Raw genomic sequence first — 54,685 nt, forward strand, 5'->3', positions numbered from 1 at the left:
ACCCCGCACGCAGACAGCGGCCGCGCCCTCTTCAGAGGACCGCGACCGCTGCCTTCTCGCTCGGCGTGTCCGCCGACGACGGATCAGCCGTGCTGTCGGCGACGTGCCAGCACCGCGGTGCCGACTCCCAGCATGACCAGCAGGAGGCCGCCGGCAGCATACGGCAGTGCGGACTCGCCGCCCGTGACGGCCAGCGGGCCCGACGGGGCCTTGGTCGTGACCTCGGCGGTCGAGTCGGGCGAGGTCACCGGGCCGAACGGGCCGACGCCGTTCGCCGACGCGGTGTTCGTGAGCGCATCTCCGGTGAGGTCGGCCGCGAGCACGATGTACTCGGCCTCGCAGACGACCGTGTCGGTCGGAGCGAGCAGCTCGGCCTCGGCGGGGCACACGATCTCACCGAGCTCGCCGGCGCCCGAGAAGTCGCCCTCCTCGATGGAGACGTCGGCGATCGTCACGTTGCCGGTGTTGGTGACCGTGAACGCGTAGGTGATGACCTGGCCCGCGGCGGTCGCGATGTCGGTGTCGGCCGACTTCACCAGCGAGAGGGCAGGGTTCGGCAGCACGGTCGGGACCTCGGCATCCGCCTCGGCACCGATCTGCGTGCCGCCGGGGGTCACGCCGCTCGCCTGCGCGTGGTTCTCCAGCGCAGACCCGTCGAGGTCGTCCAGGCCCGCCGTGTACACGGCCGTGCAGGTGAGCTTGTCGCCCACCGCGAGGTCGGTGACGCCTCCGCAGTCGATCGGACCCATCGTGCCGGTGCCGCCGATCGGCCCTGGATCGGTCACCGTGACGTCGTGCAGGTCGACCTCTCCGTCGTTGAACACGACGAAGGTGTACGTGGCCTCGCGGTCATCGGCGGTCAGGGCCTCCGGCTCGACCGTCTTGGTAAGGCTCATGGAGGGCACGAGCGCACGGATCTGCGCGGACGGCTCGCCGTCCAGACCGGTGGCGCCAGTGATCGTGTTCGTGAAATCGCCGCCCGCGGCGAGCACCACGTCGATCGAGATGGTGCACGACTCGACGCCTCGGGCGATCGAGCCGTCGGCGACCTCCAGCACGCCGGATCCCGCGTCGGCCGTCACATCGGCGGCGGCGCAGGTGGTCGCGACGTTCGGCGTCTCGGCGATCGTCATGCCCGACGGCATCGTGTCGCTGAAGCCCCATCCTGTCTTCGCGGAGAGCTCGCTCGTGTTCACGACGGTGAGCTGCATCGTGACGGGCTGACCGATCTCGTACCGCCTCCTGGGCGAACGACTTGTGCAGCGTGGGCGTCGCGTCGTACAGGCGCAGGTTGTCGTAGGCGAAGTCGTTGCCGCTGCCCGCGACCTCGGAGTTCCACAGGACGAACTCCGCCGCGCCCGTCGCGGGGCTCTGGATGCCGTCCGAGACGAAGCTGCCGACGAACACCGGCTCGTTCGGGTCGCCGTCGCTCGTGCCCCCGGCACAGGCGACGATCGCATCCGAGGCGAAGTTCGAGTCGCCGGAGACGGCGAAGCCGGGGAAGAGGCGGGAGTTGATGCTCGCGCTGCAGTTGATCTCCGCGACGTCGACGCCCGCGACGTAGAAGCGATCCGCCGTGAGCTCGAAGGCGCTCGGGGCAGGGCCCTGCAGCATCACGTTGTCGCCGGAGGCGCCGTCCTTGTCGGTGTAGGCGGTGACGGCGTGGTTCGTGGCGGGATCCGCCGCGCCGTTGACGACGCCGAGCTGCTGGGCGAGTCGCTGCACGTGGGCGCGCGCATCCGGGTTGATGTTGCATATGCCGGGGTCGAAGACCGTGTCTGCCGCCTGCAGCACCACGCCGTTGCAGGCTTCCAGGTCGAGCCACGACGGCGTGCTGCTGTACACGCCGCCGTCGGCGCGGGCGTAATCGGCGACGCTGATGGCGGTCTCGGCGACATTGTCGTCGAACGTCTCCTCGAACACGAGGGTCGGATCGGCGGGGGCGGGCGCGGCCGTCACCGCGACCTCGGCAGGCACCGGTACCGCGAACGCCGCGGTCGGGGCCGCCAGGCCGATCCCCAGAACGACAGCACCGCCGCTGCTCCATGCGACGAGCCGTCTGATTCGTTCCCTCTTCGACAAAGACATAGGTCTCCTGTGTTCACCAGTTCCGGACTACTCGGCCCCAGACACACGGAGCCCCTGGGCTAGGTTGCCAAAGCCCGCGACGGGTACCGCGCCGGAGCCGGGAAAATGACCCCCGTGAGGGGTCACCGCACCGCTGGTCGCTGTCGCTGTCGAGCGGCAGGGGCGTACGCCGCGACGAACGCAACGGCCGCCTCCGCGGCGCGGCGGTCGCGTTCGTGGTCATCGGGAAGGTCGGCGGGGAGGAACATCGCGCGATCCTGTGCCGGAGCCAGCGCGAGGTAGGCGAAATGCGCGGCCGCTCCGCGGAGGTCGTCCGCGTGCAACAGCCCGGCCTCGACATACGGACGCAGTTGCGCGGCGATCACCTCGATGCCGCGCGCCGGAGCCTGCTCGTAGTACCGGCGGGCGAGATCCGGGAATCGGTCGGCCTCGGCGATGATCAGCCGCCGCAGAGACAGCACCTGCACGTGCAGCACGGCATCGAGATACCCGCGCGCGACGGCGCGCAGGCGATCCTCGAGCTCGTCGACCGTCACTGCCGGTGCGGCACCGAAGGCCGCGGCGATGATGTCGATCACCGCATCGGATCTACCGGTCACGGCGCCGACGATCTCGCGGAACAGCGCCTCTTTGTCGACGAACTGCTTGTAGACCGTCTGCTTCGACACGCTCGCCGCCGCCGCGACCTCGTCCATGCTCGTGCCGCGGAAGCCGTTGCGCAGGAACAGCGTCGTCGCCGCCGCCAGGATCGCCTCGCGCTTCTGCGCGGTTCGCCCGCCGGGTGCGCCCTGCGTCGCCGTGCTCACGAGATCTCCTCCGCCATCGCCATGTCCCTATAGTACTAGACAGTCCAGTTTGATATGCTGAGCCCATGCCCCAGGATCCGACCGCATTCGACCGTGCCGCCGCCGTCACCCGCAGCCTGCTCGGCTGGGGAGTGGTCGTCGGCCCGTTCTACCTCGTCATCGGCGTGGCGCTCGCACTCACGCGCCCTGGCTTCGACCTCTCGCGTCACGCGCTGAGCCTGCTGACGCTGGGCGAGTTCGGATGAATGCAGCGCGCCAACCTCGTCATCTCGGCACTCATGGTCCTGGCCGCCACCTACGGCATCCTGCGCGCGATCCGCACCGGGCGCGGACTCGCGATCGGGGTGCTTACCGGCGCATACGGGGTCTGCCTCGCCCTCAGCGCCCTGTTCCTCCCCGACCCGTCCGGCGGCTTCCCGCCGGGAGAATCGAGCGGCGCGGCGACGACCGGCGGCATCCTGCACCTCGCGTTCGGCGCCATCGGCTTCGCCTGTCTCGCGGCGGCTGCGTTCGCCTACGCACGGTGGGCGTCCGTGCGCGGCGAGCGGGCCCAGGCCCTGCTCGGGCTGTGCGGCGGGATCGTCGTGCTCGTCGGCTTCGTCGCCGGCGCCGCGCTGGCCCGATCCCCGATCGGCGTGGCGTTGCTGTGGGCATCGGTGCTCGCAGGGCTGCTGTGGCTCGCACTGGCGTGCGCGCACCTGTACACCGTGGTTCCGCATCCGGTGCTGGCACAGCGCGCCCCGCATCCGGATCCCGCGTGAGGCGCTCGCGCCGACGATCCGATACGGCCGCTCGCGGAACGGACGCGTGAAGAGCCGGCGATGCGCTCATCCACCGGATGCCATGAACGCACCGATCACGCTCGTCATTCCCCGTGAGCGTGCGAAGATCATGCCCTGGATCGGGGCAGCTCACACAGCGTGCGCAACCGGAGTTGCGCGGTTGCCCCGGGAAAGCAGCCGGACGATGTGGATCTGACCGAGCGCTACGGGAACAGGCGACAACGGGTCGAGCGGCTTGCTTCCGCCTGGAATCAATGCTCTGGCTGGGGCGAACAGCCCGCGCGCAGGGGGCGGGGGTGAACGCTCTGGCGCGTCAGTACGGGGTTCATCGGGGCACGGTGTGGGCGAAGACTCGGCAGTCCTGACGCTTCTCGGCGCGCGGCCCGTCGGCGATACTCCGAGGGCGGGGTACCGACCCGGCGGCGGAACTGCCGAGATGCGAAGTCAGGATCGCGCCAGCCGACCTGGTGGGCGATCACGGCGACAGATTGGTCGGTCGTGTGGAGAAGGTGCGCCATCTGTTGGATGCGCAGCATGGCCAGGTACGCGATCGGCGACGTGCCATACGCTTCCACGAACACCCGGCCCAGTTGCGACGGGGACAGGTGCACCGTCTGCGCGAGTCCGTCCAGCGTCCACCGTTCCTGCAACGAGTCACGCAGCAACTCGGCGGCGCGCCGGGCCTCGTCTCGCACGGGTGTGAACTACCGGTGTCGCGGCACGGTAGGACGCATGCTGGATCGTCTGTGCCGCTCTGCGGTGGCCGTGACGACCAGGTGCGGGGCAAGGACATCAAGAACGGAGAACAGCAGGTACCGGGCCGGATAGAACCGCTCCGGTCGAGATCCCTCGATGCTCAGGGAGACCAGCTCGTCCAGCCACGGCATCAGCAGCCCGGCACGATCCTCGCCCAGAAAGTGGCGGTCGCGGTTCTTGGAGTCACGGCTGGACGGCCTCGTTGATGAGCCGCGGCCGGGCCGACCTGCGCTGATCGGCGTGGACCAGGCCCGCAGCCGACACGAGATTCGGATCATCGAACACCGCGGACACCGCGGCAGGAGCGTGCTTGAATTGCATCTACGAGATGCCTCTCGGATCGGAACACTAGAACCCTAAGCAAGCTCTATTCTTCCTGATCAGAGGGGCATTTCTGCGTCACGGAACCCGACCATTACCCAGGCGGATCGGTGCATCGAGGCTCAGTGTGCCTACAGCGGTATCGGGCGGGAGAAGTCGAAATGCACTCCGGTGAGCTCTTCGGTGGTCTGCCAGAGGCGTTCGGCAAGTTCGATGTCGTTCGCGCGCGCGGATCGCCCGCGGATTCAAAGTCTGATGCTCTGCCAACTGAGCTACAGGCTCTACTCGTTAAGCGTAGCGGCGTCAGCCCCAGTCCGTGCCGAGCTCGCGGTCCGCGGTCACGGAAGTGCCGCCGAGCGCCGTCGCCGCGATCTGGGCCTCGTCCTCGAGCCCCGGCAGCATGATGCCTGGGATGCCGTCGGCATGACGCTCGGCGTCGTCCACCGGCCGGAAGCCGATGGCCGCGCCCGCATCGCCCCGCACCCACGCGCGCGTGTTGTCCGAGACGCCCCACACGATGCGATGTCCTGGGCCTTCGAGCACGGCGCACGCGTCGACGAGGCGAACCATGTCGGCGGGCGAGAACCACAGTGAGAGACCGCGGCGGTCGAGCGGCTCCGGAAGGAACGCGGCGATGCGCGCTGAGACGACCGTCATGCCGAAACGGTCGGCGTAGAGGCTCCCGAGCGCCTCGAGGGCGACCTTGCCGACGCCGTAGTACGAGTCCGGACGCGGGTCGAGGACCGGCTCCCGCCGCGCATCCGCGACGGTCGCATACCCGACCGCGTGCCCCGAGCTCGCCAGGAGCACACGCCGCACGCCGGCCCGGCGCGCTCCCTCGAGCACCGCCCGCGTGCCGCCGATATTGACGCGCAGGATCTCGTCGAACGGGCGCTCCTGGCGATGCCCGCCGAGGTGGACCACGAGGTTGGCGCCCGCGCACGCCGCGGTCATCGCATCCAGGTCGGTGATGTCGGCGGCGACGAACTCCTCGTCGACGCCGAGCGCATCCTCGGGCGCGACGAGGTCGGTCAGCCGGCACCGATAGTGCCCGAGCAGAGGACGGATCGCGGACGCGATGTGACCGCTGCCGCCCGTGATGAGGATCGTCGTCATGGCACCTCCACGATCGTCTGCGAGTTCCACCCCGCGGGGAGCGGATCGGGCCGGAACACCTCGACATCGCGCAGGGTAAGTTCCTCGACACCCCTCGCGAACACCCCCGGCAGACCACCCGGGTAGAGGTCTACGCCCGTCGTCCCGCCGCCGGGCGCGGCTCCCGGACCGGTCTCGCTCGAAGCGACCGGTCGCGTGTCGTACTGCCCCTGCAGCGGGGAGGGCGAGTGGCGCTGCACGAGCCGCACCCCGTCGAAGACGATGTCCCGGATGCGGCCGCCCTCCCCCGCGTGGACGTTGATGGCGCCGTCCGCGACCCCCGATAGGCCGCTGAACCGCACGTGCTCGATGACACCAGGATCGACGCCCTCGACGCGGCGGCCGGCGGAGACGAACACGGGATCGGCCTTGCCCCAGTACGCCTCTCCCGCCATCGGACAGTCGAAGGTCACGCCGCTCACGAGGATGTGCCGCAACCCGCCGCCGTCCCGCGAGATGAGGCCGATGCCCCGATTCGCCGTGACCGTGCAGTCGGACACGACCACGAAGCCGACATCCTCGACCGTCTCGGTCCCGATCTTGATCGCGCAGCTCGTCGACCGAACGATACACCCGGTGACGACGATGTGCTCGGCGGGTCTGCGGAACCGGCCGGTGAGCTCCGTGGTCTTGATGCACACGCCGTCGTCCGCGGAGCTCAGACGGCAGTCCGCGATCCGTACGCGGCGCGAGCCGTCGATGTCGATGCAGTCGGTGTTGGCCATGGTGAGGTCGTTGTCGATCGTGACTCCGGTGATCGCGACATCGTCGCAGCCGGCGATGTGCACTGTCCAGATGGGGGCGCGCTCGATCGTGATGTCGGCGATCGTCACCGCCTCGCAGCCCTCGAAGAGCACGATCCGCGGTCGTAGCGGATGCGGCACGCGGTAGCCGTCTGCGTCCGCCTCGACCGCGAAGTAGGCGTCCGCGTTGCCGAGGATGCGGCCCCGGCCCCGGATTCCAACGTCGCGCGCGTCCCGGGCGTAGATCATGGCGTGCCGCGCGCCCTCGACCGCCGTCGCGGCGTCGTGCTCGCGGAAGTCGTCGTACCGCGGGCTCGCGATGATCGTGGCGCCCGCCGAGAGCTCGAGCGTCACGCCGCTGCGCAGCAAGAGTCCGCCCGTCAGGTACTGGCCATCGCCGATAAGCAGCGTTCCGCCGCCGTCGTCGTGAACGGCGTCGATGCCGTTCTGGAGGGCGGCGGTGTCGAGGGCGCGTCCGTCGCCGCGGGGCGAGAACTCGACGAGATCGCGCGTGGTCATGGCTGTTCCTTGTGCACTGCTGGGTACTGGACACCATCGACCCGCCGGGGGATTCCCAGCGGATTCGACTCCTGCAGCTCCGGCGGCAAAAGGCCGTCGGGTGTCGCCTGCCAGGCGATCGGGCGGAGGAAACGGCGGGTCGCCGTGGCGCCCACCGAGGTGTGAGCGGATGTCGTCGACGGCCACGGGCCGCCGTGATGCTGCGCCCAGTTCACGGCGACTCCCGTCGGCCATCCGTCGAAGAGGACACGGCCGGCGATGAGGGTGAGCTCATCGACGAGCGAGCGGATGTCGTCCTCCGACTGCGAGTGGACGGTCGCCGTGAGGCTGCCACCGATCACCCGCACGCACGCGACCACCTGATGGAGGTCATCGTACTCGACGACAAGGGTCACCGGTCCGAAGCACTCGACCAGATGGCCCTGCGGATCCGCGAGGACGCGATCGGCGGTGGTGGTGAGCACGGCGGGGGCCACCGCATTCGGATCCTCTGAGACGCCGCGAAGCACGCGCATGCCGGGCAGCGCGGAGAGCCGGTCAAGGCCGGACAGCAGGGCGCGCTCGATCGGCTCGCTCAGCAACGGCATCCCGCTGCCGAGCAAGCTCGCGACCCGCTCCGCGACGCGAGCGCCCGACGGCGCGAACACGACGCCCGGCTTGGTGCAGAACTGCCCGCCGCCGAGCTGGAACGATGCGGCGAGCCCCGATGCGAGCTCATCCGCCCGCTTCTCCGCAGCCCGCGCGGTGATGACGACGGGATTGACCGCACTCAGCTCGCCGTAGAACGGGATCGGCACCGGTCGCGCCTGGGCGACCGCCATCAGCGCTCGGCCGCCCTCGAGCGAACCCGTGAACCCGACCGCGGCGATCGCGGGGTCGCCGACGAGATCGAGTCCGGTCTTGCGGCCCGTGACGTGGCCGAACGTGCCCGACGGAGCCCCCGCCGCGGTCAGGGCGTCCGCGACGAGCGCCGCCGTCCGGCGAGACAGCTCCGCGTGCGCCGAGTGCCCCTTGACGACGACCGGGTTGCCCGCGGCAAGCGCGGACGCGGTATCGCCGCCGGCGACCGAGAAGGCGAACGGGAAGTTGGATGCGCTGAAGACGGCGACAGGGCCGATCGGCACCAGCATCCGCCGCAGATCCGGCGTCGGGACAGGCAGATCGGAGCGGGCGTGGTCGACGATCGCCTCGAGATACGCCCCGTCGAGGATGACGGAGGCGAAGAAGCGCAGCTGCCCCGTCGTCCGGCGAAGCTCTCCGGCGAGCCGATCCGCGCCCAGGCGCGTCTCGGAATGAGCCAGCGCGACGAGCTCATCCGCATGCTCCTCAAGCCGATCGGCGATCGCCGTCAGCCAGCCCGCGCGCTCGAGCGCCGTCGCCCGGCGCGTGAGCCGGAACGCGGCGGCGGCGGCCGTCGCCGCCTCGAGGTCGTGCGCGCTAGTGTTCATGCGGATCGCCGCCGACCTGAGAGACGAACTTGAGCCCCAGCCCGGGGCGGCCCGCCGACCGGAGGCGCGCGCCCTCGATCCGGACGGGCGGCTCCTCGGCGAGCAGGCCGAGCGAGTGCAGATCGTTGCCGTCCGCATCCTCGATGATGGGCGTATCCGGCAGGGTGAGGGCGAGTTGGCCGGAAAGCTCGGTGAGCAGGTGCGGGGCGAGCTGGATCCCGTCGCCGGCGAGCGCGGCGATCTCCCGGAACGGCGTGATCCCGCCGACGCGCACGATGTTTGGCTGGATGATGTCAACGACACCCGCCTCGAGGTACTCCGCGAAGCGGTAGACCGTGTAGAGGTTCTCCCCGAGGGCGATGGGGAGGTCGATCGCATCGCGCAGCTCGCGGTGCGCGCGCAGGTCGTCGGCGCGCAGCGGCTCCTCGACCCATTGCAGGTCGAACTGCTGGAGCTCGCGCAAGGCCTCGACGGCCTGCGGCACGGTCCAGCGCTGGTTCGCGTCCACCATGATCTTGCAGTCGGGTCCCATCGCCGCGCGCACCGTCGCGACGCGCTCCACGTCATGGGCGACGTCGTTACGCCCCACCTTGAGCTTGACCGCCGAGTAGCCCGCCTTCGCCCATCGACGCGACTGAGCCTCGATGTCCTTGAGGCCGTAGTAGAAGTTGATGCCGCTCGCATAGACCTCGACCTCAGACCGGTGTTCGCCGAGGAAGGCGGAGATGGAGAGGTCGGCCCTGCGAGCCGCGAGGTCCCAAAGCGCGAGGTCGAGTCCCGCCATCGCGATCGTCGTGATGCCACCCGAGCCCACTTCGTGGAGGTGACGCCACAAGCGGGGCCAGAGCATCTCCGCGTCGGCCGGCTGACCGATCGCGAACTCCCGGATGTCCTCGTCGAGCAGTGCCTGGACCGCTCCCGCGCCGATGGCCGGGACCCACGAGAAGCCGTGGCCGGCCCGGCCCTCGCTGTCGACGATGTCGACGGCGATGACGGCGACGCTGCGGACTATGGGCGACCACGGTCGAGGCAGCGGCACGTCGAGCCGACGCGAGGTCATCGATGCGATCACCGAGCTCATCGGTCCTCCTCCTTGACGATCGTCGTGCCATGGGCGAGAAGCTCCTCGAGCCGGCCCAGCTGACGTGGGGACGGATCCACGAGCGGCGGGCGCACGGACCCGACCGCGTCGCCCCGGAGCCGGAGCCCCGCCTTGACGAGCGAGACGGCGTGACCCGGCGTCTCGTCGCGCAACGCGACGAGCGGGTCGAAGAACTCCCGGAGCAGACGCTCGCGCATCCTCGGCGATCGCGGCCGACGGAAGCCGCCCGCGATCTCCGGCGCCATGGTGAACACTGCCGACGAGTATCGGTGCACTCCAAGCCTCTCGTATGCCGCCTGGCGCGTCTCTGCGGTCGGGAGCCCGTTGAAGAACAACATGTCCCGTCCCGCCTCCTGCGCCAGGCCGATGAACTGCTCGACGAGGGCGAGATCGCCGACGCCGTCCTTGATTCCGATGATGCGGTCGAGCCGGAGCAGCCGACGAACCGAGTCCGCAGTGAGCGCCCCCGTACCGCGATGGTAGAGGACGATGGGCAGCAGAGTCGCGGCCGCGATCGCCTCGACGTACGCGACGAGTCCCTCCTGCGCGGGCTCCACCAGGTACGGCGGAAGCAGGAGGAGCGCGTCGCATCCGGCCTCCTCCGCTGCGCGAGCGACCTCGACCGCATGGCCGACAGGTCCTCCGGTCCCCGTCCAGACGGGCACGGCGCCCGACGTCGCCGTCACGGCGACGCGGACGACCCGCGCTGCCTCGTCCTGCGTCAGAGCGTGGAACTCCCCCGCCCCGCCTGCGACGACGACGGCACCGGGGTCCCAGCTCAGGCGAGAGAGGACATGCGCGTGGAGCGCGTCCTCCGCGAGCGCGCCGTCCGCGTCGAACGGGGTCACGGGGAAGAACAGCGGCGCGTCGGAGATGGTCATTTCAGCCCCGTCGTCGAGATGCCCTTGACGAGGTACTTCTGGCCGAACAGGAAGATGAGGAACACCGGCAGCAGCGACACGATCGACATCGCGAACATGGGCCCGTAGGAGGATGCCGCCGTCGAGTCGAGGAACGACCGCAGGGCCACGGGCACCGTCATGATCTCGGGCGAGGTCAGGTAGATGAGCGCGGTGAAGAACTCGTTCCAGCTGTTGATGAACGTGAAGATCGCGGTCGCCGCGAGCGCGGGGAGCATGAGCGGGAGAACGACGCGAAGGAAGATGCCCACGTGTCCGAGCCCGTCGATGCGCGCGGCCTCATCGAGCTCCTTGGGGATCGACCGGATGAACTGCACCATGAGGAAGATGAAGAACGCGTCCGTCGCGAGGAACTTGGGCAGCAGCAGCGGGATGAACGTGTTCACCCAGCCCAGCTGGTTGAAGATGATGTACTGCGGCACGACGACGACGTGGATCGGGATCATGATCGTGATGAGCATGATCGCGAAGAGCGGCTTGCGGAATCGGAAGTTGATCCGCGCGAACGCGTAGGCCGTGATCGAGCACGAGAACAGGTTGCCGACGACCGCGCCGAAGACGAGGATACCCGAGTTGAGCAGGTACCTCCCGAACGGATGCGCGAGGGCGTCCCACCCGTCGATGTAGTTGTCGAACTCGATTCCGGTCAGGAAGATCCCCGGGTTGCTGAAGATCTCGTCCTGCGGACGGAACGAGGAGGCGAGCATCCACAGCAGCGGATAGATCATCACGATGCTCGCGGTGATCATCACGACATGGCGGATGATCGAGGAGGCGGGAGTGGCGCGTTTAGTCGTCATAGAAGACCCAGTACTTGGAGGCGATGAAGTTCACCGCGGTGAAAGCTCCGATGATGAAGACGAGGGCCCACGCGAGTGCGGAGGCATAGCCCATGTCCAGCTGTGCGAAGCCCTTCTGGTAGAGGTACAGCGTGTAGAACATGGTCGAGTCCGCGGGGCCGCCGCTCCCGCCCGAGACGACGAACGCCTGCGTGAAGGACTGGAAGCCGCCGATGATCTGCAGGACGAGGTTGAAGAAGATGATCGGGCTCAGAAGCGGAAGCGTGATGCGGAAGAAGCGCTGGAGTGACGTCGCCCCGTCGACCTGCGCCGCCTCGTAGTACATCGTCGGGATCTGCCGCAGCCCTGCGAGGAAGATGAGCATGGGCGTGCCGAAGGTCCAGACGTGCAACAGGATGATCGTGCCGAGCGCCGTGTCGGGGTTGGAGATCCAGCTCGGCGCCTCAATGCCGATGCCCGACAGCAGCTGGTTGATGAGCCCGTCCCGACCGAACATCTGCCGCCACAGGATGGCGATCGCCACGGACGACCCGAGGAGCGACGGCAGATAGAAGATGGATCGGTAGAAGGCGAGCCCGCGCATGCCCCGGTCGAGCACGAGGGCGACGAGCAGGGCGAAGACGAGCAGGAGCGGGACGGAGACGAGCACGTAGGTGAACGTCACCCCGAGCGAGTTCGCGAGTCTCGCGTCGCCGAGCATCCGGACGATGTTGTCGAGCCCGACCCAGGTCGGCGGGCGGATGAGGTCGTAGTCGGTGAAGGACAGGTAGAGCGATGCGAGCATGGGCCCGACGGTGATGAGCACGAGTCCGAGGAGCCATGGGATGAGGAAGAGGAACCCCATCCTGTTCTCCTGACGGGCGTTCTTCCCGGTGGGCCTGCCGCTGCCCGACGATCGGAGCCGGCGCAGCTCGCCGAGGGCGCTCACCGCTCGCGCCCGCGGTGTCGTGTGTTGGGGGCCACGTCGTCCACTCCGTTCGATCGTCGTGACGCACATTCTGGGGAACGCCCCGGTCGGTGCCATTCGGTGCCAACTCGCGTCAGTAACATTTTACATAGAAATACCAGAACGCAAAATCCCTGATATTTCGGGGCTTCTGACTCAGAAGGACACTCAACGTTCGGGAGGTTCCCAAGATTCTTCTCGCAATAACATTTTACTCGTGTATGGTGGCGGATGTCACGGCTCCCGCACACCACCCGCATCACGAACGATCAAAGGAGATTGCAGTGCTTCCCTCTGCACGACGGACCCTCATGGTCCTCCCCGCCATAGCCGCGAGCGCGGCCATGCTCCTCACCGGATGCGCCGGAGACCCCGGCACCGGATCAGCCGACGAAGAGGTCACCCTCCGACTCGTCTGGTGGGGCTCCGACGACCGCGCCGCCGTCACCCGCGACGCCGTCGCCGCCTTCGAAGAACTGCACCCGAACATCACGGTGCAGACCGAGTCGCTGCCCTTCGAGGGCTACTTCGACAAGCTCTCGACGCAGATCGCCGCGAACGACGCTCCCGACGTGCAGCAGCTCACCGGAGACTTCGTCGTCGAGTACGGTACGCGAGGCGCCCTTCTCGACCTCGCCGACGTCGACACGTCCAAGCTCGACAGTGCCACCACTGACATCGTCGACTTCGACGGGGAACAGCTCGGCGTGCCCACGGGCATCGCGACCTTCGCCATCGTGGCCAACCCCGTGCTCTTCGAGCAGGCCGGCGTCCCCATGCCTGACGACGAGAGCTGGACGTGGGAGGAGTACGCCGACATCGCGCAGAAGATCTCCGACGCGAGCCCCGACGGTGTCTTCGGCTCCCAGGCGCTCGGCACCGACTCGAACCAGATCGCGATCTGGGCCCGGCAGAACGGCCAGGAGCTCTTCACGGCGGAGGGTCAGCTCGGGGTCGACGAAGGCGCCGTGGCAGACTTCTACGCGTTCGCCAAGAGCATGGTGGACAGCGGCGCCGCGCCGACCGCCGACGAAGCGACCGAGCAGACCACCCTCGGACTCGAGCAGACCGGCACCGCACTGAACCGCTACGCCATGGGCTTCTGGGCATCCAACCAGCTCCCGTCCCTCGAGGCGCTCTCCCAATCCGGGCTCGAGCTGCTGCGCTACCCGACCGCGAGCGGGAAGGCGGGTGACCAGAAGATGTCGTTCGTGGCATCCCAGTACTGGTCGGCCTCGTCGCGCACCGAGCATCCCGTCGAGGCGCAGCTGCTCATCGACTTCCTCGCCAACTCGCCCGATGCGGGCAAGCTCCTCCTCGTCGGTCGCGGAGCCCCGGCCAACAGCGACGTCCGCGAGGCGCTCATCCCGATCCTCGGCCCGGAGGACGCGAAGGTGCTCGACTTCGTCGCCGCGATCTCCGACGAGGTCGTCGTCTCGCCGCTCGCACCCGCGGGAGGCGCCACGTTCCAGGAGAATATGCGCCGCTACACGACCGAGGTGTTCTTCGGGAGGATGAGCCCCGCGGACGCGGCGACAGCGCTCCTCGACGAGACGCGCACCGCCCTGGGCTGATCCCCGCCCGACTGTGCCGCCGGCGACTCGACCACGGCGGCACAGTCGTTCCTGGAGGTCAGGACTCTGGCTTGCCCGACCACCAACCCAAGACGTGGGCGATGTGGCGTCGCATGAACAGGTCGGCGCCCTCGCCGTCCCCGCTGAGAAGGAGATCGAGCAGCGTGTGATGCTCGTCCGCGGACGTGCGCAGCTCATCGGTTCCCGACATCCCCGCGAGACCGACGAGTCGTGTCTTGCCCCTCAGCTCGGTCACGACCTGGAGCAGCCGGGCGTTGCCCGCGAGACGCAGCAGCCCCAGATGGAACTCGTGGTCGGCGTCGAGGAAACGGGTGAGATCCGACTCCAACGCCGCCGCGACGATGTCATCGGCCCGCTCACGGAACGACCCGATCCGCTCGCGATCCGCTCCGCGGGCGACGAGCGCCATCGCGGGACCCTCGAGCCACTGGCGGACCTCGACGATCTCCCGGAGCTCGCTGTCGTCCATGCCCCGGATGCGGAAGCCCTTGTAGCGCACCGACTCCACGAGTCCGCGCTTCTCCAGGTTGATCATCGCCTCGCGGACGGGCGTGGCCGAGACTTCGAAGCGCGTTGCGAGGTTCGGTGCGGTCACGAGCTGCGCTGGCTCGAGCTCGCCCGAGATGATCGCCGCGGCGAGCAGGCGCTCCACCTCATCCCGGATGCTCGGCACGTCGCCGATTGGGCGGATCGTCGAACCCATCGCACTCCTCAAGTCACACACCACGGTACCCCCTCTCCGCCCGCGGCGGTGCTCGCTGCTACGGTCGGACGATGACCGAGGCGCTCGTCAACACCCGCGTCCAGGAGGTGCTCAGCCTCTGGGGCCAGAACAAGACCGTCGCGACTCTCGCACGCGTCCTCCGCGCATGAACTCAGCGAGTTCACGCAACGCAGTTGCGAGCCCGAACGCGATCAGTGTGGGCGACTTGAGGTTGAGGAGCGCCCGTCGCATGGCGTCGAGCGCTTCAGCATCGGCCGGAAAGCCCCCGCGTTCGCCTACCAGCTCATCCCGAAATCCGCCCCGACCCGTCCCGCCGGCCCGAACACCTGGCGAGTCCGCCACGACACCATCGACAACGACGGCAAGATCACCCTCCGCCACACCGGCAGACTCCTCCATCTCGGCATCGGCCGAGCACACTCCCGCACCGAGATCATCTGCCTCGTCCACAACAACAACGCCACCGTCATCGCCCTGAGCACCGGAGAACTCCTCGCAGAATTCACCGTCGACCCCGCAAAGAACTACCAACGCAAAAACGGCTGAACTCCCGAAACCGGGGGTTCAGTCGTTCACGATGCCCTGAGACATCACAAGGGTGGACCCAGCGGTGTCTGGTTTCAGGACATCGTTGACAGATGATCGCGCGGATCGTGCTCGTGATCGTTGACACCTGAGTCGGGTCATCGTCGACGCTCTGCCGGTGATGATCGTTGACCGGTGAGTCGGGTCATCGTTGACGGGTGAAACCAAAGAATCTCGTCATCGTCCGCGCCGTCACCGATCAAGGCCTGACCCATGCTGAAGCCGCTGCGCGCTTCGGGGTGACCCGCCAATGGGTACACACCCTCGTGCACCGTTACGAAGCCGAAGGCCCGGACGGACTCGCGCCACGCTCTCGGGCCCCGAAGAACCGGCCCGGCACCACCCCGCCCGCAATCCGCGACCGGATCGTCCAACTACGCAGCGACCTGACCCACTCCGGAGCCGACGCCGGGCCGGTCACGATCGCCTGGTACCTCGAGCAGGAAGGCCACCGATCACCATCCACGTCCACGATCCGCAGGATCCTGCACGACGCCGGCCTCATCGTCCCCGCACCCCACAAACGCCCCCGCAGCTCTTACATCCGATTCCAAGCCGATCTGCCCAACGAATGCTGGCAAGCCGACATCACACACTGGTTCCTCGCCAACGGCACCCGCGTCGAGATCCTCGACTTCCTCGACGACCACGCCCGCTACCTGCTCGACATCCGGCCCGCGGCGGCGTTCACAGGCCCGATGGTCGTCACCGCGATGACCGAGCTGATCGCCCGCTACGGGCCGCCGTATTCGACTCTCACCGACAACGGCCTCGTGTTCACCACCCGCCTGGCCCGCTTCAAAGGCGCCCGTGGCGGATTCGAGAAACTCCTCACCGCGCACCGCATCACTCAGAAAAACGGCCGCCCCGGTCACCCGCAAACCCAGGGGAAGATCGAACGCTTCCACCGGACACTCAAACGCTGGCTCACCGCACGCCCACTGCCCGACACGATCGAAGACCTCGCCGCCCGGCTCGCACAGTTCCAGACCTGGTACAACACCGCCCGCCCCCACAGAGCGCTCGCAGGCCGCACCCCCGAGCAGGCCTACACCGCGCTCCCGAAAGCCACCCCGACCACGACCACCGACACGACCGAATGGCGCTCCCGCACCGACACCGTCGACCAGCACGGGAAAGTCACCCTCCGCTACGCCGGCCAGATCCGCCACCTCGGCATCGGCCGCGCTCACTCAGGCACCCCGGTGCTCCTACTCACCCACAACCGCGACGTCACCGTCAGCAGCATGAACACCGGAGAAATCATCGCCGAGTTCACCATCGACCCCGACAAGAACTACCAGGCCAAGAACCCGTGACCCCCACCGTCAACGATGACCCGACTCACCAACCCCGCGTCACACGTCAACACCCCACACAACAAAAAAGCCCTGAGCCGCGACCAGTTCGTAAACTATGTCGCGACTCAGGACAAGGGTGGACCCAGCGGGATTCGAACCCGCGACCTCTTCATTGCGAACGAAGCGCGCTACCAACTGCGCCATGGGCCCGTGGACTCAGTCACACTATCACGTCGTCGCCAGCGCCCGGCGCACGCTCAGCCCGCGGCGCGACGCGTCAGCAGCCGACGCACGTGCGCCTCGATCTCGGCGTCGTCGACGATGCCCATCCGCGCATACGGCGATTCGGTCTGCGCCGACTCGGCATCCTTCGGGCGCGCGGCGGGGATCTCCGCCAGCGCTCGCGCAGCCATCCGATCGGTGCGACGCTGCAGCTCGGCCTGGCGGCGCGCCTCGCGTTCGAGAGCACGTGCGTCGATCGTCGCCTGCGCCGCGTGCGCGCGGCTGCCCGCAACGCTCACGAGCGGCTGAGGCAGCTCGCGCGGCGTCCAGGTGCGCGGCCCCTGGTCGTGCAGCTCGGTGACACGAGATGTCTGCGGCTCAGCGACCGGCGCAGGGTTCTCGCGCATCGCCCTGCGTGCGGCGCGAGCCGCGACCGAGGCCATCCGCCCGAGCACGAACAGCGCGAGAGCGCACACCGCGCCGCCGATCCAGAGCGCCGTCGATGCTCCCGTCGCGAGCAGCTGCCACACCCCGAGACCCACCAGAGCAAGCCCCAGTACGACGAACACGGATGAGGTCACACGGGTGCGCCGACGTGCACGGGCCTGCCGGTACGCCGGATCGGCGCGCGTCGCGGCGAGCTCCTGCCGAAGCCGCTCCAACTCGGCGACTTCACGCTCGGCCTGCACACGCTTGGCGAGCTTCTGCTGAGCCAGGGCGGTGCGTGCCGTGAGCTCCAGCCGCACCTCCTGCGGCGTCTCGCTCGTCTCGGCGAGCACCCGCAACGCCCGGTTCAGCCGCACCGCGTTGCGCTCCGCGGCCTCGTACTGGTGACGCCCGCGCCACGACGGCAGCAGATACAGCATCCAGAGCAGCACGGACACGAGAACGATCACGCCCCCGCTCAGCACCGGCCCATCCATGCCTCCACGGTAGGCGACGAGCCGCCAACGCCCGGGTGCGTCGGCGCGCGTGTCGCGCGTGCAGGGTACTGTCACCAGAGTGACGACCCTCTCCTCCTCGCAACGGCTGGTCGTCGCCGTCGCGGTCCTCGCCTCGTTCGTCGCGTTCCTCGACGGCACCGTCGTCACCGTCGCCCTGCCCGCGATCAGCCGCGAGCTCGGCGGCGGCATCACCACCCAGCAGTGGGTCGTCGATGCGTACCTCATCACCCTCAGCGCCCTCATCCTGCTGGCCGGATCGCTCTCCGACGCGTACGGACGCATCGCGGTGCTGCGCGCGGGACTGATCGGTTTCGGCGTCGCATCGATCGCCGTCGCCGCGGCCCCCGAGCCGCTGGTGCTCGTCGTCGCCCGCGCGGTGCAGGGCGCGGCCGGAGCCCTGCTCGTGCCCAGCTCGCTCGCCCTCATCAGCGCGGCGATGCGCGGCGAGGTCCGCTCCCGTGCGATCGGCGTGTGGACGGCCTTCACCACCATTGCTCAGCTCGCAGGGCCTCTGCTGGGCGGACTGTTCACCGACTACCTCTCGTGGCGGCTGGTGTTCCTCATCAACATCGTTCCGATCGCCGTCACCCTCGTGCTGCTCGGCCGACTGCACCTTGCCGAGCAGCCGCGCGACGTGCGGGTGGACTGGCTCAGCGGCGTCTTGTGCGCCCTCGGTTTCGGCGGCGTGGTGTTCGCGCTCATCGAGCAGCCGAACCTGGGTTGGGCCTCTCCCGCGATCTGGATTTCAGGGATCGCGGGAGTCGCCCTCTTCATCGCGTTCCTGCTCCGACAGCGGGTGGGTGACGGCTCCGTCCGATCGCCCCTGCTGCCGCTGTCGCTGTTCCGAGTGCGCAACTTCTCGTGGGGCAACGGGGCGACCCTGTTCGTCTACGCCGCTCTCGCGCTGAACGGGTTCGTCGTCGGGGTCTATCTGCAGCAGGGGGCCGGACTCGGGGCCACCGCGGCGGGCCTCGCATCGCTGCCCATGAGCATCCTCATGATCCTGCTCAGTTCACGGATCGGCACATGGGCCGGACGCCTCGGACCTCGTCCGTTCATGACAGCCGGCCCTCTGCTCATGGCCGCCGGCGCGCTGTGGCTGCTCACCGTCACGGTGCCGTTCGACTACTGGTGGCAGGTGCTGCCGGCGATGATCCTCATGGGTCTCGGCCTGTCGGTCACCGTCGCGCCGCTCACGGCCGCCATCCTCGGTTCCGTCGACGAGCGGCGCTCGGGCATCGCCTCCGCCGTGAACAACGCCGTATCCCGTGCCGCGGGACTGCTCATCGTCGCCGCGCTGTCGACCATCGTGGGCGGCACGCTCGACCTGGCGGGCTTCCACAGCGCCGCCGTGGTGACCGCCGTGCTCATGGCGCTCGGCGGGGTCGTGTCGTGGATCGGGATCCGCCGCCCGGACCCGGAGCTGGCTCAGCCGCGCTGATCGAGCGCGGGCAGGTCTCCCGGCGGCACCATCGAGACCTCGGCGGGCACGCGACCCTCCGTCCAGCGACGCAGCACGCCTTCGGGCACATCGCTCTGCACGAGGGCGAAGCAGAGGTGGTCGCGCCAGTCGCCGTCGATGTGGATGTACTGCCTGCGCAGCCCCTCGTAGCGGAACCCGAGCTTCTGCACCACGCGCAGGCTCGCCGTGTTCTCCGGACGGATGCAGATCTCGATCCGGTGCAGCCCGAGCTCCGAAAAGCACAGGTCGGTGACCATCGCCACGGCCGCGGGAGTGATGCCGCGCCCGGCATAGCGCTCGCTCACCCAGTACCCGATCGTCGCCGATCCGAGCGAGCCGCGCATCACGCCCCACACGTTGAGCTGCCCGGTCACCTCGCCGTCGTACTCCATCACGAACGGGTAGCCCGCGCCGTCACGATGCTGCTGCAGCAGCCGGCGGATGCTCACACGCATGTCGAAGCTCACCGCGGAATGCGGCAACGTTGCCTCCCAGCGCCGCAGCCACGCCCGGTTGCTCAGCAGCTCCTGCTGCAGCACCTTCGCGTCACGGGCGCGCACCAGACGGATCTCCACCGGCCCGTGCCTGCGTGCGACGATCGAATCCACGATCCGCTCCCTCGATGAGACCGTTGCAGCGGATGACGCTCAGAGGCGTTCCGCGAAATCCTTCAGCCACGGGCGCAGCTCGGGCCCGAGGTCTTCTCGGTCCGAGGCCAGCTGCACGATCGCCTTGATGTAGTCGACGCGGTCGCCGGTGTCATAGCGGCGACCGCGGAACACGACGCCGTACACGCCCGGCCCGTCGGCGTCGGCCGCAAGCTCCTGCAGCGCATCCGTCAGCTGGATCTCGCCGCCCTTGCCCGGTTCGGTGCGCTCGAGGATGGGGAACACCGCGGCGGGAAGCACGTAGCGTCCGATGACGGCGAGATTCGAGGGCGCATCCTCCTTGGCCGGCTTTTCGACCAGCCCGGTGACCTTGACGATGTCGGGGTCGCCGGTCGACTCGACGGCAGCAGCGCCGTACATGTGGATGCTGTCGGGGTCGACCTCCATGAGGGCGATCACGGTCGCCCCGGTCTCGACGTGCTTATCGATCATCGTCGGCAGCAGCGGGTCGCGCTCGTCGATGAGGTCATCGCCCAGGAGCACGGCGAACGAGCTGTCGCCCACGTGCGTCTTCGCCCGCAGCACCGCATGGCCGAGGCCCTTCGGCTCACCCTGGCGCAGGTAGTGGATATCGGCGAGATCGCTGGACTTCATCACGTGGGCGAGCCGGCCGGTATCGCCCTTCTCTGTGAGCTTCTCCTCGAGCTCGGGAACCGAGTCGAAATGATTGGAGATGGCGTTCTTGTTGCGACCGATGATGACGAGGATGTCGTCGATGCCGGCCTCCACCGCCTCCTCGACGACGTACTGGATCGCCGGCTTGTCGACGACGGGGAGCATCTCCTTGGGCATCGCCTTCGTCGCAGGCAGGAACCGTGTGCCGAGACCTGCGGCGGGGATCACGGCCTTGATCTGAGAAATCGCCATCGGACCAGACTAGCCGAGCGCCCTCGGTAGAATCGGTGCATGCCGGATGACTTCGACGACGCCAAGCGCGCACTGCGCGCGGAGCTGCGCGAACGCAGGCAGCTGCTCACCGAGGTCCAGCGCGAAGAGGCCGCCACCGGCATCGCCGCCCAGCTCTACGCCCTCGTCGACGCCCACGACGCGCAATCCGTCTCGTGCTTCCTCGCCACGACCACCGAGCCCGACACCCGCCCGTTCCTGAACGCGGCCATCGCCCGCGGCATCCGCGTGCTGCTGCCGATCACCCGCTCCGACGGGCTGCTCGACTGGGCCGTGGCCGATGAGACCGAACAGGAGAACGTCGGGCTGTTCGGACTGCCCGAGCCGACCGGCGAGGTGCTCGGCCCCATCGCGGTCGACGAGGTCGATCTCATGATCATCCCCGCCGCCGCCGTCGACGCATCCGGCACCCGCCTGGGCTGGGGCCGCGGTTACTTCGACAAGACGCTCGGCTCGATGCAGAAGCGCCCTCCTGTGTACGCCGTCGTGTACGACTCGGAGGTGTTCGACGGCGTCGAGCTCCCCCGCGAGCTGCACGACCAGCCGGTCACCGGAGTCGTCACCCCCACTCGAACGCTCGCCCTGTCGTCCGCGGACGACTGACCCTCCGCCAGAACCCCATCAGCACCCGCCCTATCGGAACACGAGAACCATGCCCACCTATTCCTACGCCTGCATCGCCTGCGGGCACCGCTTCGACGCCGTGCAAAGCTTCACCGAACCGTCGTTGACCGATTGCCCGGAATGCACCGGACGACTTCGCAAGGAGTACGGATCCATCGGCGTCACGTTCAACGGGTCGGGCTTCTATCGCACCGACTCGCGTGCCGCATCTGGCGAATCGACGCCGGCTTCGGCATCATCGAAGACGGAATCGTCGACGGGATCCACCCCGGCGCCCGCGGCGGCTCCGGCCTCGACCACCTGAGGCCCGAACCGTAAAGGGGTATCCGTGTTCCAGGGATTCAAGGACTTCATCCTCCGCGGCAACGTCATCGACCTCGCGGTCGCCGTGGTCATCGGCGCAGCCTTCACCGCGATCGTCAACGTCGTGGTCGACGCGATCATCAACCCGCTCATCGGCCTGTTCTTCCAGGCCGACAGCCTCGACGATGCGCTCAAGGTCACCGTCCCGACACTCGCGGGCGGAACGACGACGTTCTCGTTCGGCGCGGTCATCGGTGCGGTGATCAGCTTCCTCGCCGTCGCTCTCGTGGTGTACTTCGTCTTCGTGCTCCCGATGAACAAGGCCAAGGAGCTCCAGGCCGCAGCATCGGGCGTCGAGCAGGAGGAGCCCGAGCTGACCGAGCAGGAGCTGCTCGTCCAGATCCGCGACCTGCTGGAGAAGAACTCCGCGGTCAAGTAGTCCTTCGCCGTCCGCGAGGTCTGCAGACGGCTCAGTAGTGCGGCGGAACGTCGCGGCGCAGCCGCTCGTCGTTCTGGCCCGCATCCTTCGAACGGGCGGCGCTCGCGGCGCCCGTTCGTCGTTCCCGGGTATCCGGCTCCGCGTGCGTTCCGGGCGCCGGGGTCAGCTTCACGCGACGAGACCCCGGCATGCGCACGATGCGCTGTCGGGGCTCGGGCTCACTCATCACCGGCCGCGATGACCCGGATCGGCTGGGTGTCGCCGTCAGCGCGCGGAGCCGCCGCGGTGATCCCGAGCACACCCGCGATGCGTTCGGCCACGCCGACCGGATCGCTGTACAGGTCGAAGGCGTGCACGCGGATGTAGTGCCAGCCCAGGCGCCGCAGCACCTGCGGTCGCAGACGCAGCGTCTCGCGCAGCGAGTCTCCCCGTGCGTCCGGGTCGGATTCGATGACGATCGCCTTGCCGTCGTGCTGGGCGACCAGCGGCAGCCTGCCGCGGTAGTCGACGTCGACAGAGGCGCCGAGCCGGCGCAGCTCACGGGCGAGCACGAGCGTGAGCGGGTCGGCGAGGTCTTCCAGGCGCTCGTCGCGGCGGTGCGAGGCCAGGCCGCCGAGGATGGACATGAGGCTTGCGGCGCCGTGCTCCAGCCGCCCGTCGTCGAAGGCCGAGGGCCGGATCGACGACACGATCACCATCGACCGTCGGGCGCGGGTCATCCCGACCGTGAGCAGCCGCTCCCCATCGGGACCCGACAGGTCTCCGAAGTCGCTCAGCACCCGGCCGTGCTTGGTCAGCCCGTAGCCGAGCGAGAAGACCACGCGGTCGCGGCTCTCCGCTGCCGATTCCTCCAGTGTCAGCACGGCGAACGGCTCGGCCGTCTCGCGGCCGACGAAGTCCGCGACATCCGAACGCCCCGCGAAGGCGGCGTTCACGGCCGCCGTCACGCGGTCGGCGTGGCGCCTGCTCACGGTCACGACCATGAGCGACTCGGTCGGCCGGTGCACGGCGTGCTCCACGACCAGGGTGACGACCCTCGCGAGCTCGGGCTCGGGGCTCTCGATCGCACCCGTGACCGGGTCGGGCGTGCCGATACCGCCCTCCACGTAATCGACGGCAAGGCTGCCGCGCCCCAGGTACGATCCCGCCCACGGGAGCGAGACGATGTCCCCGCCGTAGAAGGCGTCGTTGATCAGTTCGGCGAGGTCCTCGCCGCCGGCTCGATAACTCTGGGTGAGCGTGGTCACCGGCAGCAGTTCGGCGAGCCTCTCGAACACCGAGACCTCGTCGAACGGCGTCTCCTCATCGTCCTCGCGGTCCGGTGCCGGCACGGCGGCGACGGTGAACGGCGTCGGCTTCTGCGTGACCGGATCGCCGAAGGCGACGATCTGGCGGGCACGCCGGATGGCGGGAGTCGCCTCGGCGAGGTCGATGGCGGCGGCATCCACGAGCAGCAGGGCGTCGAAGGCGACGTCGTCGGGGATCTCGGGCACCTGATACGGCGAGGCGATCCACACCGGCGCGGCGATGCGCATGAGGTTGGGGGCCGCGGCGACGAGCTCGGCGGCCGTCGTGCGCGGCCGGGTGAGCGCGGCACGCAGGTTCTGCGCCTCCTGCGCCTCGTCGACGATGCCGATGCGCCACTGCCCGGCCAGCTGCCAGGCCAGCAACGGCCCAGCGGCGGCGGCGTGGGCCTCATCGACGAGCCGGAAGTCGCGCTCCAATCGATCGACCACAGCCGTGTTGGCCCCGAGCAGCGCGCGGTTCTGCTGCAGCTGCTGCTCGAGCAGCGACTGCCACCACGCGTACTCGAGCTCGTCGGCCACCCGCTCCTCGGCGACGTGGCGGGTCGACATGTCGACCAGCAAGGGCTCCAGACCCCACTGCGCGAGCCGGTCGCGCAGCTGGGCGCGCTCGAGCAGGTTGTCGAACACATCCGACTTCGCGGCCAGTCCCGCCAGTGTGCGCACGAGGGTGTCCACGGGCAGCGAGCTCAGCGGCTCACGCCGGCCGAGGGCGCTGTCGAGGTCGGCGAGCTCGCCATCCGTGCGCTCCCACGCCGCCGCGACGTCGTCGAGCCCCAGCGGCACCTCGGGCGCCACGCCGGCATCGACGTAACGCTGCCACTGCGTGCGCTGCGTCTGGATGCGGATCAGTGCCTCGTGCATGTCGCCGGGATGCGCGCCGGGCCGCACGTACTCCTTCGCCAGGCGGCGCAGACGACGGCGGTTGGCGCCGGTCATCGAGGCGGCCTCGCGACGCGGACCGTGCGCGCGGATGAGGTCACCGAGCGGACGCTCGAACACCGTCGAGTTGAATCTGTCGAGGGAGTCGCGGATGCCTTCCAGCAGCCGCAGGAACTCCCCCATCTCGCCGATCGTGGCGAAGGGGCGCATCCTGGTCTGGGCGACGAGCTCATACCCGCGCTCGAGCAGCTGCGGCACGCTCTCGGAGTGCAGACGCCCGGCCAGCGCGTGCGCGGCGTGCGCGGCATCGGTCGAGGCGAAGGTCACGCCGTACCAGGGCGAGTCGTCGGGTCCGAAGCGGAACTCGCCCAGCCGTGCGGCCATCTGCAGCGCCTGGGCTGCACGGGGGCGATCCTTCGCGACGCGCTCCAGCGCCCGGCGGTCCAGCCGCGCGGTCGTCGACGGCGGCGTGGGCAGCGAGGCGAGGCGAGTGAGCACCCGGGTGGCGTCGAGCACCGAGGCATCGAGCTCGGGATCGCGGCGTGCGAGCGCCCCGCGATAGTCGCGGAGCACCGTGCGCAAGCGCACGAGGGCGTCGTCGATCTCGGTGAGCTTGGGCGGTGCGGCCTTCTCGTTGCGACCGATCGCCCGCACGAGGTCTCCGCGCACGGTCGCCGGCGAGACGGCGAGCCCGTCGAGACCGATGCCGCGCAGTCGGTGCCGCACGCCGTCGAGCGTGGAGCGGCGCGCCGACACAATGAGCACGCGTTTGCCGGCGCGCACGAGCTCACCAACGGCGTTGATGACGGTCTGGGTGCCACCCGTGCCCGGCAGCGTCGAGACGACCAACGACTGCCCGGTGGCGATGCGGGCGAGCACGGCCTCCTGCTCGGCGTCGGCGTCCAGGAGCAGCGTGTCCGACGCCGGGGCGCGCTCATCGGGGCTCACGATGACCGGTTCGGGCTTGCGGGTCGAGACGCTCTCGCGGTCGGCGGCGTGGCCGGCGAGCGCGTTGAGCACCGGGTGATCGAGGTCGTAGGCGTCGCGCGCCATGGCCGACCCGACCTCGGCGAACGTGGAGACGACCAGACGCGGATGCACGGCGAACGTGTCGATCGCCGACGTCGCCGCGCGCAGCCGGTCGATCGCGGGCTGCGGGGTGAACACGCCGCCCGAGTACGCGAGCGCGGCGAGCGCATCCGCGTCGAGCGAGATGCCGAAGTGATCGCGCATGACCCGCACGAGTTCGGGGTTCACGAAGAACGACCCGTGCAGCTTCACCTCGAAGTCGGAGTGATGCCGGCGGATCGCGAGCGGACGCAGGAGCATGGGCGCCGCGAACGAGACGCCGCCGATCCGCCAGGTCGCCATGCCGACGGCCAGGTGCACGGCGTCGATCCCCCGTACGGTGCGCAGTTCGGTGTGCTTGGCGGTGATGCGTTCGGCGGCCAGCCGTGCGGTGCGCAGCCCGACCTCGTCGCGGAACAGGTTCGACAGCAGCGTGGATCGACCGGTGATGAACTGCGGGAGGCTCCCCGGATGCGCCCGGGAGATGTCGATGCCCGCCTCGGGGACGTCGTGGAACGCCGTCAGCGGCGAGGGCCCGCCCAGAAGGGCCGCCTCGGCGCGGAGCCGCGAGCGCTCGCCCTCGGCCGCGTGCGCCATGACGACCCCGGCGTCGCCGTCGCCGACGTCACCGAGCGACACGGAGGTCGATTCGACCGATTCCGTGATGCTGTTGTCCCGTCGCCACACACGAAAAGAGTAGGCGCGACACGCCGGTTCGCCCTGTAAGGGCGCCGAGTTTCACGGGATTGGCACGGTTCTCCTCCCCAGTCAGGGAATTCGACGGCGTTTCCCCCGTTCACGGCTCCACGCACCCCGGTGCCGCCCCCCGACGGCAGGATGGCCCCATGACGTTTCACCACGACATCCTCACGACGCCCTTCAGCCCCGCCCTCGCCGTGTTCTCCGACGAGGGCCTCGTCGCTCTCGAACTCACCGACGAGGCCGACCTGGAGGCGCCGTGGCTCCTGGAGGGCCTGTCCCGACGCCTCGGTGCGGTCATCGAGGCGGATCCCGGATGCGGCGAGGAGCTGCAGGATCTGCTGGAGTCGTACTTCGAAGGCGAACCCGTGCGCTTCGACGAGCGTGTCCGCCTCGACTGGCGTCTCGTCAGCGGGTTCGCCCTGACCGCCCTTCAGGCGATCTGCGAGATCCCGTGGGGCGAGACCGCGGCATACGGCGAGATCGCCGTGCACGCCGGCAGCCCGGGGGCTGCGCGCGCCGTGGGATCGGCCTGCCGGACGACCCCGTTCTCGATCGTCGTCCCCGTGCACCGCGTGGTGCGCTCCGACGGCTCCCCCGGCCAGTACGGCGCGCATCCCGAACGCAAGCGCTACCTCATCGACCTCGAGGCCGATGCGCACAGGCGGCGCAGGAACTCCGCGGGCCCCGGCGAGTAGGCCGCCGGGGCCGGCGGACGGCCCGTGCTGGTACCGTCGTCGCGAAAGGCTCACTCCCGAAAGCCGGTGCCCGATGAACACTCCCCGACGCAGCGGAAGCGATCGGGATCTGCTCGCCGACGCGGTCCGGGAGCTCGCCCGTCTCACCGGATTCCCTGTCACCTTCGGCGGTCTCATCGAAGACGGCGAGGTCAACGTCACCTCGATCGTCGGCACGCGCACCCGGCGGCTGGAGGGACTCAAGGTGCAGCCCCTGCGCGGCCTCGGCGGGCGCGCTCTCACCGAGCTTCGACCACGCATGACCCGCGATTACCGCACCTCGCCGTTCATCACGCACGACTACGACGGCTTCGTGCTCGGCGAGGGCCTGCGCACGCTGCTGGCCGTGCCCGTCGTCGTGGGCGGGCGCTCACGCGGCGTGCTGTACGCCGGCGCCTGGGAGCAGAGCGACGTCGGCGGCGTGTCCACCGTCCCCGCCATGCGCGTCGCCGAGACCCTGGGGGCCGAGCTGCGCATCCGCGACGAGGTCGACGACCGGGTGCGGCGGCTCGCACTGAGTGGCGGATCACGCACCCCCGTGCGGCGATCAGCCCCCGCTTCTGAATCGCCTAGCGTCAGCGCCCATGTGCGCGAAGAGCTGCGGGAGAGCTTCGCCGAGTTGCGCAGCATCGCCGCTGCCGTCGCCGATCCGCAGCTGCGCGAGCGGATCGATGCCGTGCAGCAGCGGATCGTCGCGCTCACCGACGATCCGCTGCGCGGGCCCGTCGCCTCCGACGCCACGGCTGCCGTGCATCTCTCCCCCCGGGAGACGGATGTGCTGGCGTGCGTCGCCCTCGGCGCGAGCAACGCGCAGGTGGCCGCCGAGCTCGGCCTGCGCGAATCGACCGTCAAGGCGTATCTGGGCAGTGCGATGTCGAAGCTCGACGCGTCGACGCGGCATGCCGCCGTGGCCCGCGCCCGTCGTGCACATCTCCTGCCCTGATCGCATTCCGTAGAATATGAATCGGTGGCGCACCCCGCCGCCCCGGACGAGGTGGACCAGTACCCGGAATGCGAAAAGACTGGCCTGAAAGGGTCTGTCATGTCGTGGTTGATCTTGATCCTCTCCGGAGTGCTCGAAGCCGTGTGGGCAACAGCGCTGGGCAAATCAGAGGGCTTGTCCCGATTGTGGCCGAGTGTGATCTTCTTCGTCGGTCTCGCGCTGTCGATGGCGGGCCTCGCCTGGGCGATGCGCGATATCGCCACAGGAACGGCATACGCCGTGTGGGTGGGGATCGGCGCCGCGCTCACCGTGGTGTGGGCGACGATCACCGGTGATACGGAGTTCTCGTGGCTGCGGCTACTGCTCATCGCCGGTCTCGTGGGATGCGTCATCGGATTGAAGCTCATCGATCCCGCGCACGAATAACGCGCGAATTCTTCGGCAAATGGATGACGTCGGCGATTGTGATTGTGAATTCGCCCCCGATTCTCGTACATTATCCCCATGGCACGTAAAATCATTCATCAGCTCGTCGACGATATCGACGGCACGGTTCTCGACAGCGGCGACGGAGAGACGGTGCATTTCTCGCTCGACGGAAATGCCTACGAGATCGACCTGACGCACGCACGTGCAGAGGAACTGCGCGCGGCGCTCGCCCCGTTCATCGAGGCCGGACGCCGTGCGTCGCGCGCCGGGCGTCCCGCCCCCCGTGCCGTCCGCACCCGCGGTCGCAACCCCGAGGTCGCGGCGATCCGCGCCTGGGCCGCGAGCAACGGCTATTCCGTGTCAGAGCGCGGTCGCATCCCCGCCGAGATCACCGAGGCGTACAACGCGGCGCACTGACCACCGTTCCACGTATGCGAATGGCGCCGTCCGAAAAGGACGGCGCCATTCGCATACGTGCCCTCGACAGGATTCGAACCTGCGACCTGCCCTTTAGGAGAGGGCTGCTCTATCCGACTGAGCTACGAAGGCGCTGACACCATTCTATGGCGCGCGCAACGGCGCACTCGGCGCGACGATGATCGAGAAAAGCGGGACTCTCTGGGGATCCGTGCCGACTCAGCCCGCGTTGGCGGGGAGCCAGACCGAAGGGTCGACGATGCCGCCGTTGATGTGCACCTCGAAGTGCAGGTGGGTGCCGAAGGCATGACCCGTCTCGCCGACGAGACCGATCATCTGCCCGGCCTGCACGTACTCGCCTTCAGACACCATGCGCGAACCGTAGATCATGTGTCCGTAGACGGTAGTCACCGGTGTGCCCGCGATGGTGTGATCGATCACGATGCCGACGCCGTAGCCGCCGTAGTTCTCGCTGGAGACGCGCACATACCCGGCAGCGGCCGCGTAGATCGGGGTTCCGCCGGGGGCGAGCATGTCCCAGCCCTCGTGGTTGCGTCCCGCACCGGGCGTCTCGCCCGAGGTGAACGAGCCGGGGATCAGCGGCCAGCGCACCTCGCCGGAGCCCGGCGAGACCATGCTGAGGTCGAGCCCGGCCGGCCATCCGCCGCCGGAGTTCTCGGCGAGAGAGGCGGCGCGCGCGGCAGCCGCCGCTTCCGCCTTGGCCTTCTCGATCTCTTCCGGCGTCGTCGCCGTGAACTCTTCGCGTTCGGAGGATGCGGCGGTCGCCTCGGAGGCGACGACGACCGACTGCGAGTTGTCGGCCGCGAGCTGGTGCATGGTCGTGGCGGCGGCGCCCTGCGGAGCGGCGCCGCTGGCGAATGCGGGCAGAGCGATCGCCGTGACGAGGGCGCCGACGGCGCCGAAGATCGCGATCGAGCGGATCGGCTTGACCGCCGAACGAGAGCGCTTGCTGCCGCTGGAGCGGGGTGCCGGGGAGAGCTCTTCTGTTTTCGTGCCGGTCTTGTCGATCTCTGCAGCCAACGCTGTTCCTCCAGGGCCTCGGTGGCGCGGCACCGGCTCGTCGGGTTTCGTTTCTCGGGGCGCGCACGTGCTCGGGACACGACGCACCGTCCCATCCGCGACGGCGACGAACCGATGAGGCCATCCGTCACGGTGACCGCCGACGGGCTTCTCGTCGACGACCGGATCGACGTTACCGGAAGATAACGATTCTGTCACCCTGAAAAGCTGGCAATATCCCGGATCTCTCCGGCATGATTCGCCTCAGGCGACGAGGAAGATGTGCGAGGCGAGCTCGACCGGCAGCTCGAGTCCTTCATCCTTGCCGTCCATCTCGATGAGCACGTAGCCCTCGTTGAACCGGAAGCCGCCGCTCGCGCCGGGCACCACACCGGCCTCGCGCAGTTGCTGCAGCAGTTCTGGGTCGACCTGCGCGGGCTCGGCGAGACGCCGCACGGTTCCGGTGACCGGGCCGTCCGCGGCGTTCATGTGCTCCACGAGTCCCACGACGCCCTCTTCGAACGTGCGCGCCGAGCTGCCGCCCAGCTGCTCCAGGCCGGGGATCGGGTTGCCGTAGGGCGACTCGGTGGGGTGGCCGAGCAGTTCGACGAGGCGCAGTTCGACCTGCTCGCTCATGACGTGCTCCCAGCGGCAGGCTTCCTCGTGCACATACGCCCAGTCCAGCCCGATCACGTCCGAGAGCAGACGCTCGGCGAGGCGGTGCTTGCGCATCACGTCGACGGCCTTGCGGCGCCCGGAGTCGGTCAGCTCGAGTCGCCGGTCCTCGGAGACGACGACCAGTCCGTCGCGCTCCATGCGCCCCACGGTCTGCGACACCGTCGGACCCGAGTGACCGAGCCGCTCGGAGATGCGCGCGCGCAGCGGCACGATGTTCTCCTCCTCGAGTTCGAGGATGGTGCGGAGGTACATCTCCGTGGTGTCGATCAGATCGGTCATCGATCCCCCTTGTCGCTGCTGCTTAGGGAAGCCTACCTTCTTCGCAGGGCTCCGAGGCGGGGTGTCACGTGGTCGGGGCCACCTGCGCGCTCGCCCTACAATCGGGGCATGGCGATCGAGATCCCCCGCGAACTCCTGCCCGTCGACGGCCGCTTCGGCTGCGGTCCCTCCAAGGTGCGTCCGGCCCAGGTCGATGCCCTTGCGACGGTCGGCGCATCGCTGCTGGGAACATCCCATCGCCAGGCGCCGGTGAAGAACCTCGTCGGCAGCGTGCGCGCCCGTCTCGCCGATCTGTTCTCGCTGCCCGACGGCTACGAGATCATCCTCGGCAACGGCGGGTCGACGGCATTCTGGGATGCCGCCTCCTTCGGCCTCATCGAGAACCGCGCGCAGAACCTCGTCTTCGGAGAGTTCGGCGGCAAGTTCGCCAAAGCCGCCGCCGCACCGTGGCTGACCGCGCCGGATGTGCGCAAGGCCGAGCCAGGCACGCGCGCCGAGGCGGAGATCGTCGAGGGCATCGACGTGTACGCCTGGCCGCACAACGAGACCTCGACCGGCGTCGCCGCCCCCGTGCGCCGCGTCGATGCCGAGGGCGCCCTCACCGTGATCGACGCGACGAGTGCCGCGGGCGGCATCGACGTCGACATCACCGAGACCGACGTCTACTACTTCGCCCCGCAGAAGAACCTCGGTTCCGACGGTGGTCTGTGGTTCGCCGCCGTCTCCCCCGCGGCCATCGAGCGCATCGAGCGCATCGCGGCCGGCGACCGCTACATCCCCGACTTCCTCAGCCTGCAGGGTGCGCTCACCAACTCCCGCCTCGAGCAGACGCTGAACACACCAGCTCTCACCACGCTGCACCTGCTCGACAGCCAACTCGGGTGGATCCTCGACAACGGCGGACTCTCCTGGGCCGCCGCGCGCACCGCGGAGTCGTCGCAGACGCTGTACGACTGGGCGGAGGCATCGCCGGTGGCGACGCCGTTCGTCGCGGACGCCGCCGACCGCTCCCCCGTCGTCGTCACGATCGATTTCGAAGACGGTGTGGATGCCGCGGCGATCGCCAAGACGCTGCGCGCCAACGGAGTCGTCGACACCGAGCCGTACCGAAAGCTGGGCCGCAACCAGTTGCGCATCGCGACGTTCGTCTCGATCGAGCCCGATGATGTGCGTCAGCTGATCCGCAGCATCGACTACGTGCTCGACAACGGCGGCGCGTCGGTCTGAGCGCCGCCGTCAGTCTTCGTTCGGCTCTTCGTTCGCCGAGTCAGCGTCGGTCGGCTCGCCTTCCGCGGCGTCGTCGTCCTCCCGATCGTCGTCGGACGCGTCCGCAGGCTCATCGTCCGCAGGCTCCGAGTCATCGAGCTCGTCGATGTCGACGCCGTCGAGGTCTCCCGCGTGCAGCAGATCGCCGACCTCGTGTTCGTCGTCGTCATCGTCGTCGTCAAGACCGGCGGCGGTATCCGCGTCGGCCGCCGTCTCCTCCGCGGAGGCGCGCTCGGCGAGCTCGGCCTGATGCGCGCGGTACTCGGCCAGTCGCTCCGCCCACGGCACCCAGTCGGGGGCGACCAGGGCGCCTTCCCCGGGAAGAAGCTCGACCTCGAGCACGGTCGGATCGGCGTCATCGACGCGGGCCACGGTGACCGTCCAGAACCAGCCCGGATATCCCGGCAGGCGGTTCTCGAACCGCAACGACACGGACCCGTCGTCTTCGACGGCGTGCCCCGCCGCGGGACCGACGGTGGCCGCCGGAGTGATCTCGTGCAACGCGGCGAGCGCGAGCTCGCGTGCTCCCACGAGCCGCTCGTCGGGCTCAGGCGTCGAAGTCATCCGCGACCTTCCGCAGCATCGCCGCGATCTTGCGCCCGTGGGCGGCCGAAGGGTAGCGGCGGCGACGCAGGTCTGCGCCGACCCCGTCGAGCAGCTTGACGAGGTCTTCCACGATCACGGCCATGTCATCGGCCGGGGTGCGCTTCGCCTTCGACAGGCTCGGCGGTGCCTCCAGCACGCGAACAGACAGCGCCTGCGGACCGCGGCGACCGTCGGCGATGCCGAACTCGAGGCGGGTGCCCGCCTTGACGCTCGTCCCCTCGGGAAGGGCCGTGGCGTGCAGGAAGACGTCCTGGCCGTCATCGGAGGCGATGAAGCCGAACCCCTTCTCGTCGTCGTAGAACCTGACCTTGCCGCTGGGCATGGGACAACCTCACTGATGCTGCGCCGGGCCGTACCGCCCGGGGATGGGATGCGCGGACGGGTGCATCCGCACCCTCCAGCCTACCGGTCGGCAAGCGAGTAGGCTGAGACGGATGTCCGCTCCTGAACGCCCCGCCGATCCGCCTGTGCGCGCGATCGATCGCGTTCTCGCCTTCACCGCCCTCGGCCTTGCCGCCGCATCAGTGATCTGCTTCTTCGCGATCATCATCGGCACGGCCGTCGGCATGGCCCAGACCGACTTCGGCGGCGGGGTGTGGCCCGTCGTCGCGGCGATCCCGCTCTGGGGCCTTCCCCTCGCGCTGGCGATGATCATCGCGCTGCTCGTGATGAGCTTCGTGCGGAAGGGGCGCGCGGCCCGTCGCTCCTGACGCCCGCACCGATCGGATATGAGCAGTCACGCCCGTGCTCTCGCCGAGATCCTGGCCGCGCGCCGCGACGACGAGCTCGCGGCGCTGCTGGATCGGCGCGGTGTGCGTGCGGATGCGGACTGGCACGACTTCTTCGATGCGGCCGAGGCGCTGCTGGATCCCGCATCCGTCGCCCGCGTGCTCCCGACGCTCTCGTCCGCCGAGGCCGAGGCACTGATCCTCGCCGGCACGCGCCCCGAGGGCGCAGGCGGCGACCGCGCAGCACTCGATGCGCTCGCCCTGCTGGCCGCCGACGGCGTGCCGTTCCCCTCCGTCAGCGCGGCTCTCGCCGGCCGGCGACCGGTGCGTCCCTCCCGCGCGCCCGCCGACACGGCGACGCTCGACGACGCCTCCGCAGCCCGTGCGGCCGAACGCGCCTTCACGTCGGTGCGCGCCATCGCGGACGTGCTCCTGCTCGCCAAGGACGCCCCTTACGCACTCCTGGCCAGTGGCGCGGTGGGGATGTCCGAGAAGCGGCGGGCCATCGAGCACGGCCTGCCCGATGACACCGACCTGCTCGACGATCTGTTCGCCATCGCCGTCGCCGCACGGCTGCTGCGACCTGTCGAGCGTACCCTGCGGCTGACCACCGACGGCGAGCACTGGCTGCACCTTCCCGGCATCGAGCGATGGACGGTGCTGGCCGATGCCTTCCGCGATGCGCTCCCGGCCGGAGTGCGCGCGCCCGAGGGCGGATGGATCCCCGTGGGATCGTGGGCGTCGGCGCATCCGTGGGACGACCGATGGCCGCAGACGGTCGACGACCTGCAGCGTCGTGCCGCGCTGCTCGGGCTCGTCGCCGACGGGCGGACCACGCCGTGGTCAGTGCCGCTCGCCGCGGGCGGATCGGCGGATGCCGCAGCCCTCGCCGCCCTGTTGCCCGCCGAGGTCGACCGCATCTTTCTGCAGAACGACCTCACGGCGATCGCTCCCGGCCCGCTGCTGCCATCGCTGGATCTGCGGCTGCGACTGCTCGCCCGCCGCGAATCCGCGTCGCAGGCGTCTTCTTACCGCTTCACGGCCGACGGCGTCGCCGCAGCATTCGCCGCGGGAGAGACCGAGGACTCGGTGATCGCGTTCCTCGACGAGATCTCGCTGACCGATGTTCCCCAGCCGCTGCGCTATCTCGTGGGGCAGGCCGCGCAGCGCCACGGTGTGGTGACGGTGCGCACCCAGAACGGCACGACGCGCGTCGAGTCGTCGGATCCGCATGTGCTGCAGGCGATCGGCGTCGATCAGGCACTGCGCCCCCTGGGGCTCGTGGCCGACGGCGACGCACTGGTGAGCCGCGTCGGGCGGGAGAGCGTGTTCTGGTCGCTGGCCGACGAGCACTACCCGGCCACCCTCCTGGACGCCGATGGAAGCGAGGAGCGCGCTGCCCGCACGGCGCTCGTCGACCCCGAACCCGCCGACGCGCCCGGCGACCGCTACGCGCCGCTCATCGCGCGCCTGCGCGACGCGCAGGGGCCGGATGCCGAGTCGGCATGGCTCGACCGCGAGCTCGACCACGCGGTACGCCACCGCGCCGTGCTCTCCGTGACGGTCGCCATGCCCGACGACACCTCTCGCGAACTCGTGCTCGAGGTCACCGGTCTCGGCGGGGGGCGCCTGCGCGGGCGGGATCGCGCCGCCGACGTCGAGCGCACGCTGCCCGTCACCAGCATCCGCACCGTGCGGCTGCTCGAAGACGAGGCCTGACCGCGCCGCGCACGGGGTGCGGCGGTAGAATGGACGGCTATGTCTGATGGCCCCTTGATCGTTCAGAGCGATCGCACCGTCCTGCTCGAGGTCGCTCACGCCGACGCCGAGGCCGCCCGCCACGAGCTGGCGATCTTCGCCGAGCTCGAACGCGCCCCGGAGCACATCCACACGTACCGCATCACCCGGCTCGGACTGTGGAACGCGCGGGCGGCCGGTCACACCGCCGACGACATGCTCGACACTCTCGACCGCTGGTCGCGCTTCCCCGTGCCGCCGTCGGTGGCGACAGACATCCGTGAGACCGTGCAGCGATACGGACGCATCGTCATCGAGCGCGATGACGAGGGCACCCTCGTCCTGCGCTCCGACGACCCCGCGATCCTCACCCAGGTGGCCGGCAGCAAGCGCATCCAACCGCTGCTCATCGGCCATCCCGCGCCCGATCGGCACGTCATCGACGCCTGGGCGCGAGGGCAGATCAAACAGGAGCTGCTGAAGATCGGCTGGCCCGCCGAGGATCTCGCCGGCTACACGCCGGGCACCCCGCACGAGATCGAACTCGCCGAGGACGGCTGGCAGCTGCGCCCGTACCAGCAGCAGGCCGTCGACGCCTTCGTGAAAGACGGCTCCGGCGTAGTCGTACTGCCCTGCGGCGCCGGCAAGACGATCGTCGGCGCCGCCGCCATGGCCGCCACCGGCACCACCACGCTCATCCTCGTGACCAACACCGTCTCGGCCCGCCAGTGGCGCGACGAACTGCTCACCCGCACGAGCCTCACGGAGGACGAGATCGGCGAGTACTCCGGGCAGGTCAAGGAGGTCAAGCCGGTCACGATCGCGACCTACCAGATCCTCACCGCGAAGAGGAAGGGCCAGTACGCCCACCTGTCGCTGCTCGACGAGATGGACTGGGGCCTGGTGGTCTACGACGAGGTGCACCTGCTGCCCGCGCCCGTGTTCAAGCTCACCGCCGACCTGCAGGCGCGCCGGCGCATCGGCCTGACCGCCACGCTCGTGCGCGAGGACGGCCGTGAGGGCGACGTGTTCAGCCTCATCGGGCCCAAGCGCTTCGATGCGCCGTGGAAGCAGATCGAGGCGCAGGGCTTCATCTCGCCCGCGGCGTGCTACGAGGTGCGAGTGGATCTGCCGCCGAGCGACCGCCTCGAATACGCCGCGGCCACCGACGACGAGCGTTACCGGCTCGCCGCCTCCGCCCCGGCGAAGATCGCCGCCGTGCGCGAGCTCATCGCCAAGCACCCCGGCGAGCGCATCCTCGTGATCGGTCAGTACCTGGATCAGCTCGACACGCTCTCGGATGCGCTGAACGCCCCGCAGATCACCGGCGCCACACCCGTCGACGAGCGCGAGGAGCTGTACCGCCGGTTCCGTGAGGGCGAGATCTCGCTGCTCGTCGTCTCGAAGGTGGCGAACTTCTCCGTCGACCTGCCCGAGGCTTCCGTCGCCATCCAGGTCTCCGGGTCGTTCGGGTCCCGGCAGGAGGAGGCGCAGCGTCTGGGGCGCCTCCTGCGGCCGAAGCAGTCGGATCACACGGCGAGCTTCTACACACTCGTCGCCCGCGACACGGTCGATCAGGACTACGCCCAGAACCGCCAGCGGTTCCTCGCCGAGCAGGGCTACAGCTACACCATCATGGACGCCCACGAGCTGGCCGCCTGAGCGTCCCGTCCGACGTGCGCAGGGAAGTTTCCCGCCGAATCCAGGACATGCATGGCTCGAGTCACCATAATGGGGGCATGACTGATGCGCGCATCCTGGTCGTCGACGACGAGCCGAACATCCGTGACCTGCTCTCCGCGGGCCTCGGCTTCGCCGGATACTCGGTGAAGACCGTCGCCAACGGCGCCGCCACCATCTCGGCAGTCCTGGAAGAGGAGCCCGACCTCATCATCCTCGACGTCATGCTTCCCGACATGAACGGGTTCAGCGTCACCAAGCGACTGCGCGGTGCCGGATTCACCGCCCCGATCCTGTTCCTCACCGCCAAGGACGAGACCGAGGACAAGATCGAGGGCCTCAACGCCGGCGGCGACGACTACGTCACCAAGCCGTTCAGCCTCGACGAGATCGTCGCCCGCGTGCAGGCGATCCTGCGCCGCACCATGCAGGCCGACGAGGAGTCGGTGATCCGCGCCGGCGAGCTGTCGATGGATCAGGACACGCACGACGTGTTCGTCGGCTCCGTCGCGATCGAGCTGAGCCCCACCGAGTTCAAGCTGCTGCGCTACCTCATGCTCAACCCCAACCGCGTGCTGTCGAAGGCGCAGATCCTCGACCACGTGTGGGAATACGACTTCAACGGCGACGCCGGAATCGTGGAGAGCTACATCTCGTACCTGCGGCGCAAGATCGACCCGCACACCGACGAGCCGCTGATCCAGACCAAGCGCGGCTTCGGCTACATGCTCAAGGTGGGCAAGTCGGCCTGACATGGCACACAAGGCCGACGGTGTCACCCGGTGGTGGCGCAGGATCAGCCTGCGCGCGAAGGTCACCGGGGTCACTGTCGGCGTGCTCGCGCTCGGCCTGATCGTCACCGGCATCGGCACCGTGCCGATCCTGCGCAATTCTCTGCTGAGCAACATCGATGCGCAGCTGCCGTCGCTGCTGTCGACGAACCTCGCCGAGCGCTTCTTCACCGCATCCACCGCCGACGGGCGACTCGTGTTCACGCCGCGCGAGGGCAGCCCGCGCGCCACCGACTACATCGTCGCGTTCTACGCGCCCGACGGCACGCCCATCGGGCAGGCCGGCGGGGCGATCGGCGCGCCGCGGCCCGTGTTCCCCGCGACGTACACGCTGCAGGAGGCCACCGACAACGTCGACGCCATCCCGATCCTGCTCGAGGCAGGCGACGGCGAGGTCTTCCATGCCGCCGTCGCACCGCAGGAGATCCAGGGCACCTACTACATCCAGCTCGTCGCCCTGCCCATCGAGGAGGCCGACCGGATCATCGCGACGTACTTCGGGGTGTTCACCACGATCGCCCTCATCACGATCCTCATCGCCGCGCTGCTGACGCGCGGCCTGGTCACGCTCACCTTCCGCCGCCTCGGGCAGGTGGAGTCCACCGCCATGTCGATCGCCGCGGGCGATTTCAGCCAGCGGCTCACCGACCTCGAGCCCACGACGGAGGTCGGCCGGCTCAACTCCGCGATCAACACGATGCTCGACCGGGTCGACGCCTCGCTCGCCCAGCGCGACCGTTCGGTGCAGCAGATGCGCCGCTTCATCGGCGATGCCAGCCACGAGTTGCGCACTCCGCTGGTGAGCGTGCGCGGATACGCGGAACTGTACCGGATGGGCGCGATCACCGGTGAGGAGGACACCGGCCGCGCGATGGACCGCATCGAGAAGGAGGCGCTGCGGATGGGCGTGCTCGTCGAAGACCTGCTCGCGCTGGCCCGTCTCGACGAGCAGCGCGAGCTTTCGATCGCACCGCTCGATCTGCGTCCGCTCGCACAGGATGCCGCGCTCGATGTGCGTGCCGCGGCCCCGCAGCGCAGCGTGCGCGTGGTCGACACCACCGCCGATCCTGTCGCCGCGGCCCCGGCGCGCAACGACCGCGCCGGGCGAACGCCGAGCGCTTCAGCAGCAGAGACACGGCCGGCGAAGGGCCGCTCCCCGAGCCCGCTGTCCCGCCTGCGGCCGCCCTTCCGGCCCCGCGCCAAAGACGAGGCCGCCGTGCCCGAGATCGACTTCTCCGAGCCCGCTGTCGCCCCGGTGAGCACGCCGCCGATCGTACTGGGCGAGGAGAACAAGGTGCGCCAGGTCATTGCCAACCTGCTCGGCAACGCCCGCCGCTTCTCGCCGCCGGACTCGCCCATCGAGATCGAGGTCGGCGCCGATCGGCACAAGGGCGTCGGGTGGTTCCGCATCGTGGATCACGGCGAGGGCGTGCCGGAGCAGATCCAGGAGCAGATCTTCCAGCGCTTCTGGCGTGCCGACTCCTCGCGCACCAGAGAGACCGGAGGCTCTGGCCTGGGCCTGGCGATCGTCGCCTCGATCCTGCATGCCCTGAACGGATCGGTCGATGTGACCGAGACGCCCGGCGGCGGAGCGAGCTTCACCGTCTCGCTCCCCCTCGCACCGGCCCGGGCGACGCCGGAGCATCTGCTGCAGGACACGCAGCCGCTGCCGCGGCTGGATGTCTGAGCGGTTCTCCTCCCCAGTCGTGCACTCGTGGATCCTGTCCACCGGTCGTGCTTTTCGCGCCGTGCGCCGACCCGGCGATCCGTACCGTCGATGGCACACGATCCCTCCGGAAAGGAACACCCGATGTCCACCTTCACCGTCGACACCGACGCCGTCTTCAGCACCACCACCGCGCTGCGCGCAACCGTCGAGCGTCTGCAGACCGAGTCCGCCACGCTGCGCGGTCAGCTCAGCACCCTGCAGAGCACGTGGACCGGCCACGCGGCCTCCTCGTTCCAGAACGCCGCCGAGCAGTGGCACGGCGCACAGGCGCACCTGGAGCAGGCTCTCGCGGCGATCAGCGAGGCGCTGCACCACGCCGGCCATCAGTACGTGCAGGCCGAGGACTACTCCGCGTCGCTGTTCCGCTGAGTTCTGGTCATCCGGGCCGCCCCGCCCGCAGACAAGGAAGACCCCCGGCGAATGCACGCCGGGGGTCTTCCTCTGGGGCTTGTCAGAAGTCCATGCCGCCCGTCGGGTCGGCCGGAGCAGCCGGAGCCTTCTCGGGCTTGTCCGCCACGACCGCCTCGGTCGTGAGGAACAGGCCGGCGATCGACGCGGCGTTCTGCAGCGCCGAACGGGTGACCTTGGCCGGATCGATGATGCCCGCCTCGAACATGTCACCGTACTCGCCGGTCGCGGCGTTCAGGCCCTGGCCCGCGGGGAGCTCGGAGACCTTGTTCGCGACGACGCCGGGCTCAAGGCCCGCATTGAGGGCGATCTGCTTCAGCGGCGCCTCGATGGCGACCTTGACGATGTTCGCACCGGTCGCCTCGTCGCCCTCGAGCTTCAGGCCCGAGAGCGCCTTGGTGCCGGACTGGATGAGGGCCACACCGCCACCGGCGACGATGCCCTCTTCGACCGCGGCCTTCGCGTTGCGGACGGCGTCTTCGATGCGGTGCTTGCGCTCCTTGAGCTCGACCTCGGTCGCCGCACCCGCCTTGATGACGGCGACGCCGCCGGCGAGCTTGGCGAGGCGCTCCTGGAGCTTCTCGCGGTCGTAGTCGCTGTCGGTGTTCTCGATCTCGCGACGGATCTGCGTGACGCGGCCGGCGATCTGCTCGGCGTCGCCGGTGCCCTCGACGATCGTGGTCTCGTCCTTGGTGACGATGACCTTACGCGCACGGCCCAGCAGGTCGAGGGTGGTGTTCTCGAGCTTGAGCCCGACCTCCTCTGTGATGACCTCGCCGCCGGTGAGGATGGCGATGTCGCCCAGCTGCGCCTTGCGGCGGTCGCCGAAGCCGGGGGCCTTGACGGCGACGGACTTGAAGATGCCGCGGATCTTGTTCAGCACGAGAGTCGCGAGCGCTTCGCCCTCGACGTCCTCCGCGATGATGACGAGCTCCTTGCCGTCCTGGATCACCTTGTCGACGACGGGCAGGAGATCCTTGATGTTCGAGATCTTCTGGTTCGCGATGAGGATGTAGGGCTCCTCGAAGACGGCCTCCTGGCGGTCGGGGTCCGTCACGAAGTAGGGGTTCAGGTAGCCCTTGTCGAAGCGCATGCCCTCGGTGAGCTCGAGCTCGGTGCCGAACTGCTGAGCCTCCTCGACGGTGACGACGCCCTCCTTGCCGACCTTGTCGATGGCCTCGGCGATGAGCTCGCCGATCTCCGGGTCGGCGGCCGAGATCGAGGCGGTCGCGGCGATCTGCTCCTTGGAGTCGATCTCCTTCGCGCTCTCCCCGAGCTCGGCGGTGATGGCGGCGACGGCCTTCTCGATACCGCGCTTGAGCGAGATCGGGTCGGCGCCGGCGGCGACGTTGCGCAGGCCCTCGCGGACGAGCGCCTGGGCGAGGACGGTGGCCGTGGTGGTTCCGTCACCGGCGACGTCGTCGGTCTTCTTGGCGACCTCCTTGACGAGCTCCGCACCGATCTTCTCGTACGGGTCGTCGAGCTCGATCTCCTTGGCGATGGAGACGCCGTCGTTCGTGATCGTGGGGGCGCCCCACTTCTTCTCGAGCACGACGTTGCGGCCACGCGGGCCCAGCGTCACCTTGACAGCGTCGGCCAGGATGTTCAGGCCGCGCTCGAGACCGCGACGGGCCTCCTCATCGAAAGCGATGATCTTTGCCATGAGTACTGTCGTCCCTCCTGGACGTAGGCGTTGAGTGTTAGCACTCGTCAACAGTGAGTGCTAATGCCATTCTGGCACTCGACCCCTGCGAGTGCAAGCCGCCGGAATCGCTACTGCGCGGAGCCGTCGCCGGAGTCGTCCGTCGACCCGTCCGTGCCGCCGTCGGCGGGCGCCTCGGGGACCGGAGCCCGATCCATGCCGATCACGATGGTGAGCTGCTTCTGCCCGTCGCTCACGTCGTTCGCATAGACGTCGCTCTGGGCGATCTTCGCCCCGCCGATCACCTCTGCCAGGCCCAGCGCGGCCGCCCGGTCCTCGTCGCTCTGGTAGTAGACGATCGTCTCCGGGAAGTCGGTGACATCGGCGTTGCCGGGGAGCACGGACTCCGCGGGCCATCCTGCGTTCACGACGGTGTCGCGCATGCCCGCCGCCAGGCCGTCGCCGGCGGTCGCGTTGAGCACGAGCACCGCGTACGAGGTGTCGATCGTCCCGGTCTCGGTGGGCGACGGGGCGGGCGCGGTGGCCACGGCATCAGGGCCCAGCGTGATCTTTCCCATCGCGACCATCGCCCCGAAGATGCCGCCGACGATGAGCACCAGCGCGGCCACGAACGACCACAGCAGCACGATCCATCCGTTCATGCCCGGGTTCTCGGCACGGTGCGCGCCGACACGACCCTGCGCGCGGGGGACATCGTCGAAGCGATCGCGTACGGGTTTTGACACCCCTCGATGTTAGCGGCACGCTGTCGGGCGATCCTGAGCGGGTCGGACGGCGCGCGATCCCGTCAGCCGGTCGCGCCCGCCAGCCGCGCCGCCCTGCGTCGCTCGGCGTCGTCGCGCCGACGGCGAAGGCGCTGCACGAGGAGGGGGTCGTGAGCCAGTGCGGCGCCGTCGTCGATGATCCGGTCCAGCAGCAGGTAGTAGCGCGCGGGGGTGAGGGCGAGCTCGTTGCGGATCGCCTCCTCCTTGGCGCCGCCGTGCTGCGGCCTGCGCGCCTCGAAGTCGAGGATCGCGCGGTCTCGGTCGGAGAGCTGCTGGGTCATCGTGTTCAGGCTACGTCGGCGGATCGCGGAGGCCGCGCATCCACCTCCGCGATCCGCGGAACCGGCCTCACCTGGCGTGGAGGGAGGGAGAATGGAGGCGAGAGGATGTGCACCATGGACTACCGCGTGAGCAAGACCGAAGAGCAGTGGCGCGAAGAGCTGGACCCGCAGCAGTATGCGGTGCTGCGCACCGCCGCCACCGAGCGCCCGTGGACCGGTGAGCTGCTCGACGAGGGGCGCGCCGGCCTGTACACGTGCGGCGCGTGCGGGGCGGAGCTGTTCCGCAGCGGCACGAAGTTCGACTCCGGGTGCGGGTGGCCGAGCTTCTACGAGTCGATCCGCCCGGAGGCCGTCGAACTCATCGAGGACTCCAGTCTGGGCATGGTGCGCACCGAAGTCCGCTGCGCCGCCTGCGGATCGCACCTCGGGCACGTCTTCCCCGACGGTTTCGGCACGCCCACCGGTGACCGGTACTGCATGAACTCGGTCGCGCTGAGCTTCCGACCCACGAGCGGCGAGGCGGCGGAGAGCGAGGAGTGAGCGCACTCGAGGCGGTTCTCGCGCGCAGGTCGTGGTCGAAGGTGACCGATGAGGCACCCGACCGCGACGAGTTGCTGACGCTGATCGCCGCGGCCGGCCGCGTGGCCGACCACTCCTCGTTGCAGCCGTGGCGGCTCATCGAGCTGCGCGGCGATGCCCGCCACCGGCTCGGCGCCGCCATCGCGGTGGCGCAGGATGCCGACGAGCCGTCGACCAAGCCCCTGCGAGCGCCGCTGCTCATCGCCGTCGTGGCGAGCTTCCGCCGCAGCGAGAAGGTGCCGCATTGGGAGCAGGAGGCTGTGGCCGCGGGTGTCGCGCACGTGCTGAGCCTGCTGCTCGATGAGGCGGGCTGGGGCGTGATCTGGCGCACCGGCGGCTACACGAGGCATCCTGCCGTCGCCGCCGCGCACGGGCTCGCGCCCGACGAGCAGTTGCTGGGCTGGCTGTATGTCGGGGGCAGGCCCGAGCGCGCTTCGGGGCGTCGCTCGCCCGTTGACGCCGACGCCCTTCTCACACCGATGCCGGCGGACGGGCCGACCGTAGTGGCGGCCTCGACGTTGGAGAAGACGAAGAAGGACAAGAAGCGCAAGAAGGACAAGGGGTCATCCTGACAAGTGGGTTCTCCCAGAGGAGCCCCCTCCCGGCCATCGGGCCGAGAGGGGGCTCCTCTTCGTCAGCGAGCTCAGTTGTCGCGCAGTTCGTCCTTGACGTCGTTGCGCGCCTTGACGGCGTCGCGCTCGGCTTCCGCCTTCTTCACGTCAGCGTCGGCCTTGAGCTCGTCGGCCTTGTCCTTCAGCTTGTCGACACCGTCCTCGACAGCACGACCGGCCTGCTTCGCGGCCTCGCCGATCGTCTCTTTCGCATCGTCCAAGAAACCCATGTTGAGCCCCCCTTTCTCTTGAGGTGGATAGCCAGGCTAGGCCGAGCATCCACCGAGCGCAAGGGACCCGCTGGCCACGTGGAGCCGACTGCGGGACTCGAACCCGCGACCGCCTGTTTACAAGACAGGTGCTCTACCAGCTGAGCTAAGTCGGCGCACCGCATCGCGAACGACCGGCGTCGATCCAGCCTACCGGCGCCGGCAGGCGTTCTTCGCCGCCCGGATCAGGCCGCGGGGGTCTCCGTCGGCGTCTGCGTGGGCTTGGGCGTGGAGTAGTAGGCGTCGCTGGCGATCGACAGCACGAACTGCGAGAACTCTGCCGGATCGTCCAGCGCACCCGCGTAGGCCTGACCGTTCACGACGATCATCGGCGCACCGTTGAGCACGAGGTCGTCCGAACCCGGCAGCGGGCCCTCCAGCGCACGGCTCGTGGCATCCTTCGCCCAACTGGTGAAGCTCTTCTTCTCGATGCAGCCGCGCACACCGGCGACGTCGTCCACGCCGACGGCCTGGGCGAGGTCGGCCAGTTCGATGTCGGTGCGGCCGTCGCTGTCGAGCTCGGGCTGGTTCACGAGCAGCTCGTGGTTGAAGGCATAGAACTTGTCGGGCGCGAACGAAGCCACGCACGCCGCGGCGGCGGCCGCGCGCAGCGAGTACTTCGTGCCGTTCGAGTTGGCGGTCAGCAACGACACGGGGTGATACGACACGGTGGCCGCGCCCTGGTCGATCCAGCTCACGAGCTGACGTGTGTTCGCCCGCTCGAACTCGCCGGCACCGGGCGAGAGGTAGTCGACGTAGATGTGGATGTCGACCGCGTCCGCGTCGACCGTGGGCGAAGGCGTCGGGGTCGCCTCGGCGCCATCCGTCTCGGACGAAGGAGTCGCTTCCGCATCAGGCGCTCCCTGCGCCACGGAGGTCGAAGAAGCCTCGCGCACGACCACGCCGTCATCGTCCATGTTGCTGGGCGACGCCGTCGGCTTCGACATGGCCGATCCGACCGCCCAGGCCACACCCGCTCCCGCCGCACCGACCACCACGACGGCGACCAGCGCAATGATCGTCCGTCGCATGATCCGCGCGCGGGACTGCTGGGCGTGCACCTGCTGTGCCTTCTCCCTGACCGCCTCGCGCGAATGGCGAGGGGTGGGTACGTTCGGCGTTTCGTCGCTCGACATCGTTCCTCTTGAGACAGATCGGGGGACGGATCTCCCCGGCCGCTGCGTTCACAGGACCGAGGACGATGCTAGCCAGGCAGGCTGAGAAAACCCCAGACGAATCGCCCTGCGCACGCGCAGAACGTCGCAGGCGCGGATGGACGCGCGCACCCGTCGCGTGACATACTGGCGCTGGCCCGATGGCGGGCCACGGCGGGTCGTTCCGCCGCTTCCATCACAACGGATCGTCCGGCACGTACCTGCCGGTGAAGGAGAAAACAATGGCATCCGTCACGTTCGACGACGCGACCCGGCTCTACCCCGGCGGTACGCGTCCCGCAGTCGACAAGCTCAACCTCGAGGTCGCAGACGGCGAGTTCCTCGTCCTCGTCGGCCCCTCCGGATGCGGAAAGTCCACGTCGCTGCGCATGCTCGCCGGCCTCGAAGAGGTCAACGAGGGCCGCATCCTCATCGGGGACCGCGACGTCACCGACGTTCCGCCGAAGGACCGCGACATCGCGATGGTCTTCCAGAACTATGCGCTGTACCCGCACATGACCGTCGCCGAGAACATGGGCTTCGCACTCAAGATCGCCGGCGTCGGCAAGGAGGAGCGCGCCAAGCGCGTGCTCGAGGCAGCCAAGCTCCTCGACCTGGAGGAGTACCTGACCCGCAAGCCGAAGGCGCTCTCGGGCGGTCAGCGCCAGCGCGTCGCCATGGGCCGCGCGATCGTGCGCCAGCCGCAGGTATTCCTCATGGACGAGCCGCTGTCGAACCTCGACGCCAAGCTGCGCGTGCAGACGCGTACGCAGATCGCGTCGCTGCAGCGCCGCCTGGGCGTCACCACCGTCTACGTCACGCACGACCAGACCGAAGCGCTCACCATGGGCGACCGGATCGCCGTGCTCAAGGACGGCATCCTGCAGCAGGTGGGCAGCCCGCGCGACCTGTACGAGACGCCGAACAACGTCTTCGTCGCCGGCTTCATCGGCTCCCCCGCCATGAACCTCTTCCCCGTCGACCTCGCCGAGGGCGGGATCCGCTTCGGCACCAAGGTCGTCGGCACCGAGTCTGCGGCGCTGGGCAAGGCGAGCGGCAACGAAGTCACCATCGGCATCCGGCCCGAGGACATCGTCGTGGCCCCCGAGGACGGCCAGGGCCTGTCGGTCACCGTCGACCTTGTCGAGGAGCTCGGCGCCGACGGCTACCTGTACGGCCACAGCGAGGTCGACGGCAAGCGCACCGACATCGTGGCGCGCGTCGACGGCCGTCGTCACCCGAACGCCGGCGAGACCGTCGTGCTCGCGCCGATCGAGGGTCACGTACACCTGTTCGACATCGAGTCGGGCGAGCGTCTGAACGAGAAGCCGGTCGTCTCGGCCTCCTGACACCGGCATCGAGGCGCGGGCGGACCACGGTCCCCCGCGCCTCGGTCGTCTCCACCGCGAACCCGGCCGCCGGGAGGAAACGATGAGCGACGCCCTGCGCATCACCGCCAGTGCGGTGGATCCCGGCTTGCTGGAGCTGCCGTGGGATCGCCCGCTGGCCAAGTGGCCCTCACGCACCATCGTGTCGCTGCCCAAGGGGCTCTCACGCCACTTGGTGCGCTTCGCCGATCTGTCGGGCCGCGTCGTCGCGGTGAAGGAGACCACCGCCGAGATGGCGCGCAGGGAGTACGAGATGCTCGGTAATCTCGCCCGCCTCGACGTGCCGTGCGTCTCGCGCGTGGCCGTCATCGCCGGGCGCCATGACCGCGACGGCGCGCCGCTGCCGGCGGCCCTGGTCACCGCGCACCTGAAGTTCTCGATGCCGTACCGGGCGCTGTTCACCCGTGTGCTGCGCCCCGACACGGCCACGCGCCTGGTCGACGCGCTCGCCCTGCTGCTCGTGCGCCTGCACAACGTGGGCTTCTTCTGGGGCGACGTCTCGCTCTCCAACGCGCTGTTCCGCCGCGACGCGGGCGCGTTCGCGGCCTACCTCGTGGATGCCGAGACCGGCGAACTGCACGAAAAGGGTCTCACCGACGGCCAGCGCGGGCACGACCTCGACGTGGCGCGCACGAACATCGCCGGCGAGATCATGGACCTCGCCGCGGGCGGTCGCCTGGAGCACGGCGTCGATGCCGTCGCGATCGCCGACGGCATCGTGTCGTCGTACCGGGCCCTGTGGGCCGCCCTCACCGAGCACGAGTCGTTCGCCGCGGGTGAGACATGGCGGATCACCGAGCGCGTGGAACGTCTGAACGCGCTGGGATTCGACATCGGCGAGATGTCGATCCAGGCCACCGACGACGGCACGCGCGTGCAGATCGAGCCGAAGGTCGTCGACGCGGGGCACCACCAGCGACGACTCATCCGCCTCACCGGGCTCGATGTGGAGGAGAACCAGGCGCGGCGCCTGCTCAACGACCTCGACGAGTTCCGCGCCCGTTCCGCCAAGGAGTGGACGGACGAGGAGATGTACGCGCACGAATGGCTCACGCGTGTGTTCGAGCCGGTCGTGCGCGCGATCCCCTACGACCTGCGGGCGAAGCTCGAACCCGCAGAGGTGTTCCATCAGGTGCTGGAGCACCGCTGGTACATGTCGCAGGCGCGTGGATCGGCGGTGCCGCTCGCCGAGGTGCTCACCTCGTACATCAACGACGTGCTGCGCCATCGACGCGACGAGGCGACCATCATGGGCTCGCCCACCGACACGATGAGCCTGCCCGTGGTCACCGGTGCTGTGCCCGTGGGCGACGACACCGGCGTGATCGACTGGCGCGACCTGGTGTAGCCCGGGGCGAGGGAATCAGTACCCGACAGTGAAGTTCTCCCGATGGTGCTTCGGGTCCTCGATCTCGTCGACGAAGGCGACACCGAGGTCGCGACCCGAGATGAACGACTCCCCCGCGTCGTCCGTGACGAGCACGGATCCGCCGTCGCGGTACGAACCGGTGCGCTCGCCCGGGTTCCAGGCGCCGAAGGCGGCGGCGGGATGCACGAAGAACCAGTCCTTGCCGCTCGCGTCGGCACGCAGGTCGTCGAGCACGCCGATCGCCTCCTCGGCCTCCGCCCTGAACTCCTCGGGAAAGCCGGAGTCGATGACGCGCGGCCCGCCGGGGGCGACAAGGCTTCCTCCCGCGCCGCCGACGACGCCGAGGCGCACATCCTCAGGCAGGGCGGCGAACAGCTCGGCCGTGGCCGGACGCACCTTGCCGACCATGTCGCCGCGCGGCGAGAGCGCCTGGATCACGACGTCGACCTCGCCGAGCTGCGCGAGCAGACCGGGCACGTCGAGGATCGTGCCCTCGACGTAGACGGCGCCCTCGCCCCGTTCGGTCGGCACCGTGCGCGAGACCGAGACCACCGAGTGGCCGCGCTCCACCGCCTCGGCGACGATGTTCGATCCGGCGTAGCCGGTTCCTCCGATGACGGCGATGCGGGTCATGCGTTTCCTTCCGACGGTGAAGACGACATGGAGGGAAAAGCGCTTCCTCTCCGGGTTTATTCCGTGGCGGCGTGCGCGGCGCGGATCGTGGCGACCTGGTACAGCGCCACCGAGGTGGCGATCCCGGCGTTGAGCGACTCGGTCACAGCCGAGATCGGGATGGAGACGACCTGGTCGCACGTCTCGGTGACAAGGCGCGAGAGCCCCTTGCCCTCCGAGCCCACGACGATCACGACGGGCTGGTCGGCCAGCTGCAGCTCTGGCAGTGACACGTCGCCGTCGCCGTCCAGGCCGATGACGAACACGCCCTGCTTCTTGTACTCCTTGAGCTGCGTGGTGAGATTGGTGGCGAGCGCGACGGGGATGCGCGCGGCGGCCCCGGCGCTCGTCTTCCACGCGGCGGAGTTGACACCGGCCGAACGGCGCTGCGGCAGCACCACGCCGTGGCCGCCGAAGGCCGCCGTGGAGCGGATGATCGCCCCGAGGTTGCGCGGATCCGTCACGCCGTCCAACGCCACCAGCAGCGGGGTCTCGCCGCGATCGACGATCTGCTCCAGCAGGTCCTGGGGGTGTGCGTACTCGTACGGCGGCACCTTGAGCGCGACGCCCTGGTGCACGCCGTCGAAGCCGGCCATGCGGTCCAGCTCCTGCCGGGTGACCTCGAGGACGGGGATCTCGCGGTGCCGGGCGATGGAGAGCATCTCCTTGACGCGGTCGTCCATCTCCACGCGCTGGGCGATGTAGAGGGTCGTCGCGGGGATCTTCGTGCGCAGCGCCTCGAGCACCGAGTTGCGGCCGGTGACCGTCTCGGTGTCGGAGTCGGCCTTGCCCCGGCCGCCGGAACGGTTCGCGTTACCTCCCTGACCGCCGCGCGATCCGCCCGGACGCCCCTTGCCGCCTGCGGCGGCGTAGCGCTCCTGCGCGGCCTTGCGCTTGCCCGCCGGATGCCAGGCGCGGTCTTCTGCTTTGGGCGTCGGCCCGCGCCCCTCGAGCGCCTTGCGGCTGTGCCCGCCGGTGCCCTTCGTGGCGCCCTTCTTCTTGCTGTTGCCCGCTCCCGGACGTCCAGGCTTAGCCATCGATGCTCCAATGCGTTCCGTCCGGAGTGTCCTCCAGAATGATTCCGGCGGCGGCGATCGCATCGCGGATGCGGTCGGCCGCGGCCCAGTCCCTGTCGGCCCGCGCCTGCGCGCGCTGGGCGATCATCGTCTGTACGAGCGCGTCGAGGGCCGAGGCCTCCGCTCCCGCTCCCCCGGATGCGCCGGGCGCCTCGTCGAGACCGAGGACGGCGGTCATCGCACGCACCTCGATCAGCACCCGCTCCGCGGCCGCATCGTCGCCGGCGTCGAGGGCCTGATTGCCCTGGCGCACGCGGTCGTGCAGCACCGCAAGAGCCTGAGGCACGCCGAGATCGTCATCCATGGCGGCATGGAACTCGACGGGGATCATCGGGATGTATTCGGCATCGTCGGGCAGGGCGCCCCCGGCGCGGATCGCTGCCTCGAGCTCCGCGCGCCGGGCGTCGTTGCGCACCGATGCCCGCTCGGCACGCTCCAGGAACGAGTGGATGCGCCCCAGCGCCGCCTCGGCCTCGGTCCACGACGATGCGCTCAGATCGAGGCTGGAGCGGTAATGGGCCGCAGCGAGCGCGTAGCGCACGACGAGCGGATCGTGCGCATCGAGCACGGTCGACGCGAGCGTGAAGTTGCCCAGCGACTTCGACATCTTCTGCCCGTTCACGGTGACCAGGCCGTTGTGTACCCAGTACCGCGCGAATCCGTCACCGGCGGCGGTGGATTGGGCGAGCTCGTTCTCGTGGTGGGGGAAGCGCAGGTCGAGGCCGCCGCCGTGGATGTCGAACTCGGCGCCGAGGTAGCGGCGCGACATGGCCGAGCACTCGATGTGCCAGCCCGGGCGGCCCGCGCCCCACGGGGAGTCCCAGACGGCGTCGGCGGGCTCGCTCGACTTCGCGCCCTTCCACAGCGCGAAGTCCTGCGGGTTGCGCTTGCCGCGCGGGTCGGCATCGTCGGCCGGCTCCATCGCATCCAGGGACTGGTGGGTGAGCGCGCCGTATTCCGCCCAGGAGCGCACGTCGAAGTACACGTCCCCCGAGCCGTCGGCGGCGGCGTAGGCGTGGCCGCGCTCGATGAGGCGCGCGATGATCTCGTGCATCTGCGGGATGGATCCGGTCGCCCGCGGCTCATACGTCGGGGCGAGGATGCCGATCGCGGCATATGCGCGCGAGAACTCCAGCTCCATACGGTAGGCGAGCGCCCACCACGGCTCGTTCTCGGTGGCGTTGACGAGAACCTTGTCGTCGATGTCGGTGACGTTGCGCACGAACGTCACGCGCCCGTATCGGTTCTCCAGCCAGCGCCGCAGCAGATCGAAGCTCAGCGCGGCGCGCACGTGCCCGATGTGGGGGCCGGACTGCACCGTCGGCCCGCACACGTACATCGTCACGTTCGAGTCATCGAGCGGGACGAAGTCGCGCAGCTGCTGTGCACGTGTGTCGTAGAGGCGGAGTGTCACCGCTCAAGGATACTCGGCGCGCCTGCGCCGGCCCCGTTCCGTGTCGTCATGACGACGCCGCTTCCAGCGCCTCCCTCGCGGCGGCGCGCGCGGCATCGGCCGTCGGGGCGGAGACCGCGGCCTCGGCGGCACGACGGCAGTCGTCGATGCTCACGCGGGCCAGCGCGTCCGCCACGCGATCCAGCGCGCGCGGTGTCATCGACAGGCTCGTGACCCCGAGGCCCACGAGCACCGGTGCGAGCGACGCGTCACCGCCCGCCTCACCGCACACTCCCACCGATCTCTCGGCGGCACGCCCCGCATCGCCGACGAGGCGGATCAGTCGCAGCACGGCCGGCTGCCACGGGTCGTTGAGGTCGCCGAGCTCGGCCGAGAGGCGGTCGGCGGCCATCGTGTACTGGGCGAGATCGTTCGTGCCCAGGCTCACGAAGTCGACGACGTCGAGGATCTCTGCGGCCAGCAGCGCCGCCGCCGGCGTCTCGATCATCACGCCCGAGCGGGCGATCCCCGCACGTCGGCACGCCTCCGCGAAAGCGCGGGCCTCGTCGACGGTCGCGACCATCGGCGCCATGACGTCGACGCGCGCGTTCTCGGCCTTGGCGGCCACCGCGATCGCGGAGAGCTGGTCGGCGAGCAGCTCGGGATTGCCCTGGGCGACGCGCAGCCCCCGCACGCCGAGTGCCGGGTTCTCCTCGTGCTCGGCCGTCGCGAACGGCAGCGGCTTGTCGGAGCCCGCGTCGAGCGTGCGCACGACCACCCGCTTTCCCGAGAACGGCGCGAGCACGGCGCGGTAGGCGGCGACCTGCTCGACGACGGTCGGCGCATCCTGCCGGTCGAGGAAGCAGAACTCGGTGCGGAACAGCCCCACGCCCTCGGCGCGCGCCTCGGCGGCGGCCTGCGCGTCCGCGGCGCCTCCGACGTTGCCGAGCAGAGTCACGGCCTGCCCGTCGGAGAGACGCCCGCGCCCGTCGAAGGCGGGAATGTCCGCCTCGGCGGCGGCGAGCGCGACCTGCTCGTCGGAGGGATCCAGCTGCACCGCGCCGCTCGTGCCGTCGACGAGCACCGTCGTGCCGGACGGGATGCGCGTGGCGCCGGCCGCGCCGACTACGGCGGGGATGCCGAGGGCGCGCGCGATGATCGCGGTGTGCGATGTCGGCCCGCCCTGCTCGGTCACGAGAGCGACGCACGCGCTCGCGCCGAGGCCGGCGGCATCGGCGGGAGCGAGGTCGGTCGCGGCGAGCACGAACGGCTCTGCGCGATCGGGAACCCCTGGCAGCTCGGCGCCGAGCAGCTGCGCGATGATACGGTCGCGGACATCGCGCACATCGGCCACGCGCTCGGCCATGCGGCCGCCCAGCGCGGCCAGCGCATCCGTCTGCTCGGCGGAGGCCTCCCACACGGCGCGCGCCGCGGTGATCCCCGTGCTGCGCACCCGCTCGACGGCGGATGCGGCCAGTTCTGGGTCTTCGGCCATGGCCGTCGTCGCCTCGAGGATCGCCTTCGGCTCGCCCGTGGCGGCCTCGGCGCGGGCGCGCAGCTGCGCGGCGACGGCGGATGCAGCGGTCTGGATGCGCGCCGCCTCGGCATCGCGCTCGCCCTCGGCGATCGACGGCTGCGCAGAGGGTTCGGACAGCGCGGGAGCGAGGAGCACGACGGGGGCGACGACGCGACCCGCGCTGACCCCGCGGCCGGTGAGCGCCGATCCTGCGGCGAGCGGCGAGGTCTCCTGCGGGGACGACGGCGCCGCGGGCGGTGCGGGCGGCTCAGAAGCGGCCCCCGCCTGCGCGGCCGGAGCCGACCCGTCCAGTTCGCCGAAGCCGTCGTCGAACAGCGAGGCGACGCGGTCGAGCGCTGCCTCGTCCGTGCCACTGAGTTCGACCTCGTCGCCCTGGCGGGCGCCGAGCACGAGCAGGCGCATCATGCTCGCCGCGGGTGACTCGGGCCCATCGGGCAGTCGGCGCACGCGCACGTCGGCGCCGGCGGCGGCTTCGGCGATCAGCGCCGCGGGACGCGCGTGCATGCCCTGCGGGTTGCGCACCGTGACGATGCGCGTGCCCGGTGCCGCCGGTACCGGTGCCTCGGCGGGCGGCTCCGCGGCGCCCTGCCCGACCGGACCCGTCTCCTCGAGCTGCCCGTTCTTGGCCTGCAGCGCGCGACGCGCCTCGTCGGCCGCCTGATCCAAGGTGCCGCCCGTCGACGCCGTGACGGTCGCCGCGAGCAGGCCCTCCACGAACGGGGCGGGCACGAGCCGCACCGGCACCTCGCTCGTGCGCAGCTCGAGGGCGAGCTCGGCGCTCATCACCGCCGAACCGAGATCCATGAGCACGAGCACCCCCTCGGTCTGCTCCGCCAGCTCATCGATCGCGGCGGCCACGGCCGTGGCATCCGTGCCGAGGATGGGAGCACCCTCCGGATCGCTCCCCGCCCCGGCTGCCGCGCGCACCGGGGCGCCCTCGCCGGGCACCATCTGGCCGGCGAGCTCGATCGCCGCCTCGGCCAGTCGTGCACTGTGCGAGACGGCGACGATGCCGATCATCCGGCGACCGCGTCGGCAAGGGTCTCGAACAGCAGCGTGGTCGAGGCCGCGCCCGGATCGAGATGGCCGGCGCTGCGCTCGCCCAGGTAGCTCGCGCGCCCCTTGCGGGCGACCAGCGGCGTCGTCGCGTCGCGACCCGTCGCGGCGGCATCCGCCGCCGCGCGCACGGCGGCGGGCAGGTCGGTTCCCCCGGCGACGGCCGCGTCGTACGCGTCGAGCGCCGGTGACATGGCGTCGAACATCGTCTTGTCGCCCGCTTCCGGCTTGCCGCGCGCGACGATGCCCTCCAGTCCCGCGCGCAGTGCGGCGCCGAAGCCTGCCGCATCCAGTTCGGTCACCGCGCCCGCGGTCATCCCCATCCGGAGGAAGAAGGTGCCGTACAGCGGGCCGCTCGCGCCGCCGACCGAGCTGACGAGCGTCATCCCCGCGGTCTTGAGCAGCTCGTCGATCGTGGCGGGCGGTGCGGCGTCGATCTTCTCGATGACCGCCGCGGTGCCGCGGGCCATATTGGCGCCGTGGTCGGCGTCGCCGATCGCGGAGTCGAGCTCGGTGAGCCACTCGCGCTTGTCTGCCGCGACCGCCGCGAAGCGGTGCAGCCAATCGATGAGGGTGGTCGTGTCGATGTTCGTCATGCGGTGTCCTGTGTCGTGTGGTGGATCGGGCAACGGCCGGCGGCGGGTCAGACGCCCCAGCGCAGACCCGGGGTGTTGACCGGTGCGTCCCACAGGTCGAGCATCTCGTCGTCGGCCTTGAGCAGGGTGACCGAGCAACCCGCCATGTCGAGCGAGGTGATGTAGTCGCCGACGAGGTTGCGGGCGATGCGCACGCCCGCCTTCTCGAGCAGGGCCGCGACCTCTCCGTACATCAGGTACAGCTCGATCAGGGGCGATCCGCCCATGCCGTTGAGCATGACGATGGCCGGTGCTCCGCTGAAGTCGTGATCGTGCAGGATCGGCTCGACCAGCTGCTCGGCGATCTCCTTCGCCGGGGCCAGCGGAACACGGTGCCGACCGGGCTCGCCGTGGATGCCGACGCCGATCTCCATCTCGTCCTCGGGCAAATCGAAGGTGGGCTTGCCCGCCGCGGGCACGGTGCAGCTGGTGAGGGCCATGCCCATCGAGCGGCCCTGGCCGTTGATCTTCTCGGCCAACGCGAGCACGGCGGCGAGGTCTCGCCCCTCTTCGGCGGCAGCCCCGAGCAGCTTCTCCATGAGCACGGTGAGCCCCACGCCGCGGCGGCCCGCGGTGTACAGCGAATCCTGCACGGCCACGTCGTCGGCCACGACGACCGAGGCGACCTCGACGCCCTCGGCAGCGGCGAGCTCGGCGGCCATCTCGAAGTTCATGACG

General features: G+C 69.6%; 55 protein-coding genes, 3 tRNA genes, 1 pseudogene and 1 riboswitch (1 of these 60 only partly in view). Of the genes and pseudogenes, 23 read left to right on the top strand and 36 right to left on the bottom strand.

The annotated features are described in order from the left end of the window. Positions 1–83 precede the first annotated feature (83 nt). The 3 genes and pseudogenes from BKA02_RS01910 to BKA02_RS01920 all read right to left on the bottom strand — a co-directional run bounded on the left by BKA02_RS01910 (position 84) and on the right by BKA02_RS01920 (position 2,894). Positions 84–896 (bottom strand): DUF7507 domain-containing protein, encoded by an 813-nt coding sequence (locus BKA02_RS01910; protein WP_179430774.1) that lies wholly within the window; start codon positions 894–896, stop codon positions 84–86. Between the two features lie 114 nt (positions 897–1,010). Then, positions 1,011–1,460, bottom strand: a pseudogene (locus tag BKA02_RS14605) (DUF7933 domain-containing protein); the annotation flags it as partial. A 750-nt stretch (positions 1,461–2,210) separates the two neighbouring features. After that, positions 2,211–2,894 carry a TetR/AcrR family transcriptional regulator C-terminal domain-containing protein gene (locus BKA02_RS01920; protein ID WP_179430778.1) on the bottom strand — a complete coding sequence of 228 codons (684 nt, stop codon included), beginning with the start codon at positions 2,892–2,894 and terminating at the stop codon, positions 2,211–2,213. Between the two features lie 65 nt (positions 2,895–2,959). On the opposite strand from BKA02_RS01920, the gene BKA02_RS14225 reads away from it, so the two are divergent. Together BKA02_RS14225 and BKA02_RS01925 are read left to right on the top strand one after the other, a co-directional pair. Beyond that, positions 2,960–3,139 (top strand): hypothetical protein, encoded by a 180-nt coding sequence (locus BKA02_RS14225; protein WP_218844407.1) that lies wholly within the window; start codon positions 2,960–2,962, stop codon positions 3,137–3,139. Continuing rightward, the gene (locus tag BKA02_RS01925) at positions 3,140–3,655 is read left to right on the top strand and encodes a DUF998 domain-containing protein (protein ID WP_218844409.1); all 516 of its coding nucleotides are present in this window, start codon (positions 3,140–3,142) and stop codon (positions 3,653–3,655) included. Positions 3,656–3,927: 272 nt separating this feature from the next. On the opposite strand, the gene BKA02_RS14590 is transcribed toward BKA02_RS01925, so the two are convergent. The 9 genes from BKA02_RS14590 to BKA02_RS01970 all read right to left on the bottom strand — a co-directional run bounded on the left by BKA02_RS14590 (position 3,928) and on the right by BKA02_RS01970 (position 12,368). Beyond that, the gene (locus BKA02_RS14590; protein WP_179430780.1) at positions 3,928–4,371 is read right to left on the bottom strand and encodes a helix-turn-helix domain-containing protein; all 444 of its coding nucleotides are present in this window, start codon (positions 4,369–4,371) and stop codon (positions 3,928–3,930) included. A gap of 244 nt (positions 4,372–4,615) precedes the next feature. Beyond that, positions 4,616–4,753, bottom strand: coding sequence for a hypothetical protein (locus BKA02_RS01935; RefSeq protein ID WP_179430090.1), 138 nt, complete (start codon positions 4,751–4,753; stop codon positions 4,616–4,618). Positions 4,754–5,056: 303 nt separating this feature from the next. Beyond that, positions 5,057–5,869 carry an NAD-dependent epimerase/dehydratase family protein gene (locus BKA02_RS01940; RefSeq protein ID WP_179430782.1) on the bottom strand — a complete coding sequence of 271 codons (813 nt, stop codon included), beginning with the start codon at positions 5,867–5,869 and terminating at the stop codon, positions 5,057–5,059. Further along, complete coding sequence (locus BKA02_RS01945) at positions 5,866–7,170, bottom strand: glycoside hydrolase family 28 protein (RefSeq protein ID WP_179430785.1); 1,305 nt, start codon at positions 7,168–7,170, stop codon at positions 5,866–5,868. Before BKA02_RS01945 ends, BKA02_RS01940 begins: the two co-directional genes overlap by 4 nt. Beyond that, the gene (locus tag BKA02_RS01950) at positions 7,167–8,618 is read right to left on the bottom strand and encodes an aldehyde dehydrogenase (NADP(+)) (RefSeq protein WP_179430787.1); all 1,452 of its coding nucleotides are present in this window, start codon (positions 8,616–8,618) and stop codon (positions 7,167–7,169) included. The genes BKA02_RS01945 and BKA02_RS01950 overlap by 4 nt, the downstream gene beginning before the upstream one ends. Beyond that, entirely contained in the window at positions 8,608–9,699 is a 1,092-nt protein-coding gene (locus BKA02_RS01955) for a mandelate racemase/muconate lactonizing enzyme family protein (RefSeq protein ID WP_179430789.1), read from the bottom strand. The genes BKA02_RS01950 and BKA02_RS01955 overlap by 11 nt, the downstream gene beginning before the upstream one ends. Further along, on the bottom strand, positions 9,696–10,601 hold the full coding sequence (locus BKA02_RS01960) for a 5-dehydro-4-deoxyglucarate dehydratase (RefSeq protein WP_179430791.1): 906 nt from the start codon (positions 10,599–10,601) through the stop codon (positions 9,696–9,698). Before BKA02_RS01960 ends, BKA02_RS01955 begins: the two co-directional genes overlap by 4 nt. Further along, positions 10,598–11,440, bottom strand: a complete 843-nt coding sequence (locus BKA02_RS01965) for a carbohydrate ABC transporter permease (RefSeq protein WP_179430793.1) — start codon at positions 11,438–11,440, stop codon at positions 10,598–10,600. The genes BKA02_RS01960 and BKA02_RS01965 overlap by 4 nt, the downstream gene beginning before the upstream one ends. Then, complete coding sequence (locus BKA02_RS01970; RefSeq protein ID WP_343045316.1) at positions 11,430–12,368, bottom strand: carbohydrate ABC transporter permease; 939 nt, start codon at positions 12,366–12,368, stop codon at positions 11,430–11,432. The genes BKA02_RS01965 and BKA02_RS01970 overlap by 11 nt, the downstream gene beginning before the upstream one ends. A 302-nt stretch (positions 12,369–12,670) precedes the next feature. Between BKA02_RS01970 and BKA02_RS01975 the strand changes: the two genes are divergently transcribed. Further along, positions 12,671–13,960: an extracellular solute-binding protein gene (locus BKA02_RS01975; RefSeq protein ID WP_179430797.1), complete on the top strand. Its 1,290-nt coding sequence runs from the start codon at positions 12,671–12,673 to the stop codon at positions 13,958–13,960. Positions 13,961–14,018: 58 nt separating this feature from the next. Here the strand turns inward: BKA02_RS01975 and BKA02_RS01980 are convergent, their stop codons facing one another. Beyond that, positions 14,019–14,684: a GntR family transcriptional regulator gene (locus BKA02_RS01980; protein WP_179430799.1), complete on the bottom strand. Its 666-nt coding sequence runs from the start codon at positions 14,682–14,684 to the stop codon at positions 14,019–14,021. 764 nt (positions 14,685–15,448) lie between these two features. Between BKA02_RS01980 and BKA02_RS01985 the strand changes: the two genes are divergently transcribed. Then, positions 15,449–16,609, top strand: a complete 1,161-nt coding sequence (locus BKA02_RS01985; protein ID WP_370467900.1) for an IS481 family transposase — start codon at positions 15,449–15,451, stop codon at positions 16,607–16,609. Positions 16,610–16,728: 119 nt separating this feature from the next. Here BKA02_RS01985 and BKA02_RS01990 read toward each other — a convergent pair. Continuing rightward, positions 16,729–16,801: transfer RNA gene (locus BKA02_RS01990), tRNA-Ala, on the bottom strand. A gap of 47 nt (positions 16,802–16,848) precedes the next feature. Beyond that, positions 16,849–17,736, bottom strand: a complete 888-nt coding sequence (locus BKA02_RS01995; RefSeq protein WP_179430801.1) for an AAA family ATPase — start codon at positions 17,734–17,736, stop codon at positions 16,849–16,851. A 79-nt stretch (positions 17,737–17,815) separates the two neighbouring features. On the opposite strand from BKA02_RS01995, the gene BKA02_RS02000 reads away from it, so the two are divergent. After that, positions 17,816–19,198, top strand: a complete 1,383-nt coding sequence (locus BKA02_RS02000; protein WP_343045317.1) for an MFS transporter — start codon at positions 17,816–17,818, stop codon at positions 19,196–19,198. Here BKA02_RS02000 and BKA02_RS02005 read toward each other — a convergent pair. Further along, positions 19,186–19,827 carry a GNAT family N-acetyltransferase gene (locus tag BKA02_RS02005; protein WP_179430803.1) on the bottom strand — a complete coding sequence of 214 codons (642 nt, stop codon included), beginning with the start codon at positions 19,825–19,827 and terminating at the stop codon, positions 19,186–19,188. The two genes, BKA02_RS02000 and BKA02_RS02005, sit on opposite strands and share 13 nt — an antisense overlap. Positions 19,828–19,866: 39 nt before the next feature. Further along, a complete protein-coding gene (gene galU, locus BKA02_RS02010) occupies positions 19,867–20,754 on the bottom strand; it encodes a UTP--glucose-1-phosphate uridylyltransferase GalU (protein ID WP_179430805.1) in 888 nt (295 codons plus the stop codon). A gap of 39 nt (positions 20,755–20,793) precedes the next feature. Here galU and BKA02_RS02015 point away from each other — a divergent pair, with 39 nt between their 5' ends. From BKA02_RS02015 to mscL, 3 genes are read left to right on the top strand one after another with little or no spacing between them, the layout of a single operon-like run. Beyond that, entirely contained in the window at positions 20,794–21,396 is a 603-nt protein-coding gene (locus tag BKA02_RS02015) for a 5-formyltetrahydrofolate cyclo-ligase (protein WP_179430807.1), read from the top strand. A 49-nt stretch (positions 21,397–21,445) separates the two neighbouring features. Continuing rightward, positions 21,446–21,721: an FmdB family zinc ribbon protein gene (locus tag BKA02_RS02020; protein WP_179430809.1), complete on the top strand. Its 276-nt coding sequence runs from the start codon at positions 21,446–21,448 to the stop codon at positions 21,719–21,721. 24 nt (positions 21,722–21,745) lie between these two features. Further along, positions 21,746–22,159 (top strand): large conductance mechanosensitive channel protein MscL, encoded by a 414-nt coding sequence (gene mscL, locus BKA02_RS02025; protein WP_179430811.1) that lies wholly within the window; start codon positions 21,746–21,748, stop codon positions 22,157–22,159. Positions 22,160–22,190: 31 nt separating this feature from the next. On the opposite strand, the gene BKA02_RS02030 is transcribed toward mscL, so the two are convergent. Next, entirely contained in the window at positions 22,191–22,385 is a 195-nt protein-coding gene (locus tag BKA02_RS02030; RefSeq protein ID WP_179430813.1) for a hypothetical protein, read from the bottom strand. Next, entirely contained in the window at positions 22,378–26,010 is a 3,633-nt protein-coding gene (locus tag BKA02_RS02035) for an AAA family ATPase (protein ID WP_218844655.1), read from the bottom strand. The genes BKA02_RS02030 and BKA02_RS02035 overlap by 8 nt, the downstream gene beginning before the upstream one ends. A 248-nt stretch (positions 26,011–26,258) precedes the next feature. Here BKA02_RS02035 and BKA02_RS02040 point away from each other — a divergent pair, with 248 nt between their 5' ends. From BKA02_RS02040 to BKA02_RS02055, 4 genes are all read left to right on the top strand, one after another. After that, a complete protein-coding gene (locus BKA02_RS02040; protein WP_179430817.1) occupies positions 26,259–26,810 on the top strand; it encodes a methylated-DNA--[protein]-cysteine S-methyltransferase in 552 nt (183 codons plus the stop codon). 73 nt (positions 26,811–26,883) lie between these two features. Further along, entirely contained in the window at positions 26,884–27,792 is a 909-nt protein-coding gene (locus BKA02_RS02045; protein ID WP_179430819.1) for a LuxR C-terminal-related transcriptional regulator, read from the top strand. 20 nt (positions 27,793–27,812) lie between these two features. Continuing rightward, a riboswitch (guanidine-III (ykkC-III) riboswitch) is annotated at positions 27,813–27,880 on the top strand. An 11-nt stretch (positions 27,881–27,891) separates the two neighbouring features. Further along, a complete protein-coding gene (locus BKA02_RS02050; protein ID WP_179430821.1) occupies positions 27,892–28,218 on the top strand; it encodes a DMT family transporter in 327 nt (108 codons plus the stop codon). 78 nt (positions 28,219–28,296) lie between these two features. Then, positions 28,297–28,638: a histone-like nucleoid-structuring protein Lsr2 gene (locus BKA02_RS02055; protein ID WP_179430823.1), complete on the top strand. Its 342-nt coding sequence runs from the start codon at positions 28,297–28,299 to the stop codon at positions 28,636–28,638. Positions 28,639–28,696: 58 nt separating this feature from the next. Here the strand turns inward: BKA02_RS02055 and BKA02_RS02060 are convergent. From BKA02_RS02060 to BKA02_RS02070, 3 genes are all read right to left on the bottom strand, one after another. Continuing rightward, positions 28,697–28,770 (bottom strand) — tRNA-Arg (locus BKA02_RS02060). A gap of 87 nt (positions 28,771–28,857) precedes the next feature. Continuing rightward, positions 28,858–29,679, bottom strand: coding sequence for a M23 family metallopeptidase (locus BKA02_RS02065; RefSeq protein WP_218844411.1), 822 nt, complete (start codon positions 29,677–29,679; stop codon positions 28,858–28,860). Positions 29,680–29,922: 243 nt separating this feature from the next. Then, complete coding sequence (locus BKA02_RS02070) at positions 29,923–30,615, bottom strand: iron-dependent transcriptional repressor DtxR (protein WP_179430825.1); 693 nt, start codon at positions 30,613–30,615, stop codon at positions 29,923–29,925. Between the two features lie 108 nt (positions 30,616–30,723). On the opposite strand from BKA02_RS02070, the gene serC reads away from it, so the two are divergent. After that, on the top strand, positions 30,724–31,842 hold the full coding sequence (gene serC, locus BKA02_RS02075; RefSeq protein WP_179430827.1) for a phosphoserine transaminase: 1,119 nt from the start codon (positions 30,724–30,726) through the stop codon (positions 31,840–31,842). A 9-nt stretch (positions 31,843–31,851) separates the two neighbouring features. Here serC and BKA02_RS02080 read toward each other — a convergent pair whose 3' ends face one another. Next, positions 31,852–32,445, bottom strand: a complete 594-nt coding sequence (locus BKA02_RS02080) for a DUF3027 domain-containing protein (RefSeq protein ID WP_179430829.1) — start codon at positions 32,443–32,445, stop codon at positions 31,852–31,854. Next, complete coding sequence (locus tag BKA02_RS02085; protein WP_179430831.1) at positions 32,429–32,809, bottom strand: cold-shock protein; 381 nt, start codon at positions 32,807–32,809, stop codon at positions 32,429–32,431. The genes BKA02_RS02080 and BKA02_RS02085 overlap by 17 nt, the downstream gene beginning before the upstream one ends. Before the next feature lie 112 nt (positions 32,810–32,921). Between BKA02_RS02085 and BKA02_RS02090 the strand changes: the two genes are divergently transcribed. The 6 genes from BKA02_RS02090 (at position 32,922) to BKA02_RS02115 (ending at position 39,521) form a co-directional block, all read left to right on the top strand. Continuing rightward, positions 32,922–33,197, top strand: a complete 276-nt coding sequence (locus BKA02_RS02090) for a multidrug ABC transporter ATPase (RefSeq protein WP_179430833.1) — start codon at positions 32,922–32,924, stop codon at positions 33,195–33,197. 18 nt (positions 33,198–33,215) lie between these two features. Continuing rightward, a complete protein-coding gene (locus BKA02_RS02095) occupies positions 33,216–34,934 on the top strand; it encodes a helicase-associated domain-containing protein (protein ID WP_179430835.1) in 1,719 nt (572 codons plus the stop codon). A 39-nt stretch (positions 34,935–34,973) separates the two neighbouring features. Beyond that, a complete protein-coding gene (locus BKA02_RS02100) occupies positions 34,974–36,614 on the top strand; it encodes a DNA repair helicase XPB (protein ID WP_179430837.1) in 1,641 nt (546 codons plus the stop codon). A 77-nt stretch (positions 36,615–36,691) separates the two neighbouring features. After that, a complete protein-coding gene (locus tag BKA02_RS02105) occupies positions 36,692–37,384 on the top strand; it encodes a response regulator transcription factor (protein ID WP_179430839.1) in 693 nt (230 codons plus the stop codon). A 1-nt stretch (position 37,385) separates the two neighbouring features. Then, the gene (locus BKA02_RS02110) at positions 37,386–39,110 is read left to right on the top strand and encodes a sensor histidine kinase (protein ID WP_179430841.1); all 1,725 of its coding nucleotides are present in this window, start codon (positions 37,386–37,388) and stop codon (positions 39,108–39,110) included. Positions 39,111–39,233: 123 nt separating this feature from the next. Continuing rightward, positions 39,234–39,521: a WXG100 family type VII secretion target gene (locus BKA02_RS02115; RefSeq protein ID WP_179430843.1), complete on the top strand. Its 288-nt coding sequence runs from the start codon at positions 39,234–39,236 to the stop codon at positions 39,519–39,521. 82 nt (positions 39,522–39,603) lie between these two features. On the opposite strand, the gene groL is transcribed toward BKA02_RS02115, so the two are convergent. From groL to BKA02_RS02130, 3 genes are all read right to left on the bottom strand, one after another. After that, complete coding sequence (gene groL / locus BKA02_RS02120) at positions 39,604–41,223, bottom strand: chaperonin GroEL (RefSeq protein WP_179430845.1); 1,620 nt, start codon at positions 41,221–41,223, stop codon at positions 39,604–39,606. Positions 41,224–41,333: 110 nt separating this feature from the next. Beyond that, positions 41,334–41,948, bottom strand: a complete 615-nt coding sequence (locus tag BKA02_RS02125; protein ID WP_343045318.1) for a LytR C-terminal domain-containing protein — start codon at positions 41,946–41,948, stop codon at positions 41,334–41,336. Positions 41,949–42,010: 62 nt separating this feature from the next. Beyond that, positions 42,011–42,268: a DUF3263 domain-containing protein gene (locus tag BKA02_RS02130; protein ID WP_179430847.1), complete on the bottom strand. Its 258-nt coding sequence runs from the start codon at positions 42,266–42,268 to the stop codon at positions 42,011–42,013. Between the two features lie 114 nt (positions 42,269–42,382). On the opposite strand from BKA02_RS02130, the gene msrB reads away from it, so the two are divergent. Both msrB and BKA02_RS02140 read left to right on the top strand, forming a co-directional pair. Next, positions 42,383–42,808, top strand: a complete 426-nt coding sequence (gene msrB, locus BKA02_RS02135) for a peptide-methionine (R)-S-oxide reductase MsrB (RefSeq protein ID WP_179430849.1) — start codon at positions 42,383–42,385, stop codon at positions 42,806–42,808. Next, positions 42,805–43,419, top strand: a complete 615-nt coding sequence (locus BKA02_RS02140) for a nitroreductase family protein (RefSeq protein WP_179430851.1) — start codon at positions 42,805–42,807, stop codon at positions 43,417–43,419. Before msrB ends, BKA02_RS02140 begins: the two co-directional genes overlap by 4 nt. A gap of 71 nt (positions 43,420–43,490) precedes the next feature. On the opposite strand, the gene BKA02_RS02145 is transcribed toward BKA02_RS02140, so the two are convergent. The 3 genes from BKA02_RS02145 to BKA02_RS02155 all read right to left on the bottom strand — a co-directional run bounded on the left by BKA02_RS02145 (position 43,491) and on the right by BKA02_RS02155 (position 44,863). Further along, entirely contained in the window at positions 43,491–43,688 is a 198-nt protein-coding gene (locus tag BKA02_RS02145; protein ID WP_179430853.1) for a hypothetical protein, read from the bottom strand. Positions 43,689–43,767: 79 nt separating this feature from the next. Next, positions 43,768–43,843: transfer RNA gene (locus tag BKA02_RS02150), tRNA-Thr, on the bottom strand. Between the two features lie 69 nt (positions 43,844–43,912). Continuing rightward, positions 43,913–44,863, bottom strand: coding sequence for a DsbA family protein (locus tag BKA02_RS02155; RefSeq protein WP_179430855.1), 951 nt, complete (start codon positions 44,861–44,863; stop codon positions 43,913–43,915). Between the two features lie 260 nt (positions 44,864–45,123). Here BKA02_RS02155 and BKA02_RS02160 point away from each other — a divergent pair, with 260 nt between their 5' ends. Both BKA02_RS02160 and BKA02_RS02165 read left to right on the top strand, forming a co-directional pair. Next, complete coding sequence (locus tag BKA02_RS02160) at positions 45,124–46,230, top strand: ABC transporter ATP-binding protein (RefSeq protein ID WP_179430857.1); 1,107 nt, start codon at positions 45,124–45,126, stop codon at positions 46,228–46,230. Positions 46,231–46,312: 82 nt separating this feature from the next. Then, positions 46,313–47,617, top strand: coding sequence for a DUF4032 domain-containing protein (locus tag BKA02_RS02165; protein WP_179430859.1), 1,305 nt, complete (start codon positions 46,313–46,315; stop codon positions 47,615–47,617). A gap of 15 nt (positions 47,618–47,632) precedes the next feature. Here the strand turns inward: BKA02_RS02165 and BKA02_RS02170 are convergent, their stop codons facing one another. The 6 genes in view from BKA02_RS02170 to dhaK are tightly spaced (at most 56 nt apart) and all read right to left on the bottom strand, a layout consistent with a single transcriptional unit that may run on beyond the window. Beyond that, the gene (locus BKA02_RS02170) at positions 47,633–48,271 is read right to left on the bottom strand and encodes an NAD(P)-dependent oxidoreductase (RefSeq protein ID WP_179430861.1); all 639 of its coding nucleotides are present in this window, start codon (positions 48,269–48,271) and stop codon (positions 47,633–47,635) included. 56 nt (positions 48,272–48,327) lie between these two features. After that, on the bottom strand, positions 48,328–49,347 hold the full coding sequence (gene rlmB / locus BKA02_RS02175) for a 23S rRNA (guanosine(2251)-2'-O)-methyltransferase RlmB (RefSeq protein ID WP_179430863.1): 1,020 nt from the start codon (positions 49,345–49,347) through the stop codon (positions 48,328–48,330). Beyond that, a complete protein-coding gene (gene cysS / locus BKA02_RS02180) occupies positions 49,340–50,800 on the bottom strand; it encodes a cysteine--tRNA ligase (RefSeq protein ID WP_179430865.1) in 1,461 nt (486 codons plus the stop codon). The genes rlmB and cysS overlap by 8 nt, the downstream gene beginning before the upstream one ends. Positions 50,801–50,846: 46 nt before the next feature. Continuing rightward, on the bottom strand, positions 50,847–53,336 hold the full coding sequence (gene ptsP / locus BKA02_RS02185) for a phosphoenolpyruvate--protein phosphotransferase (RefSeq protein ID WP_179430867.1): 2,490 nt from the start codon (positions 53,334–53,336) through the stop codon (positions 50,847–50,849). Continuing rightward, the gene (dhaL, locus tag BKA02_RS02190; protein ID WP_179430869.1) at positions 53,333–53,968 is read right to left on the bottom strand and encodes a dihydroxyacetone kinase subunit DhaL; all 636 of its coding nucleotides are present in this window, start codon (positions 53,966–53,968) and stop codon (positions 53,333–53,335) included. The genes ptsP and dhaL overlap by 4 nt, the downstream gene beginning before the upstream one ends. 47 nt (positions 53,969–54,015) lie before the next feature. Then, positions 54,016–54,685, bottom strand: partial view of a dihydroxyacetone kinase subunit DhaK gene (gene dhaK / locus BKA02_RS02195; protein ID WP_179430871.1) — the 3' portion only. The gene runs 326 nt beyond the window's last position; the window shows 670 of its 996 coding nt (coding positions 327–996); its start codon lies beyond the right edge, outside the window — the gene reads right to left on this strand; its stop codon occupies positions 54,016–54,018.

Source organism: Microbacterium pseudoresistens (assembly GCF_013409745.1).
Lineage (GTDB): Bacteria > Actinomycetota > Actinomycetes > Actinomycetales > Microbacteriaceae > Microbacterium > Microbacterium pseudoresistens.

Coding starts and splice junctions, on each gene's coding strand:
- BKA02_RS01910 (WP_179430774.1), bottom strand. CDS start 896: ATGAGCCTTACCAAGACGGTCGAGCCGGAGGCCCTGACCGCCGATGAC.
- BKA02_RS14225 (WP_218844407.1), top strand. CDS start 2,960: ATGCCCCAGGATCCGACCGCATTCGACCGTGCCGCCGCCGTCACCCGC.
- BKA02_RS01925 (WP_218844409.1), top strand. CDS start 3,140: ATGCAGCGCGCCAACCTCGTCATCTCGGCACTCATGGTCCTGGCCGCC.
- BKA02_RS01935 (WP_179430090.1), bottom strand. CDS start 4,753: ATGCAATTCAAGCACGCTCCTGCCGCGGTGTCCGCGGTGTTCGATGAT.
- BKA02_RS01940 (WP_179430782.1), bottom strand. CDS start 5,869: ATGACGACGATCCTCATCACGGGCGGCAGCGGTCACATCGCGTCCGCG.
- BKA02_RS01945 (WP_179430785.1), bottom strand. CDS start 7,170: ATGACCACGCGCGATCTCGTCGAGTTCTCGCCCCGCGGCGACGGACGC.
- BKA02_RS01950 (WP_179430787.1), bottom strand. CDS start 8,618: ATGAACACTAGCGCGCACGACCTCGAGGCGGCGACGGCCGCCGCCGCC.
- BKA02_RS01955 (WP_179430789.1), bottom strand. CDS start 9,699: ATGAGCTCGGTGATCGCATCGATGACCTCGCGTCGGCTCGACGTGCCG.
- BKA02_RS01960 (WP_179430791.1), bottom strand. CDS start 10,601: ATGACCATCTCCGACGCGCCGCTGTTCTTCCCCGTGACCCCGTTCGAC.
- BKA02_RS01965 (WP_179430793.1), bottom strand. CDS start 11,440: ATGACGACTAAACGCGCCACTCCCGCCTCCTCGATCATCCGCCATGTC.
- BKA02_RS01980 (WP_179430799.1), bottom strand. CDS start 14,684: ATGGGTTCGACGATCCGCCCAATCGGCGACGTGCCGAGCATCCGGGAT.
- BKA02_RS01995 (WP_179430801.1), bottom strand. CDS start 17,736: ATGGATGGGCCGGTGCTGAGCGGGGGCGTGATCGTTCTCGTGTCCGTG.
- galU (WP_179430805.1), bottom strand. CDS start 20,754: ATGGCGATTTCTCAGATCAAGGCCGTGATCCCCGCCGCAGGTCTCGGC.
- BKA02_RS02015 (WP_179430807.1), top strand. CDS start 20,794: ATGCCGGATGACTTCGACGACGCCAAGCGCGCACTGCGCGCGGAGCTG.
- BKA02_RS02020 (WP_179430809.1), top strand. CDS start 21,446: ATGCCCACCTATTCCTACGCCTGCATCGCCTGCGGGCACCGCTTCGAC.
- BKA02_RS02030 (WP_179430813.1), bottom strand. CDS start 22,385: ATGAGTGAGCCCGAGCCCCGACAGCGCATCGTGCGCATGCCGGGGTCT.
- BKA02_RS02035 (WP_218844655.1), bottom strand. CDS start 26,010: ATGGCGCACGCGGCCGAGGGCGAGCGCTCGCGGCTCCGCGCCGAGGCG.
- BKA02_RS02040 (WP_179430817.1), top strand. CDS start 26,259: ATGACGTTTCACCACGACATCCTCACGACGCCCTTCAGCCCCGCCCTC.
- BKA02_RS02045 (WP_179430819.1), top strand. CDS start 26,884: ATGAACACTCCCCGACGCAGCGGAAGCGATCGGGATCTGCTCGCCGAC.
- BKA02_RS02050 (WP_179430821.1), top strand. CDS start 27,892: ATGTCGTGGTTGATCTTGATCCTCTCCGGAGTGCTCGAAGCCGTGTGG.
- BKA02_RS02055 (WP_179430823.1), top strand. CDS start 28,297: ATGGCACGTAAAATCATTCATCAGCTCGTCGACGATATCGACGGCACG.
- BKA02_RS02070 (WP_179430825.1), bottom strand. CDS start 30,615: ATGACCGATCTGATCGACACCACGGAGATGTACCTCCGCACCATCCTC.
- serC (WP_179430827.1), top strand. CDS start 30,724: ATGGCGATCGAGATCCCCCGCGAACTCCTGCCCGTCGACGGCCGCTTC.
- BKA02_RS02080 (WP_179430829.1), bottom strand. CDS start 32,445: ATGACTTCGACGCCTGAGCCCGACGAGCGGCTCGTGGGAGCACGCGAG.
- BKA02_RS02085 (WP_179430831.1), bottom strand. CDS start 32,809: ATGCCCAGCGGCAAGGTCAGGTTCTACGACGACGAGAAGGGGTTCGGC.
- BKA02_RS02090 (WP_179430833.1), top strand. CDS start 32,922: ATGTCCGCTCCTGAACGCCCCGCCGATCCGCCTGTGCGCGCGATCGAT.
- BKA02_RS02095 (WP_179430835.1), top strand. CDS start 33,216: ATGAGCAGTCACGCCCGTGCTCTCGCCGAGATCCTGGCCGCGCGCCGC.
- BKA02_RS02100 (WP_179430837.1), top strand. CDS start 34,974: ATGTCTGATGGCCCCTTGATCGTTCAGAGCGATCGCACCGTCCTGCTC.
- BKA02_RS02105 (WP_179430839.1), top strand. CDS start 36,692: ATGACTGATGCGCGCATCCTGGTCGTCGACGACGAGCCGAACATCCGT.
- BKA02_RS02110 (WP_179430841.1), top strand. CDS start 37,386: ATGGCACACAAGGCCGACGGTGTCACCCGGTGGTGGCGCAGGATCAGC.
- BKA02_RS02115 (WP_179430843.1), top strand. CDS start 39,234: ATGTCCACCTTCACCGTCGACACCGACGCCGTCTTCAGCACCACCACC.
- groL (WP_179430845.1), bottom strand. CDS start 41,223: ATGGCAAAGATCATCGCTTTCGATGAGGAGGCCCGTCGCGGTCTCGAG.
- BKA02_RS02130 (WP_179430847.1), bottom strand. CDS start 42,268: ATGACCCAGCAGCTCTCCGACCGAGACCGCGCGATCCTCGACTTCGAG.
- msrB (WP_179430849.1), top strand. CDS start 42,383: ATGGACTACCGCGTGAGCAAGACCGAAGAGCAGTGGCGCGAAGAGCTG.
- BKA02_RS02145 (WP_179430853.1), bottom strand. CDS start 43,688: ATGGGTTTCTTGGACGATGCGAAAGAGACGATCGGCGAGGCCGCGAAG.
- BKA02_RS02155 (WP_179430855.1), bottom strand. CDS start 44,863: ATGTCGAGCGACGAAACGCCGAACGTACCCACCCCTCGCCATTCGCGC.
- BKA02_RS02160 (WP_179430857.1), top strand. CDS start 45,124: ATGGCATCCGTCACGTTCGACGACGCGACCCGGCTCTACCCCGGCGGT.
- BKA02_RS02165 (WP_179430859.1), top strand. CDS start 46,313: ATGAGCGACGCCCTGCGCATCACCGCCAGTGCGGTGGATCCCGGCTTG.
- BKA02_RS02170 (WP_179430861.1), bottom strand. CDS start 48,271: ATGACCCGCATCGCCGTCATCGGAGGAACCGGCTACGCCGGATCGAAC.
- rlmB (WP_179430863.1), bottom strand. CDS start 49,347: ATGGCTAAGCCTGGACGTCCGGGAGCGGGCAACAGCAAGAAGAAGGGC.
- ptsP (WP_179430867.1), bottom strand. CDS start 53,336: ATGATCGGCATCGTCGCCGTCTCGCACAGTGCACGACTGGCCGAGGCG.
- dhaL (WP_179430869.1), bottom strand. CDS start 53,968: ATGACGAACATCGACACGACCACCCTCATCGATTGGCTGCACCGCTTC.